The organism is Paenibacillus alkaliterrae (assembly GCF_021532375.1).
Classification (GTDB): Bacteria; Bacillota; Bacilli; order Paenibacillales; family Paenibacillaceae; genus Pristimantibacillus; species Pristimantibacillus alkaliterrae.
The window spans coordinates 1-42,162 of sequence record NZ_JAKGAP010000061.1; the positions used below are offsets into that span (position 1 = coordinate 1).

37 protein-coding genes and 1 pseudogene are annotated in these 42,162 nt (G+C 49.1%); 34 read left to right on the plus strand and 4 right to left on the minus strand.

Annotated features, from left to right (window positions below; genetic code table 11):
• A pseudogene (locus tag L1N85_RS21000) lies at positions 1-392 on the minus strand (RNA-guided endonuclease InsQ/TnpB family protein); the annotation flags it as partial.
• Positions 393-698: 306 nt separating this feature from the next.
• On the opposite strand from L1N85_RS21000, the gene L1N85_RS21005 reads away from it, so the two are divergent.
• The 3 genes from L1N85_RS21005 to L1N85_RS21015 are packed head-to-tail and all read left to right on the plus strand — an operon-like array spanning position 699 to position 2,377.
• A complete protein-coding gene (locus tag L1N85_RS21005) occupies positions 699-1,130 on the plus strand; it encodes a DUF948 domain-containing protein (RefSeq protein ID WP_235241005.1) in 432 nt (143 codons plus the stop codon).
• A 39-nt stretch (positions 1,131-1,169) separates the two neighbouring features.
• Positions 1,170-1,610 (plus strand): anti-sigma B factor RsbW, encoded by a 441-nt coding sequence (rsbW, locus tag L1N85_RS21010; protein WP_235241006.1) that lies wholly within the window; start codon positions 1,170-1,172, stop codon positions 1,608-1,610.
• Positions 1,607-2,377 carry a sigma-70 family RNA polymerase sigma factor gene (locus L1N85_RS21015; protein ID WP_235241007.1) on the plus strand — a complete coding sequence of 257 codons (771 nt, stop codon included), beginning with the start codon at positions 1,607-1,609 and terminating at the stop codon, positions 2,375-2,377. Before rsbW ends, L1N85_RS21015 begins: the two co-directional genes overlap by 4 nt.
• Before the next feature lie 235 nt (positions 2,378-2,612).
• On the opposite strand, the gene L1N85_RS21020 is transcribed toward L1N85_RS21015, so the two are convergent.
• Together L1N85_RS21020 and L1N85_RS21025 are read right to left on the minus strand one after the other, a co-directional pair.
• On the minus strand, positions 2,613-2,753 hold the full coding sequence (locus L1N85_RS21020) for a hypothetical protein (protein WP_235241008.1): 141 nt from the start codon (positions 2,751-2,753) through the stop codon (positions 2,613-2,615).
• Positions 2,754-2,757: 4 nt separating this feature from the next.
• Positions 2,758-3,081 (minus strand): YtxH domain-containing protein, encoded by a 324-nt coding sequence (locus L1N85_RS21025; protein ID WP_235241009.1) that lies wholly within the window; start codon positions 3,079-3,081, stop codon positions 2,758-2,760.
• A 521-nt stretch (positions 3,082-3,602) separates the two neighbouring features.
• Here L1N85_RS21025 and L1N85_RS21030 point away from each other — a divergent pair.
• The 27 genes from L1N85_RS21030 (at position 3,603) to L1N85_RS21160 (ending at position 37,469) form a co-directional block, all read left to right on the plus strand.
• The gene (locus L1N85_RS21030; protein ID WP_235241010.1) at positions 3,603-5,171 is read left to right on the plus strand and encodes a response regulator transcription factor; all 1,569 of its coding nucleotides are present in this window, start codon (positions 3,603-3,605) and stop codon (positions 5,169-5,171) included.
• A gap of 16 nt (positions 5,172-5,187) precedes the next feature.
• Positions 5,188-6,948, plus strand: a complete 1,761-nt coding sequence (locus tag L1N85_RS21035; RefSeq protein WP_235241011.1) for a sensor histidine kinase — start codon at positions 5,188-5,190, stop codon at positions 6,946-6,948.
• A 170-nt stretch (positions 6,949-7,118) separates the two neighbouring features.
• Complete coding sequence (locus L1N85_RS21040) at positions 7,119-8,813, plus strand: extracellular solute-binding protein (protein WP_235241012.1); 1,695 nt, start codon at positions 7,119-7,121, stop codon at positions 8,811-8,813.
• A 106-nt stretch (positions 8,814-8,919) separates the two neighbouring features.
• Positions 8,920-9,882: an ABC transporter permease gene (locus tag L1N85_RS21045; protein ID WP_235241013.1), complete on the plus strand. Its 963-nt coding sequence runs from the start codon at positions 8,920-8,922 to the stop codon at positions 9,880-9,882.
• A 13-nt stretch (positions 9,883-9,895) separates the two neighbouring features.
• Positions 9,896-10,840: a carbohydrate ABC transporter permease gene (locus tag L1N85_RS21050; RefSeq protein ID WP_235241014.1), complete on the plus strand. Its 945-nt coding sequence runs from the start codon at positions 9,896-9,898 to the stop codon at positions 10,838-10,840.
• Between the two features lie 36 nt (positions 10,841-10,876).
• Positions 10,877-11,884 carry an endo-1,4-beta-xylanase gene (locus L1N85_RS21055; protein WP_235241015.1) on the plus strand — a complete coding sequence of 336 codons (1,008 nt, stop codon included), beginning with the start codon at positions 10,877-10,879 and terminating at the stop codon, positions 11,882-11,884.
• 32 nt (positions 11,885-11,916) lie between these two features.
• On the plus strand, positions 11,917-13,944 hold the full coding sequence (locus tag L1N85_RS21060) for an alpha-glucuronidase family glycosyl hydrolase (RefSeq protein ID WP_235241016.1): 2,028 nt from the start codon (positions 11,917-11,919) through the stop codon (positions 13,942-13,944).
• A 29-nt stretch (positions 13,945-13,973) separates the two neighbouring features.
• Positions 13,974-15,131, plus strand: a complete 1,158-nt coding sequence (locus L1N85_RS21065; RefSeq protein WP_235241017.1) for a glycosyl hydrolase family 8 — start codon at positions 13,974-13,976, stop codon at positions 15,129-15,131.
• Positions 15,132-15,457: 326 nt separating this feature from the next.
• Complete coding sequence (locus L1N85_RS28030; RefSeq protein ID WP_407946533.1) at positions 15,458-15,748, plus strand: S-layer homology domain-containing protein; 291 nt, start codon at positions 15,458-15,460, stop codon at positions 15,746-15,748.
• Between the two features lie 176 nt (positions 15,749-15,924).
• Positions 15,925-16,509 (plus strand): hypothetical protein, encoded by a 585-nt coding sequence (locus L1N85_RS21075; protein ID WP_235241019.1) that lies wholly within the window; start codon positions 15,925-15,927, stop codon positions 16,507-16,509.
• A 39-nt stretch (positions 16,510-16,548) separates the two neighbouring features.
• On the plus strand, positions 16,549-18,030 hold the full coding sequence (locus tag L1N85_RS21080) for a methyl-accepting chemotaxis protein (RefSeq protein ID WP_235241020.1): 1,482 nt from the start codon (positions 16,549-16,551) through the stop codon (positions 18,028-18,030).
• A gap of 384 nt (positions 18,031-18,414) precedes the next feature.
• Positions 18,415-19,014 carry a PadR family transcriptional regulator gene (locus tag L1N85_RS21085; RefSeq protein ID WP_235241021.1) on the plus strand — a complete coding sequence of 200 codons (600 nt, stop codon included), beginning with the start codon at positions 18,415-18,417 and terminating at the stop codon, positions 19,012-19,014.
• Positions 19,011-19,553, plus strand: a complete 543-nt coding sequence (locus L1N85_RS21090) for an ABC transporter transmembrane domain-containing protein (protein WP_235241022.1) — start codon at positions 19,011-19,013, stop codon at positions 19,551-19,553. The genes L1N85_RS21085 and L1N85_RS21090 overlap by 4 nt, the downstream gene beginning before the upstream one ends.
• Positions 19,510-19,749, plus strand: coding sequence for a hypothetical protein (locus L1N85_RS21095; protein WP_235241023.1), 240 nt, complete (start codon positions 19,510-19,512; stop codon positions 19,747-19,749). Before L1N85_RS21090 ends, L1N85_RS21095 begins: the two co-directional genes overlap by 44 nt.
• Positions 19,746-20,111, plus strand: a complete 366-nt coding sequence (locus tag L1N85_RS21100) for an ATP-binding cassette domain-containing protein (protein WP_328285256.1) — start codon at positions 19,746-19,748, stop codon at positions 20,109-20,111. The genes L1N85_RS21095 and L1N85_RS21100 overlap by 4 nt, the downstream gene beginning before the upstream one ends.
• Positions 20,112-20,141: 30 nt before the next feature.
• A complete protein-coding gene (locus L1N85_RS21105; protein ID WP_235241024.1) occupies positions 20,142-21,905 on the plus strand; it encodes an ABC transporter ATP-binding protein in 1,764 nt (587 codons plus the stop codon).
• Complete coding sequence (locus tag L1N85_RS21110; RefSeq protein WP_235241025.1) at positions 21,880-23,778, plus strand: ABC transporter ATP-binding protein; 1,899 nt, start codon at positions 21,880-21,882, stop codon at positions 23,776-23,778. The genes L1N85_RS21105 and L1N85_RS21110 overlap by 26 nt, the downstream gene beginning before the upstream one ends.
• A 155-nt stretch (positions 23,779-23,933) precedes the next feature.
• Complete coding sequence (locus L1N85_RS21115) at positions 23,934-24,866, plus strand: AEC family transporter (protein ID WP_235241026.1); 933 nt, start codon at positions 23,934-23,936, stop codon at positions 24,864-24,866.
• 189 nt (positions 24,867-25,055) lie between these two features.
• The gene (locus L1N85_RS21120) at positions 25,056-26,006 is read left to right on the plus strand and encodes a carbohydrate ABC transporter permease (RefSeq protein ID WP_235241027.1); all 951 of its coding nucleotides are present in this window, start codon (positions 25,056-25,058) and stop codon (positions 26,004-26,006) included.
• Positions 26,003-26,848 carry a carbohydrate ABC transporter permease gene (locus L1N85_RS21125; protein ID WP_235241028.1) on the plus strand — a complete coding sequence of 282 codons (846 nt, stop codon included), beginning with the start codon at positions 26,003-26,005 and terminating at the stop codon, positions 26,846-26,848. Before L1N85_RS21120 ends, L1N85_RS21125 begins: the two co-directional genes overlap by 4 nt.
• A 95-nt stretch (positions 26,849-26,943) precedes the next feature.
• On the plus strand, positions 26,944-28,710 hold the full coding sequence (locus tag L1N85_RS21130; protein WP_235241029.1) for a cache domain-containing sensor histidine kinase: 1,767 nt from the start codon (positions 26,944-26,946) through the stop codon (positions 28,708-28,710).
• 1 nt (position 28,711) lies between these two features.
• Positions 28,712-30,328 (plus strand): response regulator, encoded by a 1,617-nt coding sequence (locus tag L1N85_RS21135; RefSeq protein WP_235241030.1) that lies wholly within the window; start codon positions 28,712-28,714, stop codon positions 30,326-30,328.
• Between the two features lie 130 nt (positions 30,329-30,458).
• On the plus strand, positions 30,459-31,796 hold the full coding sequence (locus L1N85_RS21140; protein ID WP_235241031.1) for an ABC transporter substrate-binding protein: 1,338 nt from the start codon (positions 30,459-30,461) through the stop codon (positions 31,794-31,796).
• Positions 31,797-31,960: 164 nt separating this feature from the next.
• Complete coding sequence (locus L1N85_RS21145; RefSeq protein WP_235241032.1) at positions 31,961-32,653, plus strand: ABC transporter ATP-binding protein; 693 nt, start codon at positions 31,961-31,963, stop codon at positions 32,651-32,653.
• Entirely contained in the window at positions 32,628-33,662 is a 1,035-nt protein-coding gene (locus L1N85_RS21150) for an efflux RND transporter periplasmic adaptor subunit (protein ID WP_235241033.1), read from the plus strand. Before L1N85_RS21145 ends, L1N85_RS21150 begins: the two co-directional genes overlap by 26 nt.
• 39 nt (positions 33,663-33,701) lie before the next feature.
• Positions 33,702-36,584, plus strand: coding sequence for an ABC transporter permease (locus L1N85_RS21155; protein WP_235241034.1), 2,883 nt, complete (start codon positions 33,702-33,704; stop codon positions 36,582-36,584).
• A 3-nt stretch (positions 36,585-36,587) separates the two neighbouring features.
• Positions 36,588-37,469, plus strand: coding sequence for an ABC transporter ATP-binding protein (locus L1N85_RS21160; RefSeq protein ID WP_235241035.1), 882 nt, complete (start codon positions 36,588-36,590; stop codon positions 37,467-37,469).
• A gap of 442 nt (positions 37,470-37,911) precedes the next feature.
• On the opposite strand, the gene L1N85_RS21165 is transcribed toward L1N85_RS21160, so the two are convergent.
• Positions 37,912-38,844 (minus strand): ArsR/SmtB family transcription factor, encoded by a 933-nt coding sequence (locus L1N85_RS21165; RefSeq protein ID WP_235241036.1) that lies wholly within the window; start codon positions 38,842-38,844, stop codon positions 37,912-37,914.
• Positions 38,845-39,130: 286 nt separating this feature from the next.
• On the opposite strand from L1N85_RS21165, the gene L1N85_RS21170 reads away from it, so the two are divergent.
• The 4 genes from L1N85_RS21170 (at position 39,131) to L1N85_RS21185 (ending at position 41,835) form a co-directional block, all read left to right on the plus strand.
• The gene (locus L1N85_RS21170) at positions 39,131-39,892 is read left to right on the plus strand and encodes an SDR family NAD(P)-dependent oxidoreductase (protein ID WP_235241037.1); all 762 of its coding nucleotides are present in this window, start codon (positions 39,131-39,133) and stop codon (positions 39,890-39,892) included.
• Between the two features lie 90 nt (positions 39,893-39,982).
• Entirely contained in the window at positions 39,983-40,201 is a 219-nt protein-coding gene (locus tag L1N85_RS21175) for a hypothetical protein (protein WP_235241038.1), read from the plus strand.
• Positions 40,202-40,281: 80 nt separating this feature from the next.
• Entirely contained in the window at positions 40,282-41,343 is a 1,062-nt protein-coding gene (locus tag L1N85_RS21180; protein WP_235241039.1) for a LacI family DNA-binding transcriptional regulator, read from the plus strand.
• A 369-nt stretch (positions 41,344-41,712) separates the two neighbouring features.
• The gene (locus L1N85_RS21185; protein WP_235241040.1) at positions 41,713-41,835 is read left to right on the plus strand and encodes a DUF810 domain-containing protein; all 123 of its coding nucleotides are present in this window, start codon (positions 41,713-41,715) and stop codon (positions 41,833-41,835) included.
• The last annotated feature ends 327 nt before the right edge of the window (positions 41,836-42,162 follow it).

The window sequence follows — 42,162 nt, forward strand, 5'->3', positions numbered from 1 at the left end:
TGGAACACAACCTTCATAATTCCTTGACTGCTCTGCGCAGGAAGTGCGCGATAATCGGTTTGCTCCATCACTTTGAATAAAGCGTCCAAGAAATTGCAATACACAAATGGCTTCTCCTGCGAAGGAAGCATGAACGGACGGGAACGATTCTTCTCGCTTAGCCGTTCATTCATCGCATCAATATGCGCTTCCAATGTTTGCATCACTTGTTGTTGCAGCGGCTGCAATGGCTCATTCCGTCCAAAGGAAGTAAACACCTGTCGGATGTAAAAGTTGGTCGTGTTATACAGATTTTTGGCATTCTGACACGCTTGATCCAGGTACGCAAACAACCGATGGCCAGGTTTGATCCACACTTGATGGGTCCTGTACGTGGACTTTGAATCTGACATGACTTCACCTCCTTCCAGCCATAAAATACAAAAAAACACGAATGTATGTTCCCTATAATTTTATTATACCGCTAATAAATATGGAAGGAAAGATCTTCTTGAGGGCGTATTCAGGAGGTCGCCGATTCACCTCGCCACTTGCAGAAGTGGGAGTCCTCTCAGCGAAAATTGATAGATAACATCTATTATAACATGGATGGTAGATAGGACAATTTCCGTCCTTTCTCGCATGCATGGCGGAATGCCGATGGACTGTTTCAATTTATGATTTACAGGGTAACTAATGAATAAAAGGAAGCGGTGATCATGATGGATTCAATCTTACAAATCAGTGTTGCAGTTATAGCGGTCGCTTTTGTAGTGCTGATGTATTTTTTAGTCCAGACTTTGAAAACGTTGACGGGTGCTTTGGAGGAAACCAAGAAAACGATCGGACAGCTCCGGGAGGAGGTATCGCAAATCAGCGTGGACGTGAAAGAGGCGGTTCATCACACGAACGCTATGACGATGGATGTTCGTTCGAAGCTTAGGTCGCTCGATATGATCTTTACCTCGGTAAATGATATCGGGCATGCGATTCATGCATTCACTGGAGCTGCGAGGGAGTCGGCGGCAAGCTTAACGGCTGCTTTGAAAAAAGAGAGACAGAAGCCGTTGAGGGAGCCCATGATGCTGAGTACGCTTTATGACGGAATTATTTCCAGTATTCGAATATGGAATAAAGTAAAAAAAATATAAGTTATAATAGAAACATACAAGAGAGGATAGAAGACGACTATGAATCCAATCATCAGCTTAACGGTTCCGGCGAAAGCGGAATATGTCGATATGGTCAGACTCACATTATTTGGATTTGCAAATAAATTGGGCTTTTCCTATGAAGAAATTGAAGATATGAAGGTCGCGGTCACGGAGGCCTGTACAAACGTCGTGCTTTATGCGTACAGCAATCAACAGCCGGGGTCTATAGCTATTCGGTTTGAGGTAGGGGAGGAAGGCCTTTCGATTCACATAAAGGATGAGGGAAGCAGCTTTAAATACGAGCATTCAGACCATGAGCATGCTTCCCTGCACGATAAAGAGCTAAGCGAAGTGACGGCGGGCGGGCTTGGCATCTTTATGATGCATGCTCTGATGGACCGGGTTGAAGTGCTTACGGAAAGAGGCACAGAGGTGATTCTCACCAAGCTAATTGGTAGGAAAGAGGAGATGGCATGAAGTCGAATTCATCCTGTCTGGATACGGAAGCCTTGATTGCGAAGATGAAACTGTATCAGGAAACGGATTGTAATGATACGGCAACGTTATTACTGCAGCACTTTGAACCAATCGTGAAGATGGCTGCTAACAAAATGTCCCGCAGCCGGCCTGACCTCTATGAGGATCTCTATCAGGTCGGACAGCTTTCCCTGCTGCGCTTATTCAAGCAGTATGACAGCTCCCGCGAAATCCCGTTCGAGGGTTATGCGATGAAGAGCATAATCGGACATCTGAAAAATTATTTGCGCGACAAATCCTGGTATATTCAGGTGCCGAGACGAATCAAAGAGAAGGGCCTGCTTATTCAGCAGGCGATTGACCATTTGACGGTTGAGCTCGGGCATTCGCCGAAAATAGAAGAAATTGCGGCGCATCTGGAGCTGTCGGTCGAGGAAACGATCGAGGTGCTTTCCTGCCGTGAATCGTACCACTATGTCTCGCTCGATACGCCGCTATCGAGCGAAGGCGAGAGCGCAGCTACGATAGGCGATCTTATCGGCTCGGACAAAGACGATTATCAGAACGTTGATAATCGTCTGGATCTGGAGGAGGCGCTGGATCAGTTGAAGGAAGAAGAGAAGACGGTACTTATTATGGCCTACCATCACGGGAAATCGCAGCGTGATATTGCCGATGAGCTTGGCGTATCGCAGATGAGCGTATCCCGAATACAGAGGCGCGCGATCGAGAAGCTGAAGGTTTTGCTGGCCGAAAGCGGCGGTTAGTTGCGCACCAGAAGTGGTTCGAAAGGGCGGAGTTAGTGGAGAAATCCAGTATAGCGCGCCAAATGTGACTCGAGAATGGGACGAGTTGCATAAGTCAGATGAAATTTGAGGAATAATGAGGCCGACCTGCGCAGCATATGCTGTCTTTGGTCAGCCTCGCTTTTATGTTTCAGCTGCTATTACATAGCGAAACGAGCTTTTGCCATATGGCGGCTCCACTCGGTTCGCTTACCCATTATTGCTTCGGATCAGGGATCATGCCATTCTCGATAATTTCCGTGTTCGTTTTCATTTTATCCATATCTTTGCCGAGCTTGACCATTTCTTTCACCGTGGGCGCCATGGAATTGGTTGTCTCCTTGAGCTCCTCTTTCATGGCTTTAACTCCCAGTCGTATTAAGCTCGTCCTTAACGTCTTCTTTGGTCGTGGAGAGGGAGTCCATCACCTTCTGATTAGATTGCTTGGCATGGTCCACCATCTCAGTGGCCTCCTCTTTGATGGTGCTAGCGAAGTCCTTCGTGCTTTGACCTACGTTTGAGGCGATATCTTTCGTTTTCTGGCTGATGGCTTGGCATGTATTTGCGAGATCCTCGCGGAACTTCGCACCCGATTTCGGCGCTAGCAGCAATGCTGAAATCGCGCCGATGGCACCTCCTACGATTGCTCCCAACAATAGGCCGTTGCTTGTTTGCTGTTGTGACATGTTTCATCTCTCCTTTTATAAGAATTTCAATTTCATAATAGTATTTAAACGATATCCGCTTGTTTGAAACAAAGCATTAGCAGACGAGAGGCAAGCGCAGACTTATCGATTTCCAAGGAAGCCACGCTTACCTTTTCCGAAATGTCAGAACCTCAGGAGAGCGAAGTTGCTGGATTTGTCCACGATAGAGCAACGTATCAAGTAACGCGGCAATCGGCAAGAAACGGATAGCGGTTGAGCAGGATTTCCCAAGGCAATAAAGGTCGGTATATAGTAAACTAAGGAGAAGCTATACTTTTTGCAGTTAAGTGCATATGGGATTGCAGTATACTTAAAAGGAATGAAAACGGTTACTAAAAGTGTAAGGAGTTAATGAACCAAGACTTAATGAACCAAGACTTAATGAACCAAGACTTAATGAACCATGAGTTATATAGATAGGATAGCTAACCGGCAAGGCATCAGCGAACTTGAGCGAATATCCAGCCGAATGAAGACAATGGCGTCAAGGGGGACGAATGATGTTCAAGGTAGTTTTGGTTGACGATGAATTGTACGCGAGACAGGGCTTAAAGCAATTTACCGACTGGAATAAATATGGATTCGATATTGTAGCCGAGGCTGCGAACGGCGAAGAGGCGCTGCATGTGATCGAGCAGACCCAGCCGGATTTGGTCGTTACCGACATTCGGATGCCGGTGCTGGACGGACTGGAGCTGATACGGGCGGTGAAGGAGAGGAAGAAAGCGGAGCCCTCGTTTATTATCGTCAGCGGGTACGGCGATTTTAAATATGCGCAGAAGGCGGTTCGTTTCGGCGTTAATGACTTTATTTTGAAGCCGATCGACGAGGAGGAAATGGAGCAGACGCTTCAAACCTTGAGCGAAACGCTAAGCAGAAACATGCAGTTTCAAGCGGACCGGGCGCGGTTGCTGGGCCAATCCTTCTTCGAAAGTCTATTGACGGGAACGCTGGAAAAGGATTTGTCTCCCGATATGATGCGGGCAATGGGGCTGAGGGACGATGAGGAGCTGCGTTATTTCGACGTAGAACTCAACGACCTTCAGCTTGCTCATGACTATTCGGAAGGACGATGGAAGACGGACGTTGCTGACGCGATCGCTTCCGCAATCGGCCAAGAGTCTATCTATGTCCATGAGCGGCAGCGGGGCGTGTTCGGGTTTGTGGCGGGAAAACAAAGCTGGACGCGGCATGAACGCTGCTGGAAGCAGTTTGCCGTTCTTCTGCAGCAGCGGCTTCGCGACCAACTAGGCGCGAATGTTATTCTTTACGGAGGGAAGGCGGTATCAGCGGCTGAGCTCATCCCCGAGTCGTTTCGAACGGCCGGCGAAGCATGGAGGCATAAATACGCCTCGGCCGGCAACGGGCCGCTGCTGTTCGAGGAAATGGAAGGCTGCCCGGTCAAATACCTGGAGATGGACGACAGTTCGGTTGCGAGGTTAATGGTAGCGATCGAAGAGAATGATCCGTTGGCTGTGTCTCGCATGATTGACGAAATCTTTGAAAGATTCCTAACGGAGCGTTATGCGCCGGATGCGGTGGTTAGGACGATAACCCGGTTCTTCTTCGGCGTCGTGCGGATCATTGAAAGCATGCAGGGCGATAAAAACGAATTGCTGTCGTTGGATGCGATGCACACCTGGTCGCAGACGCCCGCTACTTTACAAGGACTTAAAGCCAGGTTTATAAGCTTTGTTCAGGAAAGCTCGGCTTATATCGCAGAGCTTCGAAAAAATAATACGAAAGGCAGCATTCAAAAGATCAAACAATATATCGAGGAGCATTACGATCAAAACCTGAGTCTAAAAAGCATAGCGGCTGTTTTTTATATGAATCCGGTCTATTTGGGACAGCTGTTCAAGAAAACATACGGCGTCTATTTCAATGAGTTTTTGCTTCAAACCCGCATGAAAGAAGCGAAACGTCTGCTTCGTCAGACGGGGCTTCGCGTGTACGAAATCGCGGATAAAATCGGCTATAACAACGCGGACTATTTCGTGACCCAGTTCGAGAAGGCGGAGCAGAAGACACCGAGCGAATACCGCAGCGCCATGAAATCCAATAAATAAGGTCTGGTGGTTCTACATGCCGAAACTGAGCTTAAATCATGTGAAGCTGCGGGACAAAATGCTGCTCATCTATTTTTTATGCGTGCTGATCCCGATCGTACTGACCAATGTGATCTTTTATAACGTTACGACGAACAACGTCAAAAACCAAAAAATGAAGGATATCGCCATCACAGTCGAGAAGGCAAGGAACGACCTTCGTTCCCAAATCGATATCGCGCTTGGAATCTCCGCGGTGTTAAACACGGATTACTTCTTAAACGAAAGCTTGGAGAGAATATACAAAACCGACGGTGAATATGTAGACAGCTACAATACCGACATCGTTTGGATTTTGAACAAATACAGTCCGGTATATAAATCCATAAAGCAAATTACGATATTTACGGACAATCCGACCATCATAGGCGGAGGATACGTCATACCGATCACGGAAAAGGTTGAAAATGCCGAGTGGTACCGGGAAATCAATCAGACGACCTATCCGATCGTTGTCCGCAACAGCGAAATGGGCGCGTTCGGTCATGAAAATATGTACAGCGTCATTCGAAAGCTTAATTATTCCGCCGATCAGAATGAGTGGCAAAAAATCGTAAAAATCGATATTCACGCCGATGCGATCAGGCAGGTGTTCAGCTCTATCGCACTGGATGGCGACGTCTTCTTGATTGACGAGGACAACGTGATCCACTATTCGAACCGGCGCGATATCGATTGGGTGTTTCAAAAGGCCGTTTATTCGCCAGCCTTATTGACAAACGATTCTTTTCTTTTTGAAGAACGTTATTCCAGCATCAACAATTTCGGCGAATGGTCGATCGTGCTTGCGATGTCTGAACAGAAGGTGCTGGAGGAGGTTCGGAAGTCTAAAGCATTCGTTTATTATTTGGCTCTGACTAATATATTGGTTCCGACGCTGATCATCGTATGGATTATGAATTCGCTGAGCACCCGCCTCGTCGGACTGCTGAGGCATATGAAGAAGGTGAAGCACGGCTCCTTCCAAACGGTAGCGTACGGGGATCACCGGGACGAAATCGGGCAGCTCACAAGCGAATTCAACCGGATGACCTTGCAAATTAAAACCTTGATTGACGACGTCTACGTCGCTGATATCCAGAAGAAGGACCTTGAGCTGAAACGGAATCAAGCGCAGCTGCATGCGCTGCAAAGCCAAATCAACCCCCATTTCCTGTTTAACGCGCTTGCGACCATTCGAACGCGGAGCATGATGAAAAACGAAGTGGAAACGGCTAAAATCATTCACAATATGGCAAAGATATTCCGAAAATCGCTGCAATGGGGCAAGGATTGGGTCAGCATCCGGGAAGAGATGGATTTGGTGCTCTGCTTTTTAGAAATTCAAAAGTATCGCTTTGCCGACAAGCTGAACTATCGAATCGAGGTGGACGATTCCGCATATAGCTGTATCATTCCTAAAATGATGCTTCAGCCATTGGTGGAGAATGCGAGCATTCACGGCATCGAGCCGATCAAGGAAGAAGGGCTGATCGATATTAGAATCGAGCATAAGGGCGGTTCGCTATACTTTACCGTAAAGGATAACGGCGTCGGCATGAACGCGGAGGAGCTTGGACGGATGATGAGGTCGATGCATGAGAGCGAAGAGATGGGGGACAACGTAGGTATCAAAAACATCTATTACCGGTTGCAAATGTATTTCAACGGTGAAGCCGATTTCGAAATAACAAGCTCTCCGGGAGAAGGGACGCTGGTCCATATACGCGTACCGGAGCGAAGCGGCAAAAAAATATAAAATCTAACGCGGATCGAGTGTCGGAACCCCCGATATCGATCCGCGCTGCCGTTAAGTTGTTTGTTTTTGAAAGTAAAACCTTTAGTTTGCGGGGTAACAGGGAAATCGTTTTCATTCTATACTGAAAGTGCTTACAAAACAATGACTGTTGAAAGGGGATTGCTTCAAACATGAAGAAATGGATACTTTGCAGCTTCATCTTCGCCATGCTTTTTACAGCTTGCAGCAACGGAAATGGAAATACGGAAGCGCCGGCGGCGAACAAAAATGCGAACGCGCCATCGGGGGAAACAGAGGAAGCGCCGCTTGAAAAAGTGACCTTCTCGTACTTTAACGCTGCCGCAGCGGCGAAGGACGTCAACACGAACGAAACGACAATCGGTAAATTACTTGAAGACCAAACGGGGGTTAACTTCAAAATTGAACACTTGGTCGGCGACCTCAATACAAAAGTCGGTACGATGATCGCCTCCAACGAGTATCCGGATGTTTTGATCCCGGATGCAGCGATCGATAAAGTGCTTGACGCTGGTGCGTTCATCGCGTTGAACGACTTGATCGAGGAGCATGGGCTGAACATCAAGAAAGTGTACGGTCCTTATTTTGAACAAATGAAAGCGGCTGACGGAAATATCTATTTCATTCCGTTCTCCAACGTAGTCGGCGAGTATATCCCCGATCCTTCGATTGGTCAAGGAGCATTCTGGGTACAACGCCGCATATTGGAAGAAGCAGGCTATCCGAAGATCAACAAGCTGGACGACTACTTCAAACTGATTGAGGACTACATGAACAAGCATAAGGAAGAAGACCTGACCGGCTTCATGGCCCTTACTCACGATTGGAGATTTTTCGCAACGTCGAACCCTCCGATGCACTTGGAAGGCTACCCGAACGATGGCGGCGTCATTATAGACATGAACACATTCGAAGCAAAAACCTATGCGGCAGCCGACTCCACGAAACGCTGGCTGCAGAAGTTGAACGAAATTAATGCGAAAGGCATGATCGACAAGGCGTCCTTCGTCGATAATTACGATCAATATCTTGCGAAGATGACTTCCGGTAAAGTACTTGGTTTCTTCGACTACGGCTGGCAAATTGGCAACGCGACAAACAATTTGAGGGATGCCGCGAAAGCGGACCCGTCGAAAGACGGACTTCGCTACTTCCCGCTTCCGGTTACATTCGACGGTCAGAAGGATCAATACCTGGATCCGCCGGGCTTCGTTAAAAACCGCGGAATGGGCATCACGGTCAGTGCGAAAGATCCGGTCCGCATTATTCAATATTTCGACAACCTGCTTAAAGAGGAAAACCAAATTCTCCGCAGCTGGGGAATCAAAGGCGAGACGTACGAAGTGAACGAAAACGGCCGCATGTACCGGACGCCGGAGCAAATTGCCAAGATTGATGAGACGTTCAACGAAACGTTCGGTTTCAAATACTATTCGTGGAACTGGCCGCAGTGGGGCAACGGCTCTTCCTTGTCGGACGGAAATGCGGTGCAGCCAGGCGTGCAAGCGGAAGTATTCCAAATGAGCCTAACGGACGCAGATAAAGCGATCCTTGAAAAGTATGGTGTAAAAACGTATTCGGAGTTGTTTGCAAAACCGGATGATCGCCCTTGGTTCCCGGCATGGGCGATTCCGAAGGAACAAGGCTCGCCGCAGCAAATTTTCACAACGAAGAGCGATGAAATTACGAAGAAGTACTTCCCTAGACTCGTACTTGCCACACCTGCGGAATTTGAAGCCGTCTGGGCTGAATATGCAGGCGAAATGGGCAAGCTCGATAAGGAACAATATGAGCAATGGACAACAGAAGAAGTGAAGAAGCTTATCGATTTGGCTAAAGGAAACTAAATGCAGCAGCAATGGAAAGGCCGGCCTGCAAAGGTTCAAAATGAGCCTCGAGTCCGGCCTTTTCTCCTTATTTATCCCGAATCGGTGCCGGAAGGAGAAGAAAGATATGGAGAACACAACACTGACGGCGTCTCCCAAGACGTTATCCAAAAAACCGGCGGGTTTTTTCACGAAACTGGTTCAGCAGCGCGCCCTTGTCTTGATGTCTGTTCCTTTTCTTATATGGTTATTTGTATTTAAATATTTGCCGCTGTGGGGCTGGACGATCGCGTTTCAAAAATTCAAGCCGGCCAAAGGCTTCTTTGATCAGCAATGGATAGGCTTCGAGCATTTTGCGTTTTTGTTTCAGGATGAACGGTTTTTACGCGTTTTGCGCAACACGCTTGCAATGAGCACGATAAATCTTGTGCTCGGCTTCGTTACAGCCATTGTGCTTGCCTTATTGTTGAATGAAGTGCGGCATGTCTATTTCAAGCGCGTCGTTCAGACGGTCAGCTATTTGCCTCACTTTATTTCCTGGGTCGTTGCGGCCAGCATCGTGCAAACGACGTTGTCGCCCGACGGAATCATTAATGAATTGCTGATTTGGTTCGGATGGGTGGATAAAGGCAACGAAATATTGTTCCTCGGCATAGGGGAATATTTTTGGGGGCTGTTCGGGGCCTCCTCGGTTTGGAAGGATGTCGGCTGGAATACGATCGTCTATTTGGCCGCCATGACGATGATTGACCCGGCCCAGTATGAGGCTGCCAAGATGGATGGCGCGAATCGGTTCCAACGCATCGGATACATTACGCTGCCAGGCATTAAGCCGGTTATCATCGTATTGCTGATCATGCAAATCGGGCATTTGCTCGAAGCGGGCTTTGAACCGCAATACTTGCTCGGCAACGGCATGAACGTTGACTATTCCGAAGTTATCGATATTTTCGTTCTCAAATACGGTATCGCACAAGGCAATTTCTCGCTCTCGGTCGCTGCGGGTATGTTTAAAACCGTAGTCAGCTTTATTTTATTGTTCGCTGCGAACTACTTGGCGAAGCGAATGGGCGAATCCAGATTGTTCTAAGGAGGATCAGATCATGGCAACAGCAGCTACTTCGTCGAAGCCGAGGAAGGCGGATCGCATATCTTCATCGCGCGAAGACCAGATTTTCGACATTTGCAACTATACCTTCTTGGTTCTGCTCATGGTCGTCACGTTGTATCCTTTCTTGAACACGGCGGCGATCTCTCTAAATCAAGCAAATGATACAATCCGCGGCGGCATCTATTTTTGGCCAAGATTGTTTACATTGGATAACTATGCTTATGTATTCAAAGAAGCGAGCGTGTTTCATGCAACGATGATTTCGGTGCTTCGAAGCTTAATTGGCACGGCGGTCACCGTATTCTGTTCGGCGATGGTCGCCTACACGATTACCCGGCAGGACTATGTTCTCCGCAAATTCGTGACGCTTGCGTTTATTTTGACGATGTATTTCAATGGCGGATTAATACCGAACTTCCTGCTCATTCGTGAGCTCGGCATGCTCGGCACGTTCTCGGTGTACATTATTCCCGGCCTCATCGGCGTATTTAATCTGATTATTATCCGCTCCTTTATCGACGGGCTGCCGGAGAGCATCCTGGAATCCGCGCGCATCGACGGTGCCGGCGATTTCACGACTTTCATAAAAATCGTGCTGCCGCTTTGCGTACCGGTGTTAGCCACAGTAGCGCTCTTTACAGCCGTATATCAGTGGAATTCATGGTTCGACGTATTCCTGTATAATTCGTCCCATCAGAAGTTAAGCACCTTGCAATACGAGCTGCAGAAGATTTTGCAAAACTCGAACGCTTCATTATCTGCCCGGACGGCAAGCGATGCGTTCGCGAATGCGGACAATGAGGCAGCAAATTCTGTAACGCCAATGGCAGTACGCGCCACGATGACGATCGTCGCGAGCGTGCCGATCATTATCGTGTATCCGTTCCTTCAAAAATATTTCGTCAAAGGTATGATGGTAGGCGGCGTCAAGGGTTAATGTTCGAGCAACACCTGATAAGAGGAGGAACAAATCATGGGAGATTCCAACCATCGCATCATTCCAAAATTGTACGAAGCATTCAGCCAATCGTTCGATATCGGTGCCGCTGTCAATGCAAGAACGATACAGACGCAGCGGGAGCTTCTGGCCTATCACTTTAACAGCGTCACGCCGGAAAATGAGATGAAGTTTGAGAGCCTTCATCCCTTGGAGGATACGTATACGTTCGAGAAAGCGGATGAAATTGCCTCTTTCGCCAAAACCCAAGGCATGAAGCTCAGAGGGCATACGCTGGTATGGCATAACCAAACGCCGGACTGGCTGTTCCAGGACGCCAAAGGCGGTACGGTCGACGCCAAAACGCTGCTTGCACGCATGAAATCGCATATCGACACCGTCGTAAGCCGGTACAAGGACAGCATTTACGCTTGGGACGTCGTTAACGAGGTGATCGCAGACGAGGGGACGGAGCTATTGCGTCAGTCAAAGTGGCTCGACATCGCGGGAGAAGGTTTCATTGCGAAGGCTTTCGAATATGCGCATGAAGCGGACCCGAACGCGCTGCTGTTCTACAACGATTACAACGAGAGCCATCCCGCCAAGCGTGAAAAAATTTATACGCTGGTCAAAGGGTTGGTCGACCGCGGAGTACCGATTAACGGTGTGGGGCTGCAGGCGCACTGGAATATCACAAATCCCGGTCTGGACGACATTCGCAGCGCAATCGAGCTGTATGCGTCTCTCGGGCTTCAACTGCAAATAACGGAAATGGACGTTTCCGTATTCGAGCATGGTGACCGCCGAACCGATTTGACCGCGCCGACGGAGCAGATGAACGAGCTGTTAACGGAGCGGTACGAACAGTTTTTCAAGCTGTTCCGCGAATACGAGCAGCATATTACGGCGGTAACGTTCTGGGGCGCGGCCGACGATTATACGTGGCTTGATTATTTCCCCGTGCGGAGCCGCAAAAATTGGCCGCTGCTCTTCGATGAACAGCAGCAGCCGAAGAAAGCGTTCTGGCGCGTTGTGGAGGGGTAGTGAAATGAAAGACAAAGAAAGGAGGAGCAACGATGCGTCATCCATCATACGAATGCTGGCTTCAATACGAGCCTGTCAAGAATAGCGGGCGAGCAAATGAATATCGTTCGTGGTGTGCGCGTCTCGTCGTTTCAGAGCAGGGCGAGGTGCTGAATACGGCGGTGGATGAGCTGAGATCGGGCATCCGGCGGATGCTCGGCCTGCGGCCTGCTATAGCCGCAGAGCTAGGACCGTCAAAGCAAATCGTTATTGGAACGGCGGCCAGCGTCTTGTTGACGCCGGATGAACGCGAGGAAGCGTCTGACTTGCCCGAGGATGGATATTTCATGCGAACGGTTTCAGACGAGCGCGGCGAACGGCTCGTCATCGCCGGCAGAGCGGAGCGCGGCGTGCTGTATGGCTGCTTTCATTTGCTGCGTTTCCTTGCTTTAGGGGAGGAAACGGAGGAACTTCATATCATCGAGACTCCGAAGCATAGGCTGCGAATGATCAATCATTGGGACAATATGGACGGATCGGTCGAGCGGGGATACGCAGGCCAGTCAATTTTCTTCGATCAAAACAAGTTCGTCGCGGACCGCGGAAGAATTGCCGATTACGCGCGCTTGCTCGCTTCCGTCGGGATTAACGGCTTAACGATCAACAACGTCAACGTGCATGAGGTTGAATCAAAGCTGATTGACGATTCTTTCTTGAACGACGTGGCGGACGTCGCGGGTACGTTCCGTTTGTACGGCATTCAACTGTATCTCAGTGCGAACTATGCTGCTCCGATCACGATCGGCGGCCTAACGACCGCAGACCCGCTGGATCCTTCCGTTGGCGCCTGGTGGAAGGGGGCTGCCGCGAACGTTTACGCGCACATTCCCGACTTCGGCGGCTTCGTCGTCAAGGCGGACTCCGAGCATCGCCCGGGACCGTTTACGTACGGACGCGATCACGCCGAAGGCGCGAACATGCTGGCTGAGGCGCTGGAGCCTTACGGCGGCGTTGTTATATGGCACTGCTTCGTGTACAACTGCATGCAAAACTGGCGTGACCGGAAGACGGACCGCGCCCGTGCGGCATATGATCATTTCAAGCCGCTCGACGGCAAATTCAAGGACAATGTCATCTTGCAAATCAAGAACGGTCCGATGGATTTTCAGGTTCGTGAGCCCGTATCTCCGTTGTTCGGTTCCATGGATCGGACGCGTCACATGATGGAATTCCAATTGACCCAGGAATACACCGGTCAGCAGCGCCACTTATGTTACCTCGTGCCGCAATGGAAGGAAGCGCTCGATTTCGATACGTATGCCAAAGGTGAAGGCACCCCGGTCAAATCGCTCATCGCAGGCATTACGGCCGTATCCAATATTGGGAACGACGATAATTGGACGGGACATCTTCTCGCGCAAGCGAACCTTTACGGCTTCGGCCGAATCAGCTGGAATTCGGAGCTGTCGGCAGAAGGTATCGCCGATGAATGGGCGCGTATGACATTCGGCGCGGAGCCAAAGGTAGCAGAGACGGTGTTGGACATGTTAGTACGTTCTTGGCGCATCTATGAAAACTATACGGCTCCGCTCGGTGTCGGCTGGATGGTTAATCCGGGTCACCATTACGGGCCGAACGTGGACGGCTACGAATACTCATTGTGGGGCACCTACCATTATGCCGACTGCGTCGGCATCGGAGTCGATCGCACGCGAGAGACGGGGACGGCCTATTCGCAGCAATATTTTGAGCCGAACGCCTCGATGTACGATACGCTGGAGACGTGTCCGGATGAGTTGCTGCTCTTCTTCCATCACGTTCCTTATACGCATGCGCTTCGATCCGGGGAAACGGTCATTCAACATATCTACAACACGCATTTCGACGGCGCGAAGCAAGCTGAAGGGCTTGTCGCCGTTTGGCGGCAGCTTGAAGGCTTAATGGACGAAAGCCGATTCGCGGAAGTGCTTGAACGGCTGCAGGAGCAGGCCGAGCACGCGAAGGAATGGCGCGACATCATTAACTCCTACTTTCTGCGCAAATCGGGCATTTCAGATAAGCTTGGCCGGATGATTTATTAATAGGAGGTTTACATCAGGAGGGATTTGAAATGCCGGAGAAATTAGGCGCTTTTTATACGGGGCAATACCGCAACCTGTTTCTGGAATGCGGTTACGGGGCTGCGGAAATCGAAGCAAGGGTTCAGCATACGTGGAACGAGCTGTTCGAAGGCAATGAAGATACGCGAATTTATTACGAGGCCGGCGACGATAAAGCGTATTTCCTCGATACCGGCAACTTGGACGTACGGACCGAGGGCATGTCCTACGGTATGATGATAGCTGTGCAAATGGACCGGAAGGACGTATTCGACCGTCTTTGGAAATGGACGATGGACCATATGTACATGACGGATGGACTGCACGCCGGTTATTTCGCGTGGTCGTGCAGCACTGACGGCTCGCGAAATGCGAATGGCCCGGCACCCGACGGCGAGGAATTTTTTGCGCTGGCGCTGCTGTTCGCCTCCCATCGCTGGCAGGAAGGACCGCCCCCGTTCGATTATGGCAAGCAGGCTCGCGATTTGCTGCGGACTTGCATTCATAAGGGAGAGAACGGCGACGGCTATCCGATGTGGAACCCGGACAACAAGCTGATCAAGTTTATTCCGGACTGCGAATTTTCAGATCCATCCTATCATCTGCCGCATTTTTACGAGCTGTTCGCTTTGTATGCCTATGCGGAGGATCGCGCGTTCTGGAAACAGGCGGCGACGGCAAGTCGGGAATATTTGAAAATTTCGTGCCACCCGGTAACGGGGCTGGCGCCGGAATACGCTCACTACGATGGAACGCCGAATAACGACAAGGGCTACGGGCATTTCTTCAGCGATTCATACCGGGTGGCGTGCAATGTCGGATTGGATTGGGAATGGTTCCGGGGGGATGCATGGGAGGTCGAGGAAACGAACAAGCTTCAATCGTTTTTCGCTGACAAACAGCCGGACGATTACCGCAGGTATACAGTCTCAGGCGAGCCGTTCGAGGAGAAGTCGCTTCATCCCGTCGGCTTGATTGCGACGAACGCAATGGCATCGCTTGCCGCTGACGGACCGCATGCACGCGCCAATGTGGAGCTGCTCTGGAATACACCGGTTCGCACCGGCGTGCGCAGATATTATGACAACTGTTTATATATGTTTGCCATGCTGGCTTTGAGCGGCAAATACCGCATTTGGCTGCCGAATAAATTCTCTGATAAAGAGTAGTTTACCTCTTTATTTAGCACGCTTGTGTCGCACCGATGCGGCATAAGTGTGCTTTGTTGAGGCTGTACCAAAGCGCGCTAAACAGGGCTTGGGAGCGAGGAGTTAATGGATAAATCCATCATAGCACGCTAAACAGCCCTCATAAAATGGGGCGAACTGTATAATTCATGTAGAATAGATAAGTTTCCCCCCTCATTTAGTGAGTCTGATAAATAGCCGCTGCTAAGAATGCGGTGTCGCGGGCTCTTTTTTTGCAAAAAAAACTTAAATTTGTTAAGTAAGCTATATATTTCCTCAGGTATTTCTACTCCGGATGAAGAGCTAAGATGAAGGGCACGGGCGGCAGCCGCTTCAGCCCTTCGTCGCCGATAACGCGCCAAGAAATGATGGCGCTGACGGCGCGTGCGCTGGAAGCGGCAGGCCGACCGATCAAAGCGGAAGGAACGTTGAACGGCTTCTCTGACGCTTCGAGCGTGGCTGACTTTGCAAGCGACAGCGCGGCAGCGCTCGTCGCAGCCGGAATCGTAAACGGTATCGCTGGAGAAATCCAGCCGAAAGACATGCTAACCCGCGCGCAGGCGGCCGTGATCCTGCATCGCGTTTGGAACCTCGAATAGCAATTCCCCAAAAAAAAGGCCATCTCAAAGCCGGTAAAATGGCAGAGAGATAGCCTTTTTTTATGATTTTTTTGTGAAATTGGTAAATATTTGAGCCGATAATTCCGATAAAAAAACAACATACATATTTTAACTGCAAAGTGATACGAAAACGGATAGAGAATAGGAGAGAAATCATGTTTAAGCGAGTGGAAAACGAGCTGGAGTTGGCCATGTTTAACGGCATTTGGACAACCGTTTGGATGGAGAAAGGGTTTGAACTTGAATTTTCCGATCAAGCTCTTGAGAAATTCGTCATCGTTACAGCGGAAGGACATTATGTAGGCACGTCCGAAATCAAGCCTTACGATGCGGGTACGAGCCCCATTAACGAAGCGGCGCCCTTCCGGGAGCATCCAAAGATAATGAGCGCAGAGGGGGCAGTCGCCGAGATCGACAAAATAGCGCTGCTCAGGCCGTATCGCGGGCGATATATCTCGGATCTGTTATCGTCGGCCGTTTATATTGCGGAGAAGCTTCAACTGAAATATTTTGTCTCGCTGCTCGAGCCTGTATTTTTGCGCGCATTGCAAATTACGTTCAAGGTGCCGCTGGAGAAGGTGGGAGGCAAAATTTTTTACAAGGGCGACCATGTCATACCCGTATTGTTCGATATGGAGCAAATGTATCGAAACAAGATGCGCTATGAATGGCTCGTATATCCGCAAGAGGCCGTTTTCTCGATTAATGGAGCGGAAGGAGTGTCTGGACGAAGCAGGTAAGCGATAAAAAAATAGTTTATTAGAAAAGGCGGAAATGACATGAAGAGCGGACTTGCAGAATTAGATAAACGCAATCGGTTATTGATCAAAATATTATGGAGTTTATTGGCTCTTGGAATCGCAACGGATCTTGCTATCGGACTAGCGGCGAATATGATCCTGTTGCTGGCCGGCGTTGGTGTATTTTTATGCGGCGCAGCCACGTTCATGACCTACCGGAGCATCCTTACCGGGTATATTAAATATTTAGTGCCGTGTATTTTGACCGTAATCGTGTCGTTGTTAATCGTTTCCGATCCGAACCCGATCGTGAGCACTTACTTTCTAGTGTACGTTAATCTAGCAATCGTAACCTTGTACGCGGATTACAAGCCAATTATTTTTACAGGCGTTTTGGGTGCGGCGCTCAGTACTTATTTATTTCTGGATCCCGTTCTTCAGCCGCGGCTGTTCCCCGGCGAATCTTTGGCTTATTTATTTTTATATCTAGCGTTCGCGACGGCCGCGCTTGCGTTCTCCGCGAATTTCAGCCAAAGGCTCCAGCGCCAGGTAACAGATAAGCAGCGCGAGGCATTAGCTTCCAAGGATATGGCGGAAGCTCTGCTTGCCAAGCTGAAATCGTCTATTCACGTGCTAACGGAATTTAGCAGCAGCCAGCAAACGACAGTCCGGTCGACCGGAGATATTTCCAAGGAAGTGACGCTCACATTCTTCGAAATGTCGGCAGCGATCGAGAAGCAGACGGGTACGATTCTGAACATAAGCGAGTCTACGCAGATTATCGACGCAGCTGTCAAGAGGCTGCTTGAAGGGACGGAGCTGCTGCAGCAATACTCCGCGGATAATGCGGCCTTAACGGAGCAGAACCGCGAGCAAATGGCCGTTTTATCGTCCGAGGTAGAGAGCGTTCGCACCATTATTGCCCATACGGTGGAAATGATGACGCAGCTCAATGAACAAAATGATCGCGTAAGCTCTATTGTCGATACGATCGGAGATATTGCCGAGCAAACGAATTTGCTGGCGCTTAATGCGGCCATAGAAGCGGCGCGCGCCGGCGAGCATGGGAGAGGCTTTGCGGTCGTATCGGGCGAGGTTCGCAAGCTGGCGGATAATGCAAGAAACGCAACGAATGAGATTTCGGATATTTTATCCGGCATCCGTTCGCAAATTAGCGCCGTTCATGCCCAGGTCGAGAGCGGGCAAGCGGCGGTCGCGACGAGCCGGGACGTATCCCGCCAAGTGCAGCAGCTGATTGGGCGCATTAACGACAATACGGAGCTTGTAAAGCAGCATTCCGATACGGTGGGCAGCTCTGCCAATCATTTGCATGAGCGATATGCGGATATGGCCGGCGAGATGGTCAATATTGCAGCCACGACGGAGCAGAATATGGCTTCGGTCGAAGAGGTGCATGCGAGTATGGAGACGCAGGATATGAAGATTCATACGATGGTGGAAGAGTATGCTCAGCTGGATCAATTATTGTCAGAGCTCAAGGAAATGGTAGCGAAGCACTAATTTTTTTTTACTTCGACCGCCGCGCCGATTACTTTTTTGATATGATGTACCTTTAAATACAATACAAGATGTGTTATATTATTTAACATAAACGAAAAACGTTTACCTTCGGCCTATGGAATCGCTTATCATTTTTTCCGCACGAAGCCGGTGTTGTCCGCAGTCATGCAAAAAACGTCGCGTTGAATGGCGAGAACCTTCCTAAGCGGCATAAAAGAATAGCTATAGTGAAGGCAACAGAAACCAGTAGATTCCATTTACTGGTTTCTTTGTTGTTCAGAAGTCCGTCTATATTCTTAGATTTTTCATCTAATGATTGCCAATTAACGATATATCGTATAGAATAATTTCAATACGATATATCGTTAACGGAGGTTGGATAGAATGAAAGAGGAATGGCAGCAAGAGGAGCGATTGTTTTTACATCTGTGCAATGAAAGAGAGACGAACGGGTCAGGCAAGCGCTATTTCAGCCGCGGCGGAGTGAAATATGCCTTGCTGGAGCTGTTGGAACAGGAAAGCATGCATGGCTATCAGATGATGAAGGCGCTGGAGGAACAATCGGGCGGCACCTATAAGCCGAGCGCGGGATCGATTTATCCAACCTTGCAGATGCTGCGGGATCAGGGTTTCGTCGAAGCCTCGAAGCAGGACGGAAAGAAGGTATTCGATATTACGGATGCCGGCCGGGCTTACTTGCTTGAGGAGAAGGATAACGCCGATAATACCGAGCTCAGCTGCGATCGGCTGGAGCAGAACGATGCCGAAGAAGATAATGGTCCGTGGGAACGCACGAGAAAGAATCGAAGGTTGACTCCCAAGGGCAAGGAGCTGCTGCATCTGCTGAAGGCTGCAGAGCGGGCAGCGTTGAACGATCCGGCAAAGGCCGTTCAGCTGCGCGTCATTCTTGAACAATTGCTGCACTCGCTTCGCCAAGTAACGGCGGAATCGGAAAGCAGCAGCGGAGAGTGGGAAGCTCAATGAGAGACAACAACTCGGCTCAAGCTTTTCGGCCAGGCGGCGGCATGGGGGGAATGAGACGGTTCGGTACCGGCGAGAAGGCGAAGCCTGCCAGCATATACAGCATGTTTGTGCGGGTTTACACGCATGCCAGGCTGGAGTGGCGATCATTGATCGCGGCGCTTGTCTGCGTCATCACGGTATCGTTGCTCGAATTTGTCGTTCCCCAGCTAACTCGTCTCACGATCGACCACATTATTCCTGACAAACGCTCCGACCAATTGTTTCTTATTGGCGGAGGCGTTCTTGGAGCGGCGATCGCTCTTGGATGCCTGCGCTTTATCAGTACCTCTCTCATGGCCTCTATCGGACAAAAGGTGCTTTACAAACTTCGCAACGATTTGTATCGTCACATGCAAAGTCTGGACGTTTCCTTCTTCGACCGCAACCGTACCGGCGACCACGTTTACTGCCGAGTCTTACGAGTCCGAACGATTCTCGGAGCGGACAAAGAAAAATATGAATGCGAATATTCAGGTCGTTCGCTTGCGGGCTGCTTATGAACCCATTATTGATTTTCTTAAAGTCGCTTTCATCGCTTATTTACGGTTATTGCAAAATCCGGTTCGTCATTTCAGCCGAATTATGAATACGATTCAGCAATCGGCTGCCGCCTATGAACGAATTATGGAGGTTCTGAATACGAAGGCAGAAATTATCGAGAGGAAAGGAGCGGTATCGCTTCCGCCTTACGGATGAGGAGTTGCTATACGCAAATAGGCGAACGAGGCGTTAAGCTCTCAGGCGGACAGAAGCAGCGGCTCTCCATTGCAAGAGCTATATTGAAAAATCCGCGCATCATTATTCTCGATGAAGCGACCGCTTCACTTGATACCGAATCGGAGCAGCATATCCAGGATGCGCTGGCGCAACTGCTGCGAGGAAGAACCTGCCTGGTCATCGCCCACCGGTTATCGACGATTCAACAAGCGGACCGAGTTTATGTGCTTGAGAATGGCTGCATTGTCGAGAACGGAAGGCATGATGAGCTGCTGCGCAAGCAGGGGCGCTATAGTCAGCTTTACGAATTACAGTTCCCGCATACGGATGCGGCGCACTAACAAACAATCGCAATGGGAGGTGTCCGTTTATTGAAATCAAAACGAATACTGAAGGATTTTTTTCGGAAAACGTGGTATGTGTACCTGTTCTCAATCTTTTTTCACCTGATTTCCAGCATGATCAACGTTTTTTATCCGAAGGTTCTGGGACAGTTTACGGATAAGCTTCTGCCTGGGGAATTAACGCGCGCTCTGATCGTCGATTACAGCTTGATTCTGTTGCTTATCGGCGCAGGCCATGTGCTGTTTAATGGAATGGCGATGTATTTGATCATGCATGTCGGCAGAAAATTCGAATTTCTCGTTCGCGGAGGGTTATTCAAGCATTTTACGGAAATGAGTGAACGGTTTTATTCGAGAAACGGCGTCGGAAAGCTGCTAAGCTACTTTATGAACGACGTTACAGCGGTTCGCGAGTCGATCTCAATGGGCGTTAACCAGACGGTAAATGCAACGATGCTGCTGGTAGCCGCAGTAACTATGATGTTAATTAGCGGAATTCCTTATTATTTAATTCTAGCTTCGGTAACACCGCTTTTGCTTATCCCGTTCATCGTTATTTATTTAGGTCCGATCATCAGGAAGCGTTCGTTAGAGGTGCAGGAAGCGCTTGGGACGATGACCGAAACAGCGGAGGAGCAGTTCGGAGGCATTCGCGTTACGAAAAAATTTGCCGTTGAAGCCATCATGAAGCAGCGGTTTGACAAAACGGTGGAGCAAATCCGGAATAAGCAGCTGAGGCTTGTACGGGTGTCGTCCTTTTTCCAGGCTTTGATTCCTTTTCTTGGGGCCGTTGCTTTGATTATCGCGCTTGCCTTCGGAGGTTACTTGACGATCATGAAGCAGATTACGCTTGGTAATTTCGTAGCCTTGACCCTCTATATCCGAATGCTTATGAATCCGCTCCAACAAATTGGAAACGTCATCAACTCGATCCAGCGCTCCCGCGCGTCCCTGGAGAGGTTAAATGATTTGCTGTCGCAAAAATCGGATATCGTGGAGCTGGAAACCGCGAGGCCGGCCAATCTTGCTGAAGCCGGCATCTGTATTCAAAATCTTTCGTTTGCCTACGGAAAGTCTTCCAATAATGTGCTTAAAAATATCAATTTGAATATCAAGCCCGGAACGACGCTCGGCATCATCGGGCGTACGGGCAGCGGCAAGACGACCTTAATGAAGCTGCTGCTGCGCACGTATGATCCTCCGCCGGGAACGATCAGGTTCGGCGATACGGATGTAAGGGAGCTGACGCTTGAAAGCTTGCGCAGTCAGATCGCTTATGTTCCGCAGGACGGTTTTCTGTTCAGTACGACGATTAGAGAAAATATCGCTTTCTACGAGCGGGAAACGGAAATCGGGAAAGTCGAGGCTGCCGCGCAGCAGGCTCAAATCTACGACAATATCATCGATTTGCCGAACCGGTTCGAAACGAGGCTCGGCGAGCGCGGATTAACCTTGTCCGGCGGTCAGCGACAGCGGACCAGCTTAGCCCGCGGTCTTATCAAGAACGCTCCGATCATGATTCTCGACGACAGCGTCAGCGCGGTGGATGCCGTTACGGAGAAGGATATCATTGAAGCGATCCAAACGGAAAGAAGCCATAAAACGACGGTTATTATTGCGCATCGAATCAGTGCGATTAAACACGCGGATGAGATCATCGTGTTAGATGACGGCGTGATCGTGCAGCGCGGAAAGCATACGGAGCTGCTTGCGAAGCAGGGACTCTATGCGACACTTCATGCCATTCAGGAGGAGGGGAGTCAGCATGCGACCGGCACAAGCCATTCATAATTGGCAGACGGATCAGAAGGCCGATCCTAATCTGCCGGAACAGAAACCGCAATACGTTTCGGCCTTTCGTGCTTTGTCAGGCTATGTAAGACCGCATATATGGGCGTTTATCGGTGTTTTTTGCTGTACGCTAATCGCCATTTTATCCGATTTGCTGCAGCCATTTCTGATGAAGATCGCGATTGACGATAATTTGCTGGCGGGCAAGAACGATTACAAAGGTTTGCTTACCATTTGCGCCGTCTATTTGGGATTATCCGTATCGAGTCTTCTATTCACATATCTGCAAAGCAATTTGCTCCAGCATATCGGCCAAAGCATCGTGGCGCGCGTTCGCAAGCAGCTCTTCGGCCATATCATGAAGCAGTCGATGCGGTACTTCGACCGGATGTCCAGCGGAAGTCTGATCACGCACGTATCCAGTGACACGGAGGCTTTGAACCAATTTTTTAATCAGGTGCTGCTCAGTTTGTTCAGGGATGGACTCACGCTGATCTTCATCATCGTCATGATGTTTCAGCTGGATACGACGCTTGCTCTTTATTGTTTAATATTGTTACCGATCATATGGCTTATTGCGATTGCCTTCCGCTCTTACATGAGAACCACCTATCAGATCGCTAGAACGAGATTGTCCCGAATGGTGGCGTTTGTAGCGGAAAATTTATCGGGAATGAATGTCGTGCAGGTGTTTCATCAGCAGAAGGAGCAGGAGAAACAATTTAACGAGCGCAACAGCTTATACTTTCAAGCTAATATCCGGGAAATACGGACAAATGTCGTGTTTGGGCGCACCTTTGAAATATTGAGCAATTTATCGATAGCATTCGTGACCTGGATTGGCGGAAACGCCGTGCTGGGGCAAAATCTTGAATTCGGCGTCTTGTATGCGTTCATTGCGTATATCCGGCAATTTTTTCAACCGATCAATACGATTACCCAGCAATGGAATACGCTGCAGTCGGCAACCGTTGCCATTACCCGCATTTGGACGGTATTCGCTAATAAGCCGGACATTATGGACCGTAAGCTCGACGATGCGGATTCGCATAAGTTCGAACCGGAAAAAAAGGAATCGCAATACGCGGCGGCAGATCTGTCAGACGCAGATGCCGGGCTTAGCCTGGAGCAAGTGAAGGGGCGTATCGACTTTGACGATATATCCTTCTCCTACGAAGAGGGAATACCGATTATTCGCCATTTGGATTTGCATATCAAACCGGGAGAGCTTATAGGCGTCGTTGGAACGACCGGTGCAGGCAAAAGCTCGCTGATTAGTCTATTATGCCGTTTCTATGACGTGAAGGAAGGAAGCATCCAGATAGACGGGGCGGATGTGAGGGATATTCCGCAAGCCACCCTGCACCGGGTAGTCGGGCTGGTCCAGCAGGAGCCTTATCTCTATTCGGGAAGCATTATAGATAATGTGAGAATGTTCGACGAAACGATCTCTCGCGAGGAGGTTATTCGGGCTTGCGAATTCGTAGGCGCGGATACCATTATTAAGAAGCTAAGGAACGGCTACGATGCATTGCTGTCGGAGCGCGGCAGCGGATTGTCCGCCGGTGAGCGCCAGCTCATTTCATTCGCCAGAATTATCGTATTTAAACCGAAGGTTCTTATACTGGATGAGGCTAGCGCCAATCTGGACTCGCATACCGAGCAATTGATTCAGAACGCCCTTCATATTGTTTCACAAAATCGCACAACGATTGTCATTGCGCACCGCCTGTCAACCATTATGCAGGCTGACCGGATTATCGTCATGAGCCATGGCGAAATCGTGGAGCAAGGCAATCATCAACAGCTGCTGGAGCATGATGGCCATTACCGGGAATTGTATGAGCACTCGCAAGGCCATGTAGCGGTGTAGTCCAGCCCTCTTCACCCCGTATCCGGTGCATGTGTGCCGAATAAAAGGTGAAGGGGGTTGCTTTTGCTGCAGGCTGAATCTAAAATTAGTGAGATGATCCGATAGAGACGATAGAGCTCTTTCGCAATATATAATAGAAAGAAGCAGATGCAGCAATGAGTATTTTTATCCATATTTTGTTAACGAACGTACTGCCGATGGGCATTATGATTGGGATCGGCGTTGCCATTCAACGGGCCTTCAAGCTTGATATTAAAACGTTGTCGAAGCTCAACTTTTATTTATTTTCGCCGGCCATCATGTTCGATTTATTGTATACGACAAGCATTTCAGCGAATGTAATAGGCAAAATACTGTTTTTCCTCGTATTGTTTATGGCCGCTCAATATCTGATCGTTGAGTTCGTCATTCGCCTGAGGGGCTATGGCCCGGGGATGAAGAGCGCGATGCGCAACAGCGTGCTGTTCTATAACAGCGCAAATTACGGCATACCGCTTAATCAGCTGGCATTCGCCGGAAATAAGGAGACGCTGGCCGTTCAGGTTGTCGTGATGATGATTCAGTCGCTCGTGCCTAACACCTATGGCATTTATAATGTGAATGCGCATAAGGCGGACATTCGGGCGATTATGAAGACGATTTTTTCGATGCCGATTATTTATGTCATACCGGTCGCCTTCTTATTGAGAGGTTTCGATGTCGCGATTCCCCAGCCGATAGCAACGCCCATCGATTATTTATCGAGCGCCTTCATCGGAACGGCGCTTATAACGCTGGGCGTCCAGCTGGGCAATATGGAGTGGCGAATCAAACGTTCGCTCCTTATCGATGTCAGCTTGTCGGGCATGCTGCGGCTCGTTGCCGGACCGCTGCTGGCATGGCTTATTGTATGGCTGCTCGGGCTGGACAAGCTTACAGCCGCTGCGCTTATCGTTTCTTCGGCAGTTCCTACGTCGCTCAGCAGCGTTCTTCTAGCCGTTGAGTTTGACAATGAGGCAGAATTCGCTTCACAGTCTGTATTCGTATCGACGATCTTGAGCATATTGACGGTTACCGCCGTTATATTCTTCTTGCGGCTCGACATTTAACGGGAGTGAACGTTCCATAGCCTGCTTTTAGGTTTCCGCCAGTAATGGGGTGGAAGCCTCTTTTTATTTCATCGATTCAAGGATATTCAGTGCAATATTGAAAGAGATAGTTCATCCTTCACATTTAGGTTGCTTGCTGTGCCCCCTATAATCAAAGTATACAAATCATCGAGAGAGCAGGGATGTGGTATGAGCGCGTTGAATAGGGTCAGGCAGCGGCAGTGGAAGAGCTTCTCATTAAGGCTGAGAGGACGCTGGGAGTCACCGGTCGCAGGTTATTTATTTATTTCTCCATGGTTAATCGGTTTTCTGGGACTTACCTTGTACCCGATGATCATGTCTTTGTACTATGCGTTTACGAACTTTTCCCTATTGGAAGCTCCACAGTGGGTCGGGTGGAAAAACTACAACCTCATTTTGACGAATGACGACACCTTCGTGACGTCGCTCAAGGTGACCTTATTATTCGTCGTATTCTCGGTTCCGCTAAAGCTGATTTTTGCTTTGCTTGTAGCCATGCTGCTGAACAAGGATATTAAGGGAATCAGTGCGTACCGTCTCATGATTTATTTTCCTTCCCTGATTGGTACGAGCATTGCTGTCGCGATTCTCTGGAAGAACATCTTTTCCGGCGACGGCTTCATTAACCAAATCCTGGAAGTATTCGGCATTGAAGGATACAGCTGGGTGAATGATCCGCGGACCGCATTAAGCACACTTGTCGTGCTTGTTGTTTGGCAGTTCGGTTCGTCTATGGTCATCTTCTTGACCGGCCTAAAGCAAATTCCGAGAGATTATTATGAAGCCTCCTCCGTGGACGGAGCATCGAAAATAAGACAATTTTTTAGCATTACCCTGCCGAGTCTTTCCCCGATCATCTTGTTTAATCTGGTGCTGCAAACGATCGGCTCCTTCCAGATGTTTACGCAGGCGTTTATCATTACCAAGGGCGGGCCGATCAATTCAACATACATGTATGCGTTGTATCTGTACGATCGGGCATTCGGTCGCTTGCAAATGGGGTATGCCTCCGCTTTGGCTTGGATTCTGCTCATTATCATTGGAATCGCAACAGCTCTCATCTTTATATCCTCTAGGTACTGGGTGTTCTATGAGAATGAAAGGAAGGGGAAAGCATGAGACGAGCATCGATGGGAAAATATAGGAACCATGCGATCATGATTGCGTTCAGCTTGGTCATGATGTACCCGGTCGTATGGTGGCTGGGGGCTTCGCTCAAGAAAAATGAAGAAATGGTTTCACCCAATATTTTTCCGAGTACACCAATGTGGGGCAACTATGTAGACGGCTGGACGGCTATTCCAAGCTACAGCTTTACTCATTTCTATATGAATTCCTTTGAACTGATCCTGGGTGTCCTGTTCACTACGATCATTTCTTGCAGTCTGGTTGCATTCGGGTTCGCTAGACTTGATTTTCCGCTTCGCAATTTCTGGTTTTCCCTTGTGCTCATTACTTTGATGCTGCCTGGACAGGTTACGCTCATTCCACAGTATTCGATGTTCCACAGCTTTGGATGGGTGAATACGTACTTGCCGTTTATCGTCCCTCATTCCTTGGCGGGAGGTACCGGCGGCTCCTTCTTTATCTTCCTGTTGGTTCAATTTATTCGAGGGATACCGAAAGAGCTCGATGAAGCGGCTAAGATCGACGGCTGCAACTGGTTCGGTATTTACTGGCGTATTGTTATGCCGCTTACAAAGCCTGCTTTGGTTACAGTCATGATTTATTGCTTCTTATGGAATTGGGACGACTTTTTTGGACATTTGATCTACATTAATTCCGTGGATAAATATACAGTTCAACTGGCACTGCGACTGTTCATCGATTCTCAGGATGCTATGCAGTGGGGCCAGCTTCTGGCGATGTCGCTAGTGTCAATCCTGCCCGCTGTCATCATCTTCCTTCTTGCACAGAAGTATTTTGTCCAGGGGATTGCTTCAACAGGTATTAAGGGTTAAAGTGAAAAAATGGGGGAGCTGCGTTTGCGCAGCTTTCTTTTTATCTCACGGGCATTGGGCTAATTGCAACGAGGATGATGAGAAGAGGGTGCTCTATGGTTAATCCGTTCAAGAAATACCGTATCGACTATTTGCTGTTTTCGTTGTCCGCTGGTTTTGTCTTGATCCTGGTCCTCGTCATTTCATTCACCAGCTATCAATATTCGTCCCGTGAGCTTGTGAGCAATACCTCCCGATATCAACGAGCATTATTAGAAGAATTGAACAAGCAGCTGAATATTTTGTTTGAAAATATTGAGCAAAGCTCTCTAACCGCCAGCAGAAGTCTGGAAATTGGGGGATTAACGCTTCCAGGAACGGCAGAGTATGAACGATTTCAAATGAAACGCAAAATGGTAGAATATCTTGCCCAGTTAACCTACAGCTCGCCGTCGCTTCATTCCATTGATGTATATATTCCAAACCTGGATGAGACCTATAGCCTGGAGGGTTACGCATCCTTACGGGATCATCAGGAATTATTGAATCAATCATGGTATCCCGCGATTCAGGAAACAGACAGTGCGTGGATCGGGCAGCATATCATGAGCGTGCAGGACAAGCCTGTTGAACTGATCAGCTTTGCGCGTAAAATATATTCCTATGCGGGGCAGTATCAGGGCATTCTTGTCATTCATATCAAGGCGTTCGCTGTTCAGGAAATATTGAAGGGCAGGACCGATCCCGGCAATGTAACTCGTGTTCTGCTCGATTCCGGGAACCGCTGGGTTGCCGGTGTAGGAGGGTTTACAAGAGATACCCCCATGGATGATTATTTATCGAACATAAACAGCTCATCAGGGTATATGCAGGTGCATGTGGAGAACTCGTCCGAGCAGTCAAAGAAATACTTGATGAGCTGGAGTCACTTTTATAATACAGATTGGTTATTGGTAGAAATGACACCATGGCGGCAAATTACAGCGGGGAGTATACGGGTAGCTGTTGTACTTCTCATGATCGGTGTGATTGGGGCGATTATTATTGTTTTCTTTGCTTTCTTTGTTGCCCGCCAGTTTACGAAACCGGTGAGCCTTCTGTTGACTGCAATGAGTCATTTTGCGGTAAAGCAGGAGGTGGTGAAGCTTCCGATTGATTATAGGAATGAATTCGGCTCCATGTTTATCGGCTTTCGAAAGCTAACGGAACATGTCATTGTTTTGTATGATTCGCTGAAGCAGGAATTCCGGCAGAAGAAGGAAGCGGAAATCGCCGCACTGCAGGCGATGATCAATCCGCATTTCCTCTATAATACGCTTGACCAGGTCAATTGGATGGCGATTGAGGCCGGTCAGGATAATATTAGTGATGTATTGGAACTCATGGGCAAGATGTTTCGCATCGGCTTGTCAAACGGTGAGAAATTCATCACAATACAGGACGAGATTACCCATATGACGTGTTATTTGAGAATCCAGCAAATTCGCTGGGGAGAAGGTTTGGAGTATGAAATTGAGATCGAAGAAGCATTGTTGGACGGGTATGTACCGAAGTTGATTCTTCAGCCTTTTGTTGAAAATGCGGTAGTTCATGGTTTCCACGGAAGAACGTCGGGGAAGATCGTAATGAAAGGCAAACGTGACGGTGACGATATCATTTTTCGAATTATCGATAATGGGGTAGGTATCTCGCAAGATTGGGCCGATAAGCCCAAGCGTAAAACGGGAGGCTACGGGATCCGCAACGTGGCTGAACGAATAGAGATTTACTATGGAGCCTCTTACGGCATTACCATCTTTCCGCTGTCTGCTGGCGGTACAGAAGTGACCATTCGGATGCGGCTGATCACGGACAAAGCGCAATTGGAGGAAAGGGGTGCATAGCATGTGGAGCATTGTTCTGATTGATGATGACCGTCAGGTACTTCGGAGCATGAAAAAAGCTATCCCATGGGAGAAGCTCAAGGCCGCATGTGCAGGTGAAGCGATGGATGGTGAGGAAGGTCTGCGTTTAGTGGAACAAACAAACCCCGACATCATCATCTCCGATATCTATATGCCTGTAATGAATGGTCTTGATATGATCAGCGAGCTGCGATCGCGGGGGTACAAGGGAAAGATCATCATTCTAAGCGGTTACGCTGACTTTGAATATGCCATACAGGCGCTGAGGCTCGGGGTTGATGATTATTTATCCAAGCCGGTTACCGTTAAGACGCTGGAAGCCGTCCTTAATGGTGCGATTCACCAATTAGAGGAAGAGTTGGCCAAAGAGTTTGAGCAGGAGGATCTGCGCAAGAAGCTGGAGCTTTATGAACCTTTTGTAGAGAAGGAGTGGTTGAAATCGCTCGTAACAGGAACAAAAACAACAGGTGAAATAGAGACGTTCGTACTTCGGCATCCTCAATTTACATCAAAGAGCCACGTGGTAATGGGAATTGAAATGGTTCGCACGGAACGGGTGTCAAAAATTAGTGACTGGAATTTGTTCCGGTTCGCTGTCATGAACGTTATTGAGGAAATATTACAAAAGCAGTGGACGGATTCGTCCTATATACAGTTGCACAGTAACCATGCGGCCATTCTGCTCCGCTTGCCCGCGGAAGAAGCCGAAACACAGCTTCTGGAGCAAGTGCGAAAGATCGGCAAACAGATAATTCAATATGTACATCAATATCTTCATATTCAGCTTCATATTGGCCTTGGTCAACTCAAACACGATTGGATAGATATCCGTCTCTCTACGGAGGAGGCCTTTGCAGCGCTATCAGCGAAAAGTTGTCCGTTATCCCTTGATACGGAAATATACCGATATAACTCGGAAGAAAAGCCGGGACAGCTGTCGAATAAATCCATGCTTCGAACGGTTACATTTTATCAGGAAATGGCCGAAGCGGTTCGCCAAACGCAATTGAGACGTGCCCGGGAGCTGATCAGTGTGTTTATCAAAGAGCTTGCGGAAACGGAGCATACAAAGCCTTCCTATCTGCAGCAGATCGCAGCTGAGGTTTGCACGATTTGTAAATATGCTTTATTTGAAACCGGAATTGTGATGGAGGATAAAACGGATTTATCGGAGTGGCGTCAGGAATACAGCTCTATTGTGAACAAGGATCAATTGGAACAGTGGCTGCAAGGGAAAATGGAATGGATATGCTCCTACGGAAGCATGAAGGACAATGTTAAGCATAAGCAAGTAATGGAGTTTATGCTGGAGTACATTCATGAAAACTATGCGCAGGACATTACGATATCCAATCTTTCGGAGAAGGTATATATCTCAAGAAACTACCTTAGTCACATTTTTCGCAAAGCTACCGGAGAGACCTTTAACAATTACCTCACCAGGGTTCGGATGGAGAAAGCAAAGACACTCATTCTGGAAGGAAAGCATCTGATTTATGAGGTAGCCGAAATGGTTGGATACAAGAATGTACCTTATTTCAGCACGCTTTTTAAAAAAGTTATTGGCGTGAACCCATCTGAATTGATCAAGTTATGACGTAATAGTGAGAAATGCGGGCAACTTCGGTAGAAATTGAAACAGATTGTGCATCTCTCTCGTACCCAAACATCGCTATGCTATGTACGATATAAATGTAAGCGATTAACTAACGAAAAGGGGAATTGGTATGAATGTAAGCAAAATGAGAAAGTATGCACTGATCGCATTTGTTTTAGTCATGGCGCTCTCTATTGCAGCCTGCGGCTCAGGCAAAAATGATACAATTGGGACTAATTCAACAAACAACGCAGCTAACAACAATACGGATCAGCCGAAAGAGGACAAGACAGTGGATCCAGTCAAGCTTCGTATCATGTGGTGGGGCTCGCAAACGAGACACGATGCAACAATTAAGGCATTGGATGAGTATACGAAGCTTAACCCGCATGTTACGTTTGAACCGGAGTTTTCGGGTTGGGACGGCTACTGGGATAAATTATCTACGCAAGCTGCTGCCAATAATGCGCCGGATATCATCCAAATGGACGCAGCATACCTGGCGGATTATGCTGCAAGAAACCAGCTTACTGAGTTAACAACTGTGAACTTAGCCAGTATCGATGAAGTGTTGCTCAACTCCGGTAAGGTACAAGACAAGCTTTACGCTGTAGCACTTGGCAATAATGCGTTTGGTTTGGCCTACAATAAGGAAGCCATTGAGAAATCGGGGATTGCCGTTCCTCAAAATGGCTTAACTTGGGAACAATATTTTCAATTCGGCAGAGATGTGAAAGCTAAGTTGGGCGATGGTCAATACGCCTTGATGGATGATTCAAAGGCATTGGATATGTACAGCCTGTACCAAATGTCCAAAGGCAAAGGCTACTATGTGACGGACGATGGCAAGTTCAATATAGATAAGGACACTTGGCTGGAATGGCAAAATATATTTCTGAAGCTGAGAGAAGAAGGTGTCGTTCCTCCCGCAACGCTGTCCGTAACAGACAAAGAATTGGACCCGAATTTGGATCTTATGGCGCAAGGAAAAGTTGTAATCCGCGGTTTGCATGCTGCTCAGTCTGTAGCGCTTGATACATTAAAACCAGGTGCAATGGGAATGGTGACTTTGCCAAGAGGGGAACATGGAGCAGGCTGGCTGAAGCCTTCCATGTTCTGGAGCGTAGCGTCCAGCTCTAAATATCAGATAGAAGCACAGAAGTTCATCGACTGGTTTATCAATGACCAGGGTGCGGCAGATATTCTGACCACGACTAGAGGGGTGCCAGTTTCCAAGACAGTTCTTGACTATATGGAACCAAAGCTGAGCCCTGCGGATATCATGGGAATTGATTTGATCAAAAACACGGCACCGATCGCTCAACCGTTCAAGACCAGTCCGAAAGGATGGTCCAACTTCGGAGGCAAGGACTATGGTACTATTGCGGAAAAACTCATGTTCAATCAAATTTCTCCGGAGCAAGCATGGGAAGAAGTTGTGAAGAAAGCCAAGGAGTACGGAATATAATCATATAACGGCTATAGATGCGGTGAAACTCCGTTCATCTATAGCTTTTTTTTCAGGCCGTAATAATGCTTGTGCATAGCTCAGGACGAGGTTAAAATGGAAAAAGATATAAATGCAAGCGAGTTACTGGGATAGATTTATGGGAAACGGGGGTTTACGATTCGATGCAGCCATCTGCGCACGATATTATTCGTGCAAGCGCTTTAAAAAGAACCTTTGGAAGAGGCCTCAGTGCTGTTACCGTATTAAAGGGCGTTGATTTATCGATTCCGTCGGGACGGTTAATTGCCCTGAAAGGAAGATCCGGCTCTGGCAAAACGACACTGATTAATTTGCTAAGCGCGCTGGACCGGCCGACGGAAGGCATGATTACGTTTGACGGCCGCGAATTGACAGCGCTGACAAACCAAGAGAGGGATATGGTGCGGCGCAAGGAGATGGGCCTTATTTTTCAATCATTCGCACTCATTCCTCTTATGTCTGCCTACGAGAATGTAGAGTTCATATTAAGAGTAGCCGGCGTACCCTCGGGCGGCCGAAAGGAAGCTGCGATTCAAGCTTTGGAGCAGGTAGGACTCAAGAGCCGGATGCATCACCGGCCGTTCGAGCTGTCGGGAGGCGAGCAGCAAAGAACGGCTATCGCAAGAGCGATAGCGCATAAGCCGAAGCTGCTGCTTGCCGATGAGCCGACCGCTGAGCTGGATAGCCGGACAGGCTTGCAGATTATGAAGGTGTTTCGCGAATTGGTAGAAACGGCAGGCATGACGATCATTATGACAACGCATGATCCTGCGATCATGGAAATTGTTGACCATGTGTATGAATTGGAGGATGGACAAATTGTCGCACAAGCTTAAACCGATGCTCGGCTGGTCTTTTGCGCTGCTTATCAGCGCTTCGCTCACAGGCTGCTCCCTGCTGCCCGCGGAGGAGAATGCTCTTAAGCCGCCGCTCGTCAAGCCGGCCCAGGAAAACTATCGTACCGTAATCGTAGAGAAGGGGACGATCTCGCAAGAAATTAACGGAAACGGCAGTCTGGAATCGACGCAGTGGGAAATGGCGCAATTTACCGGCCAAGGAGGCCGTATTGCGAAGATGCTTGTTACTGCAGGATCGAAGGTGAAGAAGGGCGACGTGCTTGTTCAACTGAATGTTGACGGCCTGGACATACAGTTGAAGGAGCAGCAGCTTAGTGTTGCAAGGGCTAAGCTTTCACTCAAGCAGGCAAAGGCCGGCAGCGATTCCGATGCCATTAACATCGCCCAGCTCCAGCTGGATATCGAGAATTTAAAGCTTGCAAGGCTGATGACGACTTACAATAGCAAGCAGCTCGTAGCCGGAATGGACGGTCAAGTAACTTTTGTAGAGGATTTAGAGGAGGGTGATTTTGTCGAAGCGTACCAGACGCTCGTTACGATTTCCGATCCTTCGAAGCTTCGCGTCGCCCTGCGCGTCGAGTCAGGCGCCGAAATCAGCAGCGTGGATGTAGGGTTTCCGGTCAAGGTTACTTTTGGAGAGGAGGAGCTGGAAGGCAAGGTCGTTCAGACGCCATCCTCCGCACCGGCTACAATGAACGAACAATTGCTTGACCGTTATTCGAAGACGCTTTACATCGAGGTGCCGAAGGTGCCGGCGGATGCATCGATCGGAGCGTTCGCCGATGTGAAAATTATTTTGCAGCAGCGCGAGGATGTTTTGAAGATTCCGCGCAGCGGCGTTCGCAGCTTCCTCGGCAGAACGTTCGTCCGAACGCTGGAGGATGGCAGCAAAATTCGTGAGATCGATGTAGAGACAGGCATTAAAGGCTCTACTGAAATTGAGATTACAAAGGGCTTGGAAGAAGGCGCGGTCGTTGTGCTGCAATAATAAGTGTGAGTAAGCTGTATACGCTTGGGAGGTTTTCGAGTGGCTTTGTTTGTCATGATTATTCGCAAAATGGTGCAGAACAAATGGTTGGTCGCCAGCTTATTCATCGGTCTGGTTATGTCTGTCGCCTTGGTTAGCAGCATGCCGATTTATTCGGAAGCCGTCTTGTCGCGGATGCTGGTCAAGGATTTGGAGACGATGCAAGCGGACAGGAACGTATACCCCGGCTCTCAATATAATAAACTTTTTTTTACGAAAGAAACGCCCGAGCAAATGAATCGGATTTTCACGAAGGTCGATAACTATATTCATAATCAAGGCTCGGCTGGCTTCCAAATTCCGGTACAGGAGCTTGTGACCGATTTCCAATCGAAATCGATGAAGATTAGACCGAAAAATGATCCCGATCCGAATACGAAAAAATCGGTGAAGACGATGACGCTGCGTTCCTTCTCCGGGCTCGAGGAGCATATCAAGCTGACGGACGGCAGGATGCCTGCTGAATTGCAGCCCGTAGACGGCGTATATGAGGTGCTCGTTACAGAGCGGGCGCTTATTCAATTCAAAACAGTCATCGACTCGGAATTTATTGTGGATGATGAAAAAATTGCCGGGGAAATAAAATTCAAGCCGGTAGGCGTATTCGAGAAAAAACAGGATGATGACCCTTACTTCCGGGATACGGATCTAAGCGAGCTAAGCAGCAGCTTCGTTATAAGCGACGAAATCGCCAAGCAGCATCTATTGCAGGAAAGCCGTATTCCGGTTGCTTCGGTTGGATGGTTTTTCGTGCTGGATTATTCGAAGCTGGAGCTCAGATTTGTCGATGATTTCATCCAGACGACGAATAAGATTCGCAATGTGATGTTGAATGATGTGACGATGTATCAAGTCGTATCGGAAACGCCCGCGCTTGAAACGATCGCTAAGTATCTGGAGCGGGCTGACCAGCTGAGAACACTAATGTGGTCACTCAATGTTCCGGTGCTCATTATGCTTGGCTTCTACATGTTTATGGTGTCCAATCTCATTGCTGACCGGCAAAAAAATGAAATTGCCGTGCTTCGAAGCAGAGGAGCCGCGCGTTGGCAGGTCGTTACTTCGTATGCGGTGGAAGGCATCATCTTATGCGGTATCGCCTGCGGCATAGGACCGCTGCTTGGCGTCGTTTTAACCGAGCTGCTCGGCGCATCCAACGGATTCCTCGAATTCGTACAGCGCGTTCGTCTGCCTGTAAGACTTACGGCAGAGGCCTACCGCTACGGGGCTATCGCATCCTGCATCTGCTTTGTCATTATGCTGGTTCCTATTATTATGGCTACGCGCGTCACGATTGTCGGATATAAGCAGCAACTGGCGAGATTGCTGAAATCTCCGCTTTGGCACAAAATGTTTCTTGATGTCATTGCACTCGCGTTAGCCATTTATGGGTTGTATACCTTCAGAAAGAGACTTGCGGATTTGCAAAGCTTAGGGCTCAATGCTACCGATCTGAACATTGATCCGCTGCAATTCGTCGTGCCTGCGTTGTTCATTATGGGGGCTGGTTTGCTGCTGCTTCGTTTATACCCGTGGATACTAAGGCTCGTATACTGGATCGGCAAGAAGTGGTGGCCTCCTTCCGTATATGCTACTTTAATACAGGTTGGCCGCTCCAGCTCGCAGTATCAATTTTTGATGATATTTCTCATAATGACGATCGCTACCGGTGTATTCAGCGCTTCGGCTGCGAGAACGATCAACAATAATACCGAGGATCGGATAAGATACGGCAATGGCGCGGAAATTGTGCTGAAGTCGCAATGGGTCAACGATGCGCCGCCGCCGCCTCCTCCGGGAGCGCCGGCAGCGGAAACGACTCCGTTGACTCCTTCCGTTATTCATTATTTGGAGCCCGCATTCGATCCGTTCAAAACGGTTGCCGGAGTTGAATCCGCGGCCAAAGTATTTACGAAGGATGTATCCTTCAGCGTGAATGACGGTAACGGAGCGGCCACCTTGATGGGGATCGACACCGATGAGTTCGGCGAAACGACCTGGTTCCGGGACAGCCTGCTCGACTATCCGATTAATGATTATTTAAACCTGCTTGCCTCTGATTCACAGGCGGTGCTTATCTCGAGAACGCTTGCCGAGCAGAAGAAGGCAAAGGCCGGCGATACGATTTGGGTAGGCTGGAGCGACGTGCCTCAGCAGCCGTTCAAGGTTTACGGCATTATTGATTATTTCCCAACGTTTAATCCGAATCCGGCTGTTGGAAGCGTCGATGTAAGCGAGGACGAATCGGTTGCCAATGCGCCTATGCTGATCGTTGGCCATTTGCCTCGCATACAGGTTCAGCTTGCGCTGGAGCCCTATGACGTATGGATTAAGCTGAAGCCGGAAGCCTCGACAGCAGAGTTTTATGAGAGCCTTACCGAATCGGAGCTGCCTATTACGAGCATCGTGAATACGAGAGAAGAGCTGATAACAGCCAAAAATGATCCGTTCCTCATGGCGTTAAACGGAATTTTGACATTAGGCTTCGTCCTCTCGATACTCGTAAGCTTCATCGGGTTCCTCTTGTATTGGGTATTGTCGCTGCGCGGCAGAACGCTGCAGAACGGCATTTTACGCGCGATTGGCTTATCGCTGAAGCAGCTTATCGGCATGCTTGGGGTCGAGCAATTGCTGACTTCCGGCGTCGCGGTGCTGATCGGCATTTTCGTCGGCAATATCGCAAGCCTGCTGTATGTGCCTAACTTTCAAATTGCCTTTAATCCGAGCAGTCTTGTCCCGCCGTTTAAAGTCATGTTTGATTCCGCGGATTTAATGCGAATCTATATTTTGGTCGGGTTTATGCTCATGATCGGTCTTGGCATATTGGCCTATATGCTGTCGCGCCTGCGCATTCATCAAGCGATTAAGCTAGGGGAGGATTGACGGATGATCCATTGCGAAGGGCTTGTCAAAATATACAAAACGGCCGACTTAGAGGTATTCGCCCTGCAAGGCCTCGATCTCCACATCGAAAGCGGCGAGCTGATGGCGATTATCGGCAACAGCGGCAGCGGAAAATCAACGCTGCTGAATATGCTGGGCGGCCTCGACCGCCCAACCGCCGGCAAACTGACCGTTGACGGCAGAGATATGCTTAAGTTTAAGGAACGTGATTTTGTCCGTTACAAACGGGAAAGCGTCGGCTTCGTGTGGCAGAACAACGCCCGTAATTTGATTCCGTATTTGACGGCGCTCGAGAACGTAGAGCTGCCGATTCTGTTGACGGGCGCCCGCAAGCGCTGGCGGGCGAAGGAGCTTCTCGATGCAGTCGGTCTAAGCCATAGAGCATCCAATAAGCTGTATGAGCTGTCAGGCGGCGAGCAGCAGAGGGTAGCCATTGCGATTGCGCTAGCCAATCACCCGAAACTTCTGCTGGCAGATGAGCCGACTGGCTCGGTAGATTCGAGAATGGCTAATCAAATCCTGGATTTGTTCCGCGAGTTGAACCGCACGATCGGCATCACCGTCGTGATCGTCACGCATGATCCGGAGCTTGCGAAGAAGGTTGACCGGGTGGCAGCGATACGCGACGGCAAGATCTCTTCCGAAATGCTGCGTAAACGCTCCTATGCGGAAGAACTTGCTGAGCTTGAGGAAGCGGATGACGAGGAAGGAACGCATGTCGAGTACGCAGTGCTCGACAAGGCGGGCCGTCTGCAGGTGCCGGCAGGCTATTTGGAATCTATTGGCGTTAAGAACTCCAATAAGCTTCGCGTGGAACTGGGCGAAGGGAGAATCGTGCTCCTACCTCCGGAGGAGAAGGAGTAGGCTGGCGGATACGGCGGAAATGGGGACGCTCGGCGGCAGGCTGACCGAATAGAGCTGGAAACTAGCTCTATTCATCACACTTTGGTTAATATGAGCCAAATAGATCTAAAAAGCAGCGCTATGGCTGGCGGATACGGCGAAAATGGGCACAAACGGCGGCGTGCTGACGGAATAGATCTAGAAACTAGATCTATTCCGTACATTTTGGTTAGTATGAGCCAAATAGATCTAAAAAGTAGCGCTATGGCTGGCGTATGCGGCGGAAATGGGCACAAACGGCGGCGTGCTGACCGAATAGAGCTAGAAACTAGCTCTATTCATCACACTTTGGTTAGTATGAGCCAAATAGATCTAAAAAGCAGCGCTATGGCTGTATGTATAAAAAAAGAGACTATCCTACCGCCATCAATGGCAGCTGGATAGTCTCTTTATTTGCAACCAGCTAAACCTGCACACGCTCTTCCTGTGCCAGCTTCGTATAATAGAGCTTGAAAATAAGATCCTGATTGTAATTGCCGAAGCCGGAGCCGAACAGCGTGACGCCGCCGATATGCTCGGCATCCTCGAGGATGGCAATGCGGAACGTCCAGTGGCTGTTGCTTATATCGATCTGATCGAGATTCACGTTGGAAAGCCGGAGACCGTCCATGTATGTGCCGTCCTTCTTGATAATAAGCCGTTTCAGCAAGCCGAATTGGTTGACATCGTCGAACCACCATGAAGGATTCAGCTTTCCTTTGCCGCCATAATCGGCCGGACTCGTCCAACTGCCGACGTTAACGCCATTGAAGAAGAAAGTAAGGTCAGACGGCCAGTTCATGTTGGTAAGCGGCGCTTCGGAAGAGATTTCCATGGAAATTTCCAGCTCCTCCGGATTTTCGCTGCTTAATAGGAAGTTCGGAATTTTGTATTCAATGTAGCCTTGCGAGAACCATAAAATTTTCGCATTAACCCGATCAGGGTCAAGGAAGTAGCGAGGGTCATCGAAAATGCCAATGACTTTCTCGGTCGTACAAATGCCGCATGTAGGCACGATGCTCAAATCGGTGTAGTGGCCGATCGAGACCTCGGTTCTTCTGGATTCGCGATGAACGACGTCCTTACGCGGGAAAGTGATCTCAAGTCCGTCCATTTGGAGCGAGCATACCTTCTGGGCGGCTCCGCCCTTGCCTGGCGTCATCTCGGAGCGGATAATTCCCGCCTTTTCCAGCTTTTTGACATGCATGGTCATAATCGCGCTGCTTAAGCCTATCGCTTCGGCAAGCTCACGAATATTCATCGATTTTTTAGATAACAAATGAATAATTTGGATTCTTACATTACTTGATATAGCCTCGAATACAGGCAGGCTTTGCTCAGAAAGATCGATTTTCAATGGATAACCCCCGGTGAACATTATTATTAATACATATGTGAATGATTAGTGTGTATACAGACTGTAATATACATGAAAACTGTCGAAACCACAAGGTATATTGCAATGTATAGTGCACTGTTTCATCAAAAAGATAACTTAAGTATAAATTAATTTGCTTTATAGTTTACATGTTTGGGTTATCGTATTTTTCTCTTTGGAGCTATAAAACAGTTGACTTTTTGGTAGCATAACTAATAATAAAATATATAACAAAATTCGTGTTGAAAAGAAAGGCGGCATTGGCATGCAAATCGACTTGTCGAATAAAACAGCTCTAATTACAGGTGCATCCGGCGATTTGGGTCGAGTGATGGCTCGAACTCTCGCAGTCTGCGGCGCTAACATTGTGCTGCATTATAATAATAACGAAGCGAAGACGAAGGAGCTGCAGCAGGAGATTGCCGCTTTGGGCAGACGAGCGATCATCGTTCAGGCGGATATTACGAATGAGCAGCAAATTTATGCGATGAAGGATAAGGTTACGGAGGAGCTTGGTCATGTCGATATCGTAGTAGCTAACGCGGTTATCCAATATCAATGGACAAGCGTATTGGAGCAGCCGGTTTCCGATTATGTCAGTCAATTCGAGTCCTGCGTCATGCAAAGCGTTTATTTGGCAAAAGCGTTCGTTCCCGCTATGATGGAGCGCAAAGGCGGAAGAATCATTGGCATTAATACGGAATGCGCGATGCAGAACTTCCCCGGCCAATCGGCCTATACGGCGGGCAAACGCGGGATGGACGGCATCTACCGCGTGCTGGCGAAGGAAGCGGGCGAGCATCAGATTACGGTTAATCAGGTTGCTCCGGGGTGGACCATCAGCGATCGCGACCGGGCAAGCGGCAACGAAGAGAACGTAAGCTACTCGCAGAACGTTCCGCTCAAACGCAGAGGTACCGATCAAGAAATCGCTAATACGGTCGCTTTCTTGGCATCGGACCTGGCAAGCTTCATTACAGGCGCCTACATTCCTGTAAATGGCGGAAACGTGATGCCGGCTATTTAGATGGGAGACTACTAGCGATGGGCGTAAGGAAACGATTTTGGCGCATATGGGCGGCTTTTGGAGGTATGCGGATGGAAAGGAAGCTGTTTCTTGTTTTCCTGCTTCTTATTACGCTGCCTCTATCGTATGTTCGAGCATATCCGGTTAGCCGATTTCAATACGTACGCGGACAAGCGTTACGGCATCGCGACCGGGGCCTCGACGACGGGCATCGTTTATAACAAAAAAGCTTTCGCGGCGGGCGGCAGGGCTGCCATGTATTTAATGGGCAACTGGGTCATTTATTCAGGAGTGGAACGTTGGTCCTGATTTAAAGGCTGTCTTCGATTAATACAATGAGAGCTGGAGGAAGCAAGAACCATTACCGAAAGCTAAGGTGGAGTACTCCCATGTCAAAGAAAGTCACGATGCAGCAAATAGCCGGTTATTTGGGCGTATCCAAGTTTGTCGTTTCGAAGGCGCTGTCCGGTAAAGGAGGCGTTAGCGAGACGACGAAGGAGCGGGTTATTCAGGCGGCGTCCCAGCTCGGTTATTTTTCGCAAAAAAATGCCTATGTCAAAACGATGAAGCTGGAGCAGCTGCCAAAGGTTCCCGCGGCGGGCAAGCAATCCGTGCTCGTGCTCATGCCGAATATCCGGTTTCGGACGAAGGAATCGGCGTACTGCGGGCGCATACTTGACGGAATCGCCTCCCGGTTGGAGGCGGACGGCTTCGGCATGGTGATCGTATCCGAGCAGAGCGTCGATCATTTTCTGCATTTTTTAAATCCGAACGGCATATTGGGGCTGATCGGCGTAGGAGAAATTTCGACCGCGCTGCTGCTGGAGGTGCATCGGATCGGTCTGCCGATGGTGCTCGTCGATCATGAGGACATGCTTATTCCAAGCGACACCGTGTTCACGAATAACTATGAATCGATGTACCGGCTGACGAAGCATTTGATCGGGAGCGGTCATAAGCAGCTGTGCTTTATTGGAGATATTGCTTACTCGAGGAGCTTTAAGGACCGTTTTCTCGGCTTCCGAAGCGCACTGGAGGAAGAGGAATCGGTTGGAGACGCAAGGGATTGGTCGCTTTCCGTGAAGGGCTTCGAGCACGAACATTTCGAAGAGCCGATCAGGCAGTGGGCAGCGAAGAAGCAGAAGCTCAAAACACTGCCTACGGCGTTGCTGTGCGCCAATGACATGATCGCGATCGGCGCAGTGCATGCGTTGGAGGGGCTCGGCATAGCGGTGCCCGGCGACGTATCGGTAACGGGTTTCGATAACATCGAGCACGCCTACAAGATGACGCCTGCGCTCACGACGGTCCACGTGCCTAAGGAGCTGCTTGGCCGCCGTGCGGTAGAGCGCCTGCTCGGGCGTATCGCGGGTCAATCGAACCCGATGGAGAAGCTGCTCCTTGCCGGAGAGCTGCTGTACCGGGAGTCGACAGGCCCGGCGAATGGATAGGATCGCGGCTGCGCGGGGAGGTGTGCTTTTGTGCTCGCTTGCTTGCTCGGCCGCTTTTTTTTATTTGGCTGGACGTCCACCTAGCAATGCTGGCCCGTCGGCATGCGCGTATGCTGGCATAGCTGAAAGCCTGTTCGCAGATTCGGCGGTATGGGAGCCTGCTGGTCCGACTGTATGTGCGTCTGCTGCAGAAAGTGCATTGTAGCAGGCGGGCGAGGTGATAATCTAACATTCTGCTGTATAGAGTGCAAATTAGACAAAAGGAGGGACACGTCATAGGAGTAATTGGAGAGGGAAAGCCGCCATCATGGAATAAGGCAACCTCAGTGTAGAAGTTACCGCTTTTTGTTCCGGTTCCCTTTGGGGCGTTTGGCCAGGGTAGAACCGTTATCCGTATCCGAGCCGTTTGCTGCATTCCGAGTTGAATTTGCGCTGACTGAGGAAACGGTATCGCTGAAGGTACCGCTTCCGCCTGACGAAACAGAGGTTTGAGTAGGGGCGGACAACGCTTATCGTTGCCCACCGTCTGTCGACGATTCGCGACGCTGACCGCATCGTCGTCATGAAGCATGGCCGTATCGTCGAGGTCGGCACCTTCAACGAGCTGATGGCGAGGAAGGGCGAGTTTTACAATTTGAAGCAGCTTCAATTGTAAGAGGATGAACTGCAGGTACTTCATATATAAATAGTAAAAGTGACTAGCATCTTTTATGCTTAGTCACTTTTTTTTGTGTGCGCCACGCATGGCGATTAACTAGGTGGTGAAAGTCCACTGTGGGGGCTTGTAGTTGCCAACCACTAGCCAAGAGCAAGGGTGTC

What these genes read in the sequence shown, in the direction of transcription:
- L1N85_RS21080 (WP_235241020.1), top strand. Translation starts at nt 16,549, where the DNA reads ATGAAGAGCGGACTTGCAGAATTAGATAAACGCAATCGGTTATTGATC.
- L1N85_RS21005 (WP_235241005.1), top strand. Translation starts at nt 699, where the DNA reads ATGATGGATTCAATCTTACAAATCAGTGTTGCAGTTATAGCGGTCGCT.
- L1N85_RS21085 (WP_235241021.1), top strand. Translation starts at nt 18,415, where the DNA reads ATGAAAGAGGAATGGCAGCAAGAGGAGCGATTGTTTTTACATCTGTGC.
- L1N85_RS21100 (WP_328285256.1), top strand. Translation starts at nt 19,746, where the DNA reads ATGAGGAGTTGCTATACGCAAATAGGCGAACGAGGCGTTAAGCTCTCA.
- L1N85_RS21145 (WP_235241032.1), top strand. Translation starts at nt 31,961, where the DNA reads ATGCAGCCATCTGCGCACGATATTATTCGTGCAAGCGCTTTAAAAAGA.
- L1N85_RS21180 (WP_235241039.1), top strand. Translation starts at nt 40,282, where the DNA reads ATGTCAAAGAAAGTCACGATGCAGCAAATAGCCGGTTATTTGGGCGTA.
- L1N85_RS21055 (WP_235241015.1), top strand. Translation starts at nt 10,877, where the DNA reads ATGGGAGATTCCAACCATCGCATCATTCCAAAATTGTACGAAGCATTC.
- L1N85_RS21060 (WP_235241016.1), top strand. Translation starts at nt 11,917, where the DNA reads ATGCGTCATCCATCATACGAATGCTGGCTTCAATACGAGCCTGTCAAG.
- L1N85_RS21160 (WP_235241035.1), top strand. Translation starts at nt 36,588, where the DNA reads ATGATCCATTGCGAAGGGCTTGTCAAAATATACAAAACGGCCGACTTA.
- L1N85_RS21110 (WP_235241025.1), top strand. Translation starts at nt 21,880, where the DNA reads ATGCGACCGGCACAAGCCATTCATAATTGGCAGACGGATCAGAAGGCC.
- L1N85_RS21075 (WP_235241019.1), top strand. Translation starts at nt 15,925, where the DNA reads ATGTTTAAGCGAGTGGAAAACGAGCTGGAGTTGGCCATGTTTAACGGC.
- L1N85_RS21025 (WP_235241009.1), bottom strand. Translation starts at nt 3,081, where the DNA reads ATGTCACAACAGCAAACAAGCAACGGCCTATTGTTGGGAGCAATCGTA.
- rsbW (WP_235241006.1), top strand. Translation starts at nt 1,170, where the DNA reads ATGAATCCAATCATCAGCTTAACGGTTCCGGCGAAAGCGGAATATGTC.
- L1N85_RS28030 (WP_407946533.1), top strand. Translation starts at nt 15,458, where the DNA reads ATGAAGGGCACGGGCGGCAGCCGCTTCAGCCCTTCGTCGCCGATAACG.
- L1N85_RS21125 (WP_235241028.1), top strand. Translation starts at nt 26,003, where the DNA reads ATGAGACGAGCATCGATGGGAAAATATAGGAACCATGCGATCATGATT.
- L1N85_RS21140 (WP_235241031.1), top strand. Translation starts at nt 30,459, where the DNA reads ATGAATGTAAGCAAAATGAGAAAGTATGCACTGATCGCATTTGTTTTA.
- L1N85_RS21170 (WP_235241037.1), top strand. Translation starts at nt 39,131, where the DNA reads ATGCAAATCGACTTGTCGAATAAAACAGCTCTAATTACAGGTGCATCC.
- L1N85_RS21040 (WP_235241012.1), top strand. Translation starts at nt 7,119, where the DNA reads ATGAAGAAATGGATACTTTGCAGCTTCATCTTCGCCATGCTTTTTACA.
- L1N85_RS21115 (WP_235241026.1), top strand. Translation starts at nt 23,934, where the DNA reads ATGAGTATTTTTATCCATATTTTGTTAACGAACGTACTGCCGATGGGC.
- L1N85_RS21135 (WP_235241030.1), top strand. Translation starts at nt 28,712, where the DNA reads ATGTGGAGCATTGTTCTGATTGATGATGACCGTCAGGTACTTCGGAGC.
- L1N85_RS21030 (WP_235241010.1), top strand. Translation starts at nt 3,603, where the DNA reads ATGTTCAAGGTAGTTTTGGTTGACGATGAATTGTACGCGAGACAGGGC.
- L1N85_RS21150 (WP_235241033.1), top strand. Translation starts at nt 32,628, where the DNA reads ATGGACAAATTGTCGCACAAGCTTAAACCGATGCTCGGCTGGTCTTTT.
- L1N85_RS21130 (WP_235241029.1), top strand. Translation starts at nt 26,944, where the DNA reads ATGGTTAATCCGTTCAAGAAATACCGTATCGACTATTTGCTGTTTTCG.
- L1N85_RS21035 (WP_235241011.1), top strand. Translation starts at nt 5,188, where the DNA reads ATGCCGAAACTGAGCTTAAATCATGTGAAGCTGCGGGACAAAATGCTG.
- L1N85_RS21065 (WP_235241017.1), top strand. Translation starts at nt 13,974, where the DNA reads ATGCCGGAGAAATTAGGCGCTTTTTATACGGGGCAATACCGCAACCTG.
- L1N85_RS21090 (WP_235241022.1), top strand. Translation starts at nt 19,011, where the DNA reads ATGAGAGACAACAACTCGGCTCAAGCTTTTCGGCCAGGCGGCGGCATG.
- L1N85_RS21095 (WP_235241023.1), top strand. Translation starts at nt 19,510, where the DNA reads ATGAATGCGAATATTCAGGTCGTTCGCTTGCGGGCTGCTTATGAACCC.
- L1N85_RS21015 (WP_235241007.1), top strand. Translation starts at nt 1,607, where the DNA reads ATGAAGTCGAATTCATCCTGTCTGGATACGGAAGCCTTGATTGCGAAG.
- L1N85_RS21050 (WP_235241014.1), top strand. Translation starts at nt 9,896, where the DNA reads ATGGCAACAGCAGCTACTTCGTCGAAGCCGAGGAAGGCGGATCGCATA.
- L1N85_RS21020 (WP_235241008.1), bottom strand. Translation starts at nt 2,753, where the DNA reads ATGAAAGAGGAGCTCAAGGAGACAACCAATTCCATGGCGCCCACGGTG.
- L1N85_RS21120 (WP_235241027.1), top strand. Translation starts at nt 25,056, where the DNA reads ATGAGCGCGTTGAATAGGGTCAGGCAGCGGCAGTGGAAGAGCTTCTCA.
- L1N85_RS21045 (WP_235241013.1), top strand. Translation starts at nt 8,920, where the DNA reads ATGGAGAACACAACACTGACGGCGTCTCCCAAGACGTTATCCAAAAAA.